This is a genomic window from Tatumella sp. JGM130 (genome assembly GCF_018257525.1).
Classification (GTDB): Bacteria; Pseudomonadota; Gammaproteobacteria; order Enterobacterales; family Enterobacteriaceae; genus Tatumella; species Tatumella punctata.
This window is the reverse complement of sequence record NZ_JAERJS010000029.1, coordinates 1-45,807: the sequence shown is the minus strand read 5'-3', so window position 1 is coordinate 45,807 and position 45,807 is coordinate 1. Positions and strand designations below refer to the sequence as shown.

Annotated in this window: 37 protein-coding genes; 7 read left to right on the top strand and 30 right to left on the bottom strand. The window is 47.5% G+C overall.

The genetic code is table 11. The annotated features are described in order from the left end of the window. Positions 1-54 precede the first annotated feature (54 nt). From JK211_RS13110 to ravA, 29 genes are all read right to left on the bottom strand, one after another. Positions 55-480 (bottom strand): AAA family ATPase, encoded by a 426-nt coding sequence (locus tag JK211_RS13110; RefSeq protein ID WP_212709115.1) that lies wholly within the window; start codon positions 478-480, stop codon positions 55-57. Between the two features lie 42 nt (positions 481-522). Next, complete coding sequence (locus tag JK211_RS13105; RefSeq protein WP_212709114.1) at positions 523-3,585, bottom strand: type I restriction endonuclease subunit R; 3,063 nt, start codon at positions 3,583-3,585, stop codon at positions 523-525. A gap of 3 nt (positions 3,586-3,588) precedes the next feature. After that, on the bottom strand, positions 3,589-4,755 hold the full coding sequence (locus JK211_RS13100) for a restriction endonuclease subunit S (protein WP_212709113.1): 1,167 nt from the start codon (positions 4,753-4,755) through the stop codon (positions 3,589-3,591). Continuing rightward, entirely contained in the window at positions 4,755-6,254 is a 1,500-nt protein-coding gene (locus JK211_RS13095; RefSeq protein ID WP_212709112.1) for a class I SAM-dependent DNA methyltransferase, read from the bottom strand. Before JK211_RS13095 ends, JK211_RS13100 begins: the two co-directional genes overlap by 1 nt. After that, positions 6,251-7,750 (bottom strand): class I SAM-dependent DNA methyltransferase, encoded by a 1,500-nt coding sequence (locus JK211_RS13090; protein WP_212709111.1) that lies wholly within the window; start codon positions 7,748-7,750, stop codon positions 6,251-6,253. Before JK211_RS13090 ends, JK211_RS13095 begins: the two co-directional genes overlap by 4 nt. After that, positions 7,750-8,664 carry a WYL domain-containing protein gene (locus tag JK211_RS13085; RefSeq protein ID WP_212709110.1) on the bottom strand — a complete coding sequence of 305 codons (915 nt, stop codon included), beginning with the start codon at positions 8,662-8,664 and terminating at the stop codon, positions 7,750-7,752. Before JK211_RS13085 ends, JK211_RS13090 begins: the two co-directional genes overlap by 1 nt. Positions 8,665-8,844: 180 nt before the next feature. Then, positions 8,845-10,452, bottom strand: coding sequence for a Tn7-like element transposition protein TnsE (locus JK211_RS17115; RefSeq protein WP_212709109.1), 1,608 nt, complete (start codon positions 10,450-10,452; stop codon positions 8,845-8,847). Between the two features lie 11 nt (positions 10,453-10,463). Further along, positions 10,464-11,969, bottom strand: a complete 1,506-nt coding sequence (locus JK211_RS13075) for a TnsD family Tn7-like transposition protein (protein ID WP_212709108.1) — start codon at positions 11,967-11,969, stop codon at positions 10,464-10,466. 19 nt (positions 11,970-11,988) lie between these two features. After that, positions 11,989-13,650, bottom strand: coding sequence for an ATP-binding protein (locus JK211_RS13070; protein WP_212709107.1), 1,662 nt, complete (start codon positions 13,648-13,650; stop codon positions 11,989-11,991). Then, on the bottom strand, positions 13,647-15,740 hold the full coding sequence (locus JK211_RS13065) for a DDE-type integrase/transposase/recombinase (protein WP_212709106.1): 2,094 nt from the start codon (positions 15,738-15,740) through the stop codon (positions 13,647-13,649). The genes JK211_RS13070 and JK211_RS13065 overlap by 4 nt, the downstream gene beginning before the upstream one ends. Then, positions 15,724-16,551 (bottom strand): TnsA endonuclease N-terminal domain-containing protein, encoded by an 828-nt coding sequence (locus JK211_RS13060; RefSeq protein ID WP_212709105.1) that lies wholly within the window; start codon positions 16,549-16,551, stop codon positions 15,724-15,726. Before JK211_RS13060 ends, JK211_RS13065 begins: the two co-directional genes overlap by 17 nt. Before the next feature lie 159 nt (positions 16,552-16,710). Further along, entirely contained in the window at positions 16,711-18,537 is a 1,827-nt protein-coding gene (glmS, locus tag JK211_RS13055) for a glutamine--fructose-6-phosphate transaminase (isomerizing) (RefSeq protein WP_212709104.1), read from the bottom strand. A gap of 164 nt (positions 18,538-18,701) precedes the next feature. Continuing rightward, positions 18,702-20,069: a bifunctional UDP-N-acetylglucosamine diphosphorylase/glucosamine-1-phosphate N-acetyltransferase GlmU gene (gene glmU, locus JK211_RS13050; protein WP_212709119.1), complete on the bottom strand. Its 1,368-nt coding sequence runs from the start codon at positions 20,067-20,069 to the stop codon at positions 18,702-18,704. A 207-nt stretch (positions 20,070-20,276) separates the two neighbouring features. Then, positions 20,277-20,696 (bottom strand): F0F1 ATP synthase subunit epsilon, encoded by a 420-nt coding sequence (locus JK211_RS13045; protein WP_212709103.1) that lies wholly within the window; start codon positions 20,694-20,696, stop codon positions 20,277-20,279. A 24-nt stretch (positions 20,697-20,720) separates the two neighbouring features. Continuing rightward, positions 20,721-22,118, bottom strand: coding sequence for a F0F1 ATP synthase subunit beta (atpD, locus tag JK211_RS13040; protein WP_212709102.1), 1,398 nt, complete (start codon positions 22,116-22,118; stop codon positions 20,721-20,723). Between the two features lie 30 nt (positions 22,119-22,148). Then, positions 22,149-23,015 (bottom strand): F0F1 ATP synthase subunit gamma, encoded by an 867-nt coding sequence (gene atpG, locus JK211_RS13035; RefSeq protein WP_212709101.1) that lies wholly within the window; start codon positions 23,013-23,015, stop codon positions 22,149-22,151. Positions 23,016-23,067: 52 nt separating this feature from the next. Further along, the gene (atpA, locus tag JK211_RS13030; protein WP_212709100.1) at positions 23,068-24,609 is read right to left on the bottom strand and encodes a F0F1 ATP synthase subunit alpha; all 1,542 of its coding nucleotides are present in this window, start codon (positions 24,607-24,609) and stop codon (positions 23,068-23,070) included. 14 nt (positions 24,610-24,623) lie between these two features. Next, entirely contained in the window at positions 24,624-25,157 is a 534-nt protein-coding gene (atpH, locus tag JK211_RS13025) for a F0F1 ATP synthase subunit delta (RefSeq protein WP_212709099.1), read from the bottom strand. A 14-nt stretch (positions 25,158-25,171) separates the two neighbouring features. Next, positions 25,172-25,642, bottom strand: a complete 471-nt coding sequence (gene atpF, locus JK211_RS13020; protein WP_212709098.1) for a F0F1 ATP synthase subunit B — start codon at positions 25,640-25,642, stop codon at positions 25,172-25,174. Positions 25,643-25,758: 116 nt separating this feature from the next. Beyond that, positions 25,759-25,998: a F0F1 ATP synthase subunit C gene (gene atpE / locus JK211_RS13015; protein WP_212709097.1), complete on the bottom strand. Its 240-nt coding sequence runs from the start codon at positions 25,996-25,998 to the stop codon at positions 25,759-25,761. 49 nt (positions 25,999-26,047) lie between these two features. Next, positions 26,048-26,866, bottom strand: a complete 819-nt coding sequence (atpB, locus tag JK211_RS13010) for a F0F1 ATP synthase subunit A (RefSeq protein WP_212709096.1) — start codon at positions 26,864-26,866, stop codon at positions 26,048-26,050. 8 nt (positions 26,867-26,874) lie between these two features. Continuing rightward, positions 26,875-27,255 carry a F0F1 ATP synthase subunit I gene (gene atpI / locus JK211_RS13005; RefSeq protein ID WP_212709095.1) on the bottom strand — a complete coding sequence of 127 codons (381 nt, stop codon included), beginning with the start codon at positions 27,253-27,255 and terminating at the stop codon, positions 26,875-26,877. A 663-nt stretch (positions 27,256-27,918) separates the two neighbouring features. Beyond that, on the bottom strand, positions 27,919-28,200 hold the full coding sequence (locus tag JK211_RS13000; RefSeq protein ID WP_212709094.1) for a hypothetical protein: 282 nt from the start codon (positions 28,198-28,200) through the stop codon (positions 27,919-27,921). Positions 28,201-28,835: 635 nt separating this feature from the next. Beyond that, entirely contained in the window at positions 28,836-29,456 is a 621-nt protein-coding gene (rsmG, locus tag JK211_RS12995; protein ID WP_212709093.1) for a 16S rRNA (guanine(527)-N(7))-methyltransferase RsmG, read from the bottom strand. A 58-nt stretch (positions 29,457-29,514) separates the two neighbouring features. Next, positions 29,515-31,404 carry a tRNA uridine-5-carboxymethylaminomethyl(34) synthesis enzyme MnmG gene (mnmG, locus tag JK211_RS12990; RefSeq protein WP_212709092.1) on the bottom strand — a complete coding sequence of 630 codons (1,890 nt, stop codon included), beginning with the start codon at positions 31,402-31,404 and terminating at the stop codon, positions 29,515-29,517. A gap of 437 nt (positions 31,405-31,841) precedes the next feature. Next, positions 31,842-32,282: an FMN-binding protein MioC gene (gene mioC / locus JK211_RS12985; protein WP_212709091.1), complete on the bottom strand. Its 441-nt coding sequence runs from the start codon at positions 32,280-32,282 to the stop codon at positions 31,842-31,844. Positions 32,283-32,436: 154 nt separating this feature from the next. Next, on the bottom strand, positions 32,437-32,898 hold the full coding sequence (asnC, locus tag JK211_RS12980; RefSeq protein WP_212709118.1) for a transcriptional regulator AsnC: 462 nt from the start codon (positions 32,896-32,898) through the stop codon (positions 32,437-32,439). Positions 32,899-32,988: 90 nt separating this feature from the next. Next, positions 32,989-34,449, bottom strand: coding sequence for an ATPase RavA stimulator ViaA (gene viaA, locus JK211_RS12975; RefSeq protein ID WP_212709090.1), 1,461 nt, complete (start codon positions 34,447-34,449; stop codon positions 32,989-32,991). Continuing rightward, complete coding sequence (ravA, locus tag JK211_RS12970) at positions 34,446-35,942, bottom strand: ATPase RavA (RefSeq protein ID WP_212709089.1); 1,497 nt, start codon at positions 35,940-35,942, stop codon at positions 34,446-34,448. Before ravA ends, viaA begins: the two co-directional genes overlap by 4 nt. A 262-nt stretch (positions 35,943-36,204) precedes the next feature. Here ravA and kup point away from each other — a divergent pair, with 262 nt between their 5' ends. The 7 genes from kup (at position 36,205) to rbsR (ending at position 44,178) form a co-directional block, all read left to right on the top strand. After that, entirely contained in the window at positions 36,205-38,073 is a 1,869-nt protein-coding gene (kup, locus tag JK211_RS12965; protein WP_212709088.1) for a low affinity potassium transporter Kup, read from the top strand. Between the two features lie 306 nt (positions 38,074-38,379). Further along, entirely contained in the window at positions 38,380-38,799 is a 420-nt protein-coding gene (gene rbsD / locus JK211_RS12960) for a D-ribose pyranase (protein ID WP_212709087.1), read from the top strand. Positions 38,800-38,806: 7 nt separating this feature from the next. Then, positions 38,807-40,315 (top strand): ribose ABC transporter ATP-binding protein RbsA, encoded by a 1,509-nt coding sequence (gene rbsA, locus JK211_RS12955; RefSeq protein ID WP_212709086.1) that lies wholly within the window; start codon positions 38,807-38,809, stop codon positions 40,313-40,315. Next, on the top strand, positions 40,315-41,283 hold the full coding sequence (gene rbsC / locus JK211_RS12950) for a ribose ABC transporter permease (RefSeq protein ID WP_212709117.1): 969 nt from the start codon (positions 40,315-40,317) through the stop codon (positions 41,281-41,283). The genes rbsA and rbsC overlap by 1 nt, the downstream gene beginning before the upstream one ends. Before the next feature lie 25 nt (positions 41,284-41,308). Next, positions 41,309-42,184, top strand: coding sequence for a ribose ABC transporter substrate-binding protein RbsB (gene rbsB, locus JK211_RS12945; RefSeq protein ID WP_212709085.1), 876 nt, complete (start codon positions 41,309-41,311; stop codon positions 42,182-42,184). A gap of 60 nt (positions 42,185-42,244) precedes the next feature. Further along, positions 42,245-43,174 carry a ribokinase gene (gene rbsK, locus JK211_RS12940; RefSeq protein WP_212709084.1) on the top strand — a complete coding sequence of 310 codons (930 nt, stop codon included), beginning with the start codon at positions 42,245-42,247 and terminating at the stop codon, positions 43,172-43,174. Between the two features lie 2 nt (positions 43,175-43,176). After that, the gene (gene rbsR / locus JK211_RS12935) at positions 43,177-44,178 is read left to right on the top strand and encodes a ribose operon transcriptional repressor RbsR (protein WP_343877298.1); all 1,002 of its coding nucleotides are present in this window, start codon (positions 43,177-43,179) and stop codon (positions 44,176-44,178) included. On the opposite strand, the gene mdtD is transcribed toward rbsR, so the two are convergent. Further along, positions 44,175-45,572 (bottom strand): multidrug transporter subunit MdtD, encoded by a 1,398-nt coding sequence (mdtD, locus tag JK211_RS12930; RefSeq protein WP_212709083.1) that lies wholly within the window; start codon positions 45,570-45,572, stop codon positions 44,175-44,177. The two genes, rbsR and mdtD, sit on opposite strands and share 4 nt — an antisense overlap. Between the last annotated feature and the right edge of the window lie 235 nt (positions 45,573-45,807).

The following is a 45,807-nucleotide window of genomic DNA, read 5'->3' as shown; positions in this document are numbered from 1 at the left end:
GTCAGTTGAACTGCATGACAAAGTCATCGGGTACTACATGACAATAAATCACTATCAATAAATTGGAATCATTACCAGAGTTTCAATCTCTTTTTCGATCTTATTATTGTCATCGCCTAAAATGGCAAATGGCTCAATGCTGTCGTCAGGATTAGTGATAAATCGAAGGTTATCTCTAATAAAGTCTTCATTAAAAACGCGAATGTTCTTGTCGTGGGTGGTTAAGGCCGTGAGTGTTACATCTGAGTTGTCAGCAAATTTTAGTTGAAAAGAAGGCGCGCCATATTTGTCTGATAAAGTGCGTGTCTCTAGAGCACGAGCAATACGCGACAGTGTGGTCTTACCGGAATAGTTGCGCCCATAGATGATGTTGATATCAACAAAGTTCTGAACGGCGCCGCCTTTGTTTTTAACTTCACTATCCCAGCTAAAATCGTCAAACACACCAAGCTTTTTAATGTGCTGAATTTTCTTTAGCATCCTAAACCTCCTTGTCGTTGTTCACTCGGTCGCAAACTGCCATCAATAATGCTCTTCTATATACCCATACGCCTTTTGGAACAGCTCTTTATCTTTGCCCAATCCAAACTGTGCTAACGTCACCAGTAGAGACTTTTGAATTTCTCTTGGACCGCTGTTGGAGTTTTGCCAGCCTTCAAAACGGGTGGCTTTTACGATCTTGTCGATCTGCTCTACCACATCGCCGATTAGTTTCGGCGTGGTTTCTGGGCGGGTTTCCAAGAAGAGTTTAGTTAATGCCTGCTTGTTGTCCTCTTCTGTCACGACATGTTCGCCAGTTTCGCGCTCGGCTTGCACCGTGTCTTTAGCTGCATCTAACAGACCTTTTAACCAGTCGATAGCTTTGATCACACCGGCTTCGTAGTCTTGGCGCAGTTTTTCTAAGCGTTCACCTAACTCGACAAACTTAGAGTCGTTACTGCCACGCAGGCGGCCCATCAAGTCAATTTCGAGCCGCTTTGCGCGCTGCTCCTGCTCTTTATCCGTTAGCATAAAAATGGCGTGCTCATCCATGATCAGCTCATCGATATCGTCGCGGATGCGATTGATATCGGTATGTTCGTGGATCATCTTGATTGTTTCAGGGCCAAGAGCCGCCCACACCAAAGCGCCGGTTTGGCCAACTGGGCGCACTGATTCGTAAATCTGCGCCAGCCATTTATAGTCTTTGCGATACGGGGCTAAGAAGGTGTCTGGGTTAATGGCCGACCATAGCTTGGCTAACACGCCGAAGCTGGCAGCAAATTCATCGCGCTTTTCATTGGTTGGCAAGCACTCTTGCGCAGCCATAATCCCTTCGAAGCCTTCTAAGGTGCGATCTACACCTGGGAAGAAGGACAAACACTTATCTAACTGGGCGGGTAATAATTCTTTAAAAGCTTCAATGCCTTCTACCACGCCATCGATTTCTTCCGGGTTGTAGGCCAGCGCGGTGCGCAGGTTTTCAAACACGCCGAGGTAATCAATGATCATGCCCATGTCTTTGCGCACATCGTCTGTTTCGTACAACCGGTTGGTGCGGCACATGGCCTGCAGCAGAGTGTGGTCGCGCAGCGGTTTATCCAAGTACATGCAGTAGCAGATAGGCGCGTCAAAGCCGGTAAGTAACTTGGCGGTGACGATGATCAACTGCAACGGATGCTTAGGGTCTTTAAAGCTTTCGATTAAGTCTTTCTGGGTTTGGTCTTCGGCATCAATCTGCTGCCAACGCTCAAAATCTGCTTGTTTAATCGGCAGCTCTAAATCGTCGTGCCACTTACGCCAGTCTTTATTGAGCTTATCTTTTTTACCGCCGTCTTCGGCTGTTACGGGTGCCTGGTCGACGTTCATCACCACTTCAACGGCGTCAAAGCCGAGCTTTTCACCGAGCAAGTAGTACATCTGCACGCAGGCATCGCGGTCGTACACCACCACCATGCCTTTCATCTTTTTCGGCTTTACGTGGCTGCTAAAGTGCTCGGCAATATCATTGCTGACGGCTGCCATTCGTTTGGGCGCTTTGAGCATCACCGCTAATTTTCCCGCACGTTTTGATAGTGCGGCCTTTTCTTCGTCGTCCAGGTTATTATCTTTGGCGAGCTGCTCAAATTCCAGGTTAATCGCATCGCGGTCTACCCTTAGCTCGGCTAAGCGTGGTTCGAACCTCACCGGGTTAGTGGCGCCATCGCGGATTGATTGCTTGTAGCTGTAGCGGTTCATGTAGCGGCCAGGGTCTTCTTCGGCGCCGAACAGCTTGAAGGTATTGCGGTCAATACCAGAAATCGGAGTACCGGTTAAACCATAGAAGTGCGCATTCGGCAGGGCCCAGCGCATTTTCTCACCCAATCCGCCCTCCTGTGTGCGGTGAGCTTCGTCCACTAATACAATAATGTTGTCGCGGTTGTTAAGGCCGTTTGGGTTACCCTCAATTATCTCGACATCTTTAAACTTAAAGATGGTGGTAATCAAAATGCCACGACTGTCTTGTTCGATATGTTCGCCGAGCTTTTTACAGCTTTGTACTTTGATTAGGTTTTTAACGTCGGCACCGCCAAAGGTCTCGTTGATTTGGCTGTCCAAGTCACGGCGGTCTACCACGATTAATACGGTAGGATTTTTCAGGGCGTTATCGCTACGCAGCATTTTGGCGGCGTAGAGCATCAATAACGATTTACCCGAGCCCTGGAAGTGCCAGATCAGGCCTTTTTTCGGGTAACCTTTTCGCACACGCTCAACTATTTGCTTGGCCGCTTCAAACTGTGGGTAACGAGGTAGAATTTTAATGCGTTTGGGTGGTGTGTTCTTGCCCGTTTTCACCGTTGAAAACAGCGCGAACGATTCCAGTAACTGCAATAAGGTTTGAGGGTTTAACAAACCCTCACAGCTATCTAATATTGACGCCAAACCGGGAAGAATATCATCACGCTGGTCGGTATTGTGCCAAGGCCCCCAATCTTTTACCCGGGCGTTGATGGCACCATAAGCAAAGGTTTTTCCTTCACTGGCAAAACATAGCAGATTGGATACAAAGTAAGGTTCAACATTCTTCCAGTAGTGCTTTTTACCGCCCATAAAATCGGCGGCACCATCTTGCCAAGTCACACTAGGGCGGGTAGCGGTTTTCACCTCCCCCACCACCAATGGAATACCATTCACATAAAGCACAATATCAAAATAGACTTCAGTCGCCGCGATATAGTGCACCTGTTGTGACACCACAAAGTGGTTGTTGCTGATATTGTCAAAATCAATCAGATTGATGGTGATATGGTCGCCATTCTCACCAAAGGGTAAGGTCTTATCGGCCATTAGCCATTCATGAAAGTTTTCATTGGCTTTTACCAGGCCAGTATGGCGTGCTTCCAGCACTACACCACGTAGCTTGTAAATCACTTCATCGGCGTAATCTGGTTGCTTGGCAATATCAGGGTTTAACGAACACAACGCGTCTTTAAGCCACTCGTCAACAAAGATATCCTGTGCTTGTTTGGGTAGACTCTCCCCGTGGCAGTATGTCCACTTTACCCCGCTTAACCCCTTTAAGCGGTCGATAATTCCATTTTCCGTGACGGTTTGTTCGTTAAACATTGACTATTCTCCTAGCAATGAGTCAGCATATGCAGTGATTAAGTTATATATTGCATGTTTCTTTAATAGTGCCGACTCCACTTGTTCTTCTATTCTTAATAGTAAATTTTCTATTTCTACCCGTTCATTTTCTGGTGGAACAGGAATCATTATATCTTCAAATATATATGAAGGGATTCTTTGTCTACCTGTAGTCCCTTCCATTCTATCTATTGCATATTTTCTGATTCTTGGTGTTCGACATAAACTATAAAGGTATAAAGGACTTACTTTTTTTGGGGATAAAACGATGAACTCTGTAGAGCCTTTACCAATCTCTTCATCGTCAAGAAAGTTAACTATAGCCATTTTACCATTTTCTGCACATGGAGTTATGCGAGCAAATAAAATGTCTCCATTTTTGAATCGAGAACCGCCTCCACTTGATTCGCGATTTTCTAAGTCTCCAGAGATATATCTTGAGTCAACATCAAGTAATGACATTTCACAAAATTTCACAGCTTTAGATTTTATTTTATACGCAGGGTTTATTTCTACTATTTCTGTGAACGGTAAAAGCCCCCACCCTTGTGGAAAGGTTTTACTTCTATTTTTAATTAAAACATTTTTTTTTCGCCCATGGTACAAGATATTAGTTCTTATACTTTCACGTAATTCTATAGCTGATGAATAAAAGTCGTCAGACAATAGTATCAATTTATTTAGTTTTTTAAATGTTAAACGATGGCTTTCAATCTCCTTGGTGTTAGGCAGATTTATCTCTAATTCGGCAAGGGATTTAAACTTAGTCCTAGGCGATAGTGAACCAGATGAGTTCTTTATAGCCCATTGCCAAAATTTATTTGATAATAAAATCAAGCTTAATATATCAATATCAATTTTAGGTTCTATAACGATAATGTCACTAGAGCAAACTCCGTCAAATTCTGCAATAGCAGCTTTTTTTAAATAAGGGCGGCGTTTACCAAGAAGCAGATTTCCTTTTTTAAAGACTCGAGTGAAACTTGGATTATCCTCAACAATAATCCCCCAACGTTTAATTTTAAGGGATCCCGAATCCAAATGCTCCAGTCCAATATAGCGAGTATAGCCATCGTTAATCGGATCTTTGGTGGTTATTTTTATTTCGCGGCAAATATCACCAAACTTAACGGTTTGTTTATCATTCATTACAGTATATCTCCACCGTCGACTTCAAACTCAAGCTCTTTTAGGATTTTAAATAATTCATTAGCTTGTTTTTTTAGTTTCACCCGGCTGACTTTCCATGTTTCTATGGCATGCTCAATATCATGTGTGTCGTCATTACTTTTTGGCTGTACATAAAGCGGTATCGATAAGTTATAGAGGTTCTCTTTGATGGTATCGATATCCACCAAGGCAGTAATGCCGCTCTGCTTCTCAGGCTTAAAGTAAGCCTCGCAAAGCACGCTCAAATCATCATCAGACAGGCGGCTGTGGGCGCGTTCACGGGTAACGTGTTCCACACCATTGATAAACAACACCTTGTTTTTTCGTTCAGCAGGCTTATTGCAGTTGAGCACCACCACACAAGATTCCATCGGCGAGTTGTAAAACAGGTTGGGCCCAAGGCCAATCACCGCATCGATAATGTCGGACTCGATTACCTGCTTGCGAATGCTGTGCTCAGAATCGCGGAACAAGACGCCATGAGGCCAGAGCATTGCGGCGCGGCCAGTGTCGGGTTTTAGGCTCTTGATGATATGGGTATAAAACGCATAATCCGCACAACCTTGTGGTGGTACACCGTAGAGGTTGCGGCCGTAAGGGTCGGCAGCGAACTTATCGCGGTTCCACTTTTTAATCGAATATGGCGGGTTGGCGAAAATCACATCAAACTGCTTAAGCTGGTCGTTTTCAATAAACTTAGGTTCAGCCAGGGTGTCGCCGCGTAGCACATCGAACTCTTCAATGTCGTGCAGGAACATATTCATTCGCGCGATCGCCGAAGTGAGTAGGTTTACTTCTTGACCATACAAATGAACGCCTCGCCACTCTTGCCCTTGCGAACGCAAGTCCATTGCCGCGTTTAGCAACATGCCACCTGTACCGCAGGTTGGGTCGTAAGCCGCTTCACCGGGCTTTAAGCCCATGATACGCGTCATTAGGTGCACGACTGTACGGTTGGTATAAAACTCCGCAGCGGTATGGCCGGAGTCGTCGGCGAATTTTTTGATCAGGTATTCATAAGCCTCACCCAGGTCATCTTGTGCAACCGACTTAATGCCCAACGGAATTTTGCTGAAATGCTCAATCAGATCAGCTAGCAGGTGATCGGGCAGGCGCTCTTTATTGGTCCACTGGGCATCACCAAACACGCCATGTAAACGGGGGTTGTTGGCTTCAACTAAACGCAGCGCGTTTTGAATGGCATCACCAATATTTTTGCTAGTGTGACGCACCTTTTCCCAGCGGGCTTCTTGTGGGATATCAAAGCGGTGGAACATAGGCATGGCGGCGTATTCGGCATCGCCTTCATGGATCTCCAAAGCTTCGGTATACTCTTCCAAATACACATCCGACAGGCGCTTATAAAATAGCAGCGGGAAGATGTACTGCTTGTAGTCTGAGGCATCGATTTGGCCGCGCAAAAACTCGGCTGCACCCCAGAGTAAATCCTCTAGCTTCTTATTATTTAATATACTCATATGTTGAACCCTTCTTGGGTAAGCAGGGTCTCTAATTCGTTTTCTGCTTGTTCTAATGCGGCTAACTTTTTCTGGAAGTCCTTTAGTGCCTCTTCCACCGTGATAGTTTCTTCTTCAAGTGGCTTTTGCACATATCTCGCGATATTCAAGTTGAAGTCGTTTTCTTCAATCTCAGTTAACGCAACCCAGCGTGCAACACCTTCGATTTCTTCAGCTTCTGGGCCTAAGGCTTCTTGCTGGCGATAGATGTTAAAAATTTCATCGGCTTGCTCATTGGACAAGGTATTTTGCGCACGGCCTTTGGTGAATATCTCATCTGCATTAATGATCAGTACGTGATCTTGATGATCGGCTGGGCGTGATTTGCGCAGAACTAAAATACAGGCCGGAATGCCTGTACCATAAAACAGATTTGACGCTACGCCGATGATGGCTTCGATGCGGTTTTCTTTTAACAACTTTGTACGAATTTGCCCTTCTGATCCACCACGGAATAGCACGCCATGTGGCAACACCACTGCCATGCGCCCTTGCTCATTTAATGAGGCAAACATATGCTGTATCCAAGCAAAGTCACCGTTGGTTTTAGGCGCTAAACCATATTGTTTACGGCCATAAGGATCAGCAGACCAGAGATCATAGCCCCATTCTTTGAGGCTAAATGGCGGGTTGGCGATTACACAATCAAAGGTTTCTAGGCTATCACTCACCAAAAATTTAGGCTCACGCAGGGTATCACCACGAACAATGTCAAAATCTTCCTGGCCGTGCAGAAATAGGTTCATACGAGCAATGGCTTCGGTGGTAAGGTTTTTTTCCTGGCCTTTGATTTTAAGCAGACGTGGATCACCACCGTTTTCTTTTACGTGATGGATAGTTTCAAGCAACATACCACCTGTACCACACGCAGGATCGTAAACGCTTTCACCTGTTTGGGGGTCAAGGATGTTAACCATTAAGCGAACGATAGTACGAGGGGTATAGAATTCACCCGCTTTTTTATTGGCCTTATCCGCAAAGCGTTTAATCAGGTATTCGTATGCGCGGCCCATATCGTCGTTACGAACACTGGCTACGCCCAGATTCACTTTATTGAAGTGATTAAGCAGCGTCGCTAAGAGTTCATCAGATAAGCGCTCTTTATTGGTCCAGCTGGCATCACCAAATATTCCGTGCAATTTTGGGTTAGCTAATTCGATGCCTCTAAACGCATCCTTCAACGCCTGGCCAAGGTCTTTGGTTTCGGCAAAGACATCTTTCCAGTGGCAATAGGCAGGAATTTGGATGCGGTGGAACATCTCGCCTTTGGCAAGCTCAGCATCACTAACCTTTTCCATCGCATCTTGAAACTCTTCGTCATATACATCGCAGATACGCTTAAAGAATAAGATTGGAAATATGTATGTTTTGTAATCCGATGCATCGATAGGCCCGGTAATGATATGAGCTGCGTGCCAAAGGTGTGCTTCTAAATCTTTTAGGGATATCAACGTCATTACTGTTTATTCTCTTGAGTTTCAGGCTCATAACCGGGCGCAAGCAACAAATTGTCTACCCCGTATAACATTGCTGTATTCTGTAACCATAAATGATATTCATCACAGGACAAGATATGATATTTTGAGCAGTCAATTTTCCAGTGACGTAGCACATAGCCAGCAGTAGCCGCTCGAACCTGGATTTTCAACATGTTGTTTACCATCCCATACTCGGTTGCGATGGTATCTGGTTGAGTCAGGCCAGGATGCGGAACAATGTTCAAATCTAAGATTCTGTTCCATTGGTAATCAGCCGATTTGGTATGCTCTTCGGGGATTTCGTCTTCTATCAATTTCGGCAACTCAATGCGGTTTACAACAAAATCCGCAAAACGCTTGCAGGCTCTATCGTAAGCACGAACATGCCAACGCAGCCCATTATCGACCAGAGCAAAAGGTACGATATCTCGTTCACTGATACCGCTCGACAACGACCGATACTGAACCCTCAAAACCCGTTTGTTATGAATAGCGCACGTGATACAGGCCAACGTGGCGATATTGGGGAAATTAATCTGTGTAGGTACCTCACACGTGACCATGGACTTCTGATTGCCAACAAAATCATCGGCAAAACCATGTAGTAAGGCAGCAAAAGCCTGACTGGCGGTGTATTCAAAAAGCGGGGTAAAGCCTTCTCGCTGTATATAAGTTTTAGCTTTAGTGTCATATTCGATGTTTCTAGGAGCAAGCTCTTTATAAAGTGAGAGATCTCGAGAAGCTGCTGCTTCCTTGATACCAAAACGTGATACCAGATCAGTGCGGTTCACCGACCCTAGGAAGTAGAGTTTAAAATCGATGTGGAATAGGCGCTCCCGCTGAGACTGGTTAACTGTCGTCAACTGTTCTTCGAAGTATCGTGCGTTAGGCATTTTATTCCTTGTTATCTATGGCTATGGGCTAAAACATCCATGCTGCCAAGCAGCTGAGCCAGGTCGTTAGCACAGTTAACCACTGAAGGCTGCATGCAACTATCCTAGTAGTCTGTCTTTGTAATTGATACAAATGTGTGTGTCAATATGATGACCACTATTCTTTTGATATGTGATTTACTATTGGCTTAATAGATGAAAAAACCTCAATGCCCAACCTTCAATCGACTCCACAGGTATATTACCCACCACAGCCCCTTGGTGCTTGGGATGATGAATACCAACATGATTTTTCTCGCCAAAGAAAGTGTCCAGCAGGTCGTTTGGCCAAGATATCGACTTTGAAACAATGCCTCTTCGGATCTGAGTGAAATGCTCAATCCAGTCCCGTTCATCTGAGCTGAAAATCATTTTGGTCGACAGCATCTTGATCCCATCCGAAGTATCAACCTCAAGTACGACGGCTTCATTCGATTGGTATCGAACACATACTGCTCTGATGGCACGAGGCGAGCCATTTTCCAGTTGATGCTGTTTACTCCGACCTACTTTTGGTAATGCCAATGTTTCTTGCTGAATAATCGAGCATTTATGTTTGCTGACTAACACTTGCAGCATATGATCAAAGCTTTTAAAGCGGCTGGCAAACTGTCGCTCTCTATCAGTAATATCCTGCTTGCCACCGACATCTGCGGCAGGTAAAGTGCCGCCCTGATGCGGCTCATTAGTGCTGGCTTCTCGACCAGCTTCCTTTTCGGCATGTTCATTTATGACCAGCTTACTGCTGTCTTTCACCTGTTCTTGCTTATAGACATCAAATGACTTAGTAAAACGAATCCAGGATAAATCACTTTCCAAGGCCAAGGTCTCATTCTGATCCGAACCTGTCAGATCATCATCAATTTCAAACTCGTCTTTATTATTCAGCCAGTTAACACCTCCAGAATCCGCCCTGGCTGATTGATCTTTGGTATCTCGCTTGAAAAAGTCCGGATTAATAAATGCAATACTACTTGGAATATCAACATCAAACACAACACCAATGATTTCCTCAACCAAGTACATTGATTTATTACCGCTATAACGACCTTTAACGTGAAGTTGCCAATTATTCATGTCAGGGGGATCAAAGCTAAAACGCCAACTTTCTAGCTTCCCTTTAAATTCACGATGCAACTGATAGTGTCGATAAATACTTTGATATGATGCCATAGCTGATGGATCTGTAAGCAACCAGGCAAGCAATTGCTTCGTACCGCTTTGATTAAACGCACTTTTAGGGAAAGTATTATTTTTTAGCACATGAATATCGACATGATTCCTGGTTGGATCGAAGCGAACATCAAACTCTAATGGTAAGGTTTTGCTATTCAAACAGGCACGGCATAGATAGGAATTAATCAGAAAAATCCCTCTCGCCAATTCAAGTTGAGGCATAACAACCAAGTCACCGTTTTTAACATTAAAACAGAATGCGTTCTGGATACTTTCTTTGTCTTTAACTGATTGAAAAGTACTTAAATCTGGAAACACCGACAAGGTAGTTGCAGAGATCTGATAACCTGGTTTAAATGTGATTACTCGGTCAACTCGACGACTTTGTGGCTTGGTACTGTTAAGCAATTTACCTCGACAAAGCAGGGGTAAATTGGCTAATCGAGTATACTTTTTTTCCTGAATAGGACGACACCACAGACTCACAGACCAGTAAGGGACATTGTTATATCGGAAAAAATCGCCAACGTGAACCACAAGCGAATCATCGTTAAATCCTTTGATTTTCGTCACTCAATCACCTGTTAAAATAACTGTAATTCATTGAGTACTATCTGAACATCTGGCCTAAGCCGTTCCTGGCTTAAACCAGCCTTACGCATAACCAACCATTTTTTCAATGGTTCACCCTGTCGGATCATCTCTACACATGTATTAGTTAATCGCCGTATCTGGTATTCAGTTATAGTTTCTGTGTATCGCTGCAAAAACATTCTAACCAGCGGCAACTTATCCAAATTTTTCTCAATGGTGCTACTCTGCTGCAATTTACATAAAAGGAAGTTAGCAGAAATACGCGGCCCTGCATAATAAGTCTCAATCCCTTGAATCAAATCACGTAATTGCCGTATTGCCACCAAATCCCGCCGATGCCAATCTGCTTTTAGTTCAGGCTTTTTACGCTGTGCTTTATGTTCGGAATTAAATGCCATCAACCAGGATTTGTCATTTCGATATAACCAAGCATATAACGCTTTTCCTGGGGATCGATTGCGGGCTTTGAGTACGCCATATTGAAGTACTAATTTCTGCCAAGTTTTTCTCTGACTTCGTAGATGTTCATTATCAGTAGACAACGTCGATGACGCTGTATTTTCAAAAACAATCTTGGTGAAAGGTTTGATTTGACGCACGCGTTCAATGACATCCTCAGGCTTAAATTCAGCCATAAAACTTTGCCAGATTATTGCGTGTTCGAGATAACTAAACGCCTTTCGATGTTTACGAAAGATCCCCTTTAGCCAACCAGTCTCCGCAGCTGAATCGGTATAAAGATTTAACTGCATCAAAGTAGAAGGATGAAAACAGGCATGCACCCGTTCGTGGACCTCTCCATGATTAATATTCTTGCCCCGACAAAAACCAAGATCTGAAGCCAAATCGCGATAAAAAGATGTCCATTGTTCAAAGTCTGGTGAATATCCAGGCAAAATATTCAGAAATTTATTTGCATAGATTGCTAGCCTTAGAAGCTCTTCATTTACCGATGATAGTTCGCAATCCACAGGACTCTGTGGGGTCATAGCAAAGAAATGATGACGGTGAGACCCACTACCATTCGTTAAAATTGAAAGAGAGCCATGTTCTGGGCAAACCGCAAGACCAGGGAAAAACCAGTTACGCTGCCAAAAATATTCTCCATAGTGCTGATGCTGATTTTTAATACACTCAGGACAATATCTAAATCGATCACTAGATTGAATACGGGAAGCGGCCACACCAAGCATAAGATGAACGGCTCCCTGAGAACGCCCTGCCATCATCTGTAACGCCCGGCTTTTATGAGTGTCTGTAACAAAAGGCGCATAAAGAGGAAACAACGTATGCTGATAAACCAATTCTTCCACGCTATAGCGACCCGTACTTTGCAACAGGCTGGAGATCGGCTGCAAGTGACAAGGTAAATCCAAGGTCGCAATCATCTTGCGGTTCTCAAATACTTCATCCAGCAACTGTTTGGGACTGGTAATCCCATGATAAATACCAGCCCGCGCCACCATACTGTATACAAGTTCATCAGGGTACGGCACGGGAAAGTTTCGCATCGCATTAGCTCGCTCTGACCAGCACAGATTTTAGATCTAGCAGCATCCCTTTTGATTTTAATTCTGCATGTACATCAACCGCCTGTTTATGCTGCGACTTGATGTAACGTAAATCATCGAATGGTAGCTGTTCCCACACATCAGCTTTAATAACAGGCGACTTTTCTTGGTTAATAACATTCGGCATTGTTGCGTCTTTAACCGCAGGCTGAGATAGCCATTGGGTAACAACGGGGAGTAACTGGCTTATCGTCAGCTGCGGATTTTCCGTAAAAGCTTTCCGGACCGTCGCCACCAGAAGAGATGAGTCGTAAATATCTTTTAGCAGCAAGTAAATTCGCCGCTCATCTTCTGTCGCTAACTGCTGTAGGGCTATATGTTCCGCCGTCTGTTCTTTCATCGCGGCAATATCTTGCTGTAACTGGATAAGACGCTTATCCATGTCTGGCACCATCAAGTCTGAATATTGAGCAATTTTTTCAGGAATACCCGACCGAAGAGCTGCCAGCATGGGATGAACGGGCTTTAATTCGTCCTCGTACACTTGGCGTAATAATCCAACCGTTATCCGCTCTTTGTTAAGCGCCAACGCCCGCAACTGGGCTAACACGAAAAGCTTCACCACAATATCCATGACACCTTGGCTTAAATCGTACCAAACGGCCCGGATCTCATCGGTTAGCAAGACATCTCGTTTCTGTAACAGCTGCAGCTTCCATAAGTTATTGGTAAAAGCGATCCACTCTTGACTGGGTTTATCCGGATGGCCCTGAGACATCGGTTCCCAGAAAATTGCGCCAAGTCCTGCACCACGGCGGGCAGAACGTAGATCGGCTTCAAATATATCTCTGGCTTTGGGAGTACCAATTAACATAACTGGTACACCGATCGTGTTGACCATGGTGACGAAGAAATTCAGCATTTCCTCCGAACCACCAGATCGTGACCGGCTAAGATGTTGTATCTCATCAATCACCAATAACCCTAATGCATGCACATTAGCTGTTTGCGCCATTAACGCCAATAGTGTTTCAATACCATTTCGACGCTTAAGACCGTATGTTTTTTCGTAATTGGTACCAAGAGCCTTGTCCAGGGATCTGAAAAAATTCAAACATATTTCTTTCAAAGATCCGTTATGTGAGCAATCCACTTTGAGATAAACCACCTGCTCGAAATTAAATTCAGCGTGGTATATCACCTGTGGATAGGTTTGAAGAATTCGCCCCAACGAGGTTGTTTTCCCGCTTCCCGAACAACCAATCAATAACATACTTTGGGCAGTAGATTTTGCATCTTCGAACCTGAATGTGGAAAGATCACCTGTTTGCACGCGTTCATATCCGTTTTGCAGATGTCGCTGCAAATCGCCTGTTTTAGGATTCCGTCCTACATAGCCGCCACGGATCATCAAAGAAACCCTCTCACTCAGCAACATGTGCGCACCCAATGGCTGAAAGAATTCATCTGCTATTCGGCAAATATTATGAGCACGAACAATTCTGGCTTTTTGAAGATCCTCCGAGTGAAAAATCATGCCAGAACGTAATGCATTTGCGCTATCAACCGACTCTTGCAATGGCGGCAAGGCTTCAATAAATGGATTACCTGTATAAGCTGAAACACCTGTATCTCGATAAATCGCTTTGATTTTATAAGTACTCATTCAGCATTCCCCTGGCCGTCATCAAATAATTCCGGCACAAAATGTGGAAGACTGTAATCATCATCAGCTGGATTGAGTGGCATGACATCGGCCAGAGGTTTGCCGGGAGCCACCGTTACTGATTTAGCCCTATTTTGCCGCTCAGCATCTCGTGCACTTTTCTTATTAGCTCTAATCTGCTGAATCCGTTTCTTGCCCGACTCAGTTACAGATGGGGACTGTTTTATTGCATCAACAGTTTTACTCTTGATAAACGCATCCAATTCTCGTCTCTTAGCATCTTCGATAAGTTTGACGTTTGCTTTGTTATGTTTTTCTTCAGCTTGGATATCCCAAACTTGCCAAAATGTCATCCCCCGGAATTGGCGGCTTCTGTCAGTCAAAGAACATTCCCAATAGATGCGACTCCCCGTCTGAGGAAATAAATAGATAGTATCTGCACTGGCGGGATCATAGGCGGCTTCTAGAGATTCAGGTCGATTCACCTCAGTACTTCGGTGTAACCAACCTTCCCGAAGAAGGTCAGTCCCAGTGTAATAAAGACTCCACATGTTCACACCAAGAGAGGAGACGGAGACTTTACGTCGGGGCAGAAGGGCTACTTGTAGTTGCAAGGGGTCAACCTGACGCAATCCGCCAACACGGTGCTGCATACCCCAATTCCATAAATCTCTTGGTATTGATGGAAGATCTGCAGGTAAATCCGCATCTCGGTCGTATTTATCCAGGACATGATAGTTATTTCTGAACAGAATGGTCCGTAATATGATTTGCGAAAAATCACTTATTGGCATGACCGCATCAAGGCGGTAATCTCGCTCGCCATGCTTTTTGACTCTGTTCCCCACAACTACACCTGGAACATAAGGTTTGAATTCCGCCTGCAGGGTACGAAAGCAACTTTCGACGATACCTTTAGCATCACCTCGTCTTGGTGGCGCACTCTCGATACGCAAGTTAAACCCTGAAATCAAAGCATCTACCTGATGGCTCATCATTTCCCCACGATCAGCCAAAATCACATCAGGTAAACCGATACAAGGCCACTCATCCAGGCTGACATCAACACCAAGTTGAGTACAAATATTAGTTTTATCAATACAGGCATTAACGACAGCCTGCATAGCGACCACATAAGACGGATTATCAAAACCGATATAAAAACCCGCTATCATCCGGCTGAACACATCAATAACGATATAAATCGTTGGTCGCCCGATAATTTTACTGCGATCCTCATCATCCACCAGATAGATATCAGCAATGGTAGCGTCAATTTCATACCGGCTTCCAGGTCCTAGAACACTGGCTGTAGCTGTACTGGTTAGTGGTCGAACATCTTTCTTATAGATTCCCGGATGTGTTCTGGCTTCCAACCGCTGTGCTTTTTTATATTCACGATTATAAAAATATCGGAACTGGCGAATTGTAGGCCTGTTCGCTTTTTCAACTTGTGGATAATACTGTTCGAATAGATCGGAAAAACGCCGATAGGCAACCGTTGTTTTTAAACCATCCGCGCTGAGAATATACTTATCAATAGTGAGCCGGAATAGGCGTTCAATATCTGGCGTGACTTTCATCCCTTCACCATCACCAAACTTTCTGGATCGTCCAATCTTTGCCTGGCCACTTGCTGCACGCGTTTTCCCTGGAGCACCACTATTTTTATAATCCGGCAATAGTGAATTTGGTTTTTGCCCTCGTTGCCAGTAACGTCGCAATAACTTGTAGATAGTGGCTACTGAGGCCATACCTGACTTTCTGACTTGTTCCACACGCTGGGCTCGAATTTTTGGCTCAAAACATAGCTCGTCAACAATAATGGGCTGAATAATCAAAAGCCCCTGTTCGCGCTTATTAAAAGCAACTGAACCAACCAGCGGCTCTTCAACATTGATTGAAGCAAAAGGATCAACGTGTCGGAACAGACGCCCTTCGTCAAAATAAGAAATGATTTCTAACTCTGCTCTACGCTCTGGCCGAGCCGTGTCCAAATCCAGGCAAATCCACACAATCTTTCCGGAATTAACAGCCAAAATGCGATAAAGCTTCCCATCAAGTTGCAGCACTTCATTGATTTGCCACATGAAGTAGGGCCTCCATATCATTGAATTGGCAAAAAACCAGTTCAGCTGCTGAGATAGTCCTAAAGACTTTGTGAATATTAAATTTCAGGAATCCATTTGCGATGAGCGTTCGTACATCACGAAGGGTATGTCCTAATTCCAGGCTGTAAGCAGTATCAATTTGTTTACAAATATCAATAACCTTTTTCTCTGGCGCTTTACTGAAAGCCGCATATAGCAACGGAAGTTGTGACAGTAGCCCTGAATCAACTACCCCCTCCGTTTTGGTTGGATACAACCACTCAATATTCTGTCTAATGATGGGATTAATTTCATGTTCGGTAATTAAGAACCAGGGGATTTGTTTTAACTGCCAATAACGCCGCTCTAACTCCAGTTTTTCAATGATTTTGACATCAGATAATGCTTCCATAGGTTTTACCTGAACAGCAAACTGGCGATGCATAGCATTGTCTGTATCAACCAAAAAATCAGAAGACATGACTTGATCAACACCACGGACAGCTGGATGTCTTAATCCATGTTCAGCAGCGATAGCTTGCGTATCCTCGCGTCGAAGTGGAAATTGTTCACGAATATCTGAAATATCAGGAGACCACTCAAAGACCAGAAAGGCCGCAAGCTCAAGATCTGATAATAAATGGTGAACACGACAAGTTTTATGAGAATAAATCCGGTGGGATCGGCCTTCTGAGGGGACATCTTGAACGTAAAGCCATGGTATGTATTTTTTACCACGTCCTTGTCCCCGCCCCTCTTTGATTCGGCGCACAATTTGATGTTCGGAAAGGCACTGCTGAGATCTAGCCATAAAAAAAGTCCAGTATGCTTTTTAACCAGCATAACTGAACTTTTTTACTTTACAACTATTTTGCCCATTTTAGATCTATTTTGTCACGATTTAGATCTATTTTGTTCGTTTTACAACTATTTTGTCATCCCACAAAAGATGTCGGGCGGATACTGTTATTTACTCAACGGTTACCGATTTTGCCAGGTTGCGTGGCTGATCGACATCCGTGCCTTTAATTAAGGCAATATGATACGACAGTAATTGCAGCGGAATAGTATAAAACACCGGTGCCAGTACTTCTTCCACATGAGGGAGCTGAATGATTTTCATATTCGGGCTGTCGGTGAAACCGGCATCCTGATCAGCAAATACATACAGTTGTCCGCCCCGGGCGCGCACTTCTTCGATATTAGATTTCAGCTTTTCCAGTAACTCATTATTTGGCGCAATAATGATGACCGGCATATCAGCATCCACCAGTGCCAGCGGACCATGTTTCAGTTCTCCGGCGGCATAAGCTTCAGCATGGATATAAGAGATTTCTTTCAGTTTCAGCGCACCTTCCATCGCGATCGGGTACTGATCGCCGCGTCCCAGAAACAGGGCATGGTGTTTATCTGAAAATCCTTCTGCCAGTGCTTCGATCTGTTTGTCATGTGACAGGATTTGCTCAATCCGGCTGGGCAGCGCCTGCAGGGCATGAACGATATCATGTTCAACCTGTTCTGGCTGGCCATTCAGCCTTGCCATCTGAGCCACCAGCATCAGCAGTACTGTCAGCTGGGTGGTAAAGGCTTTGGTCGAGGCCACACCAATTTCGACCCCGGCTTTGGTCATCAGTGCCAGGTCAGATTCGCGTACCAGTGAGGAACCCGCCACATTACAAATGGCCAGTGAGCCAAGATAACCCAGTTGCTTAGACAGACGCAGTGCCCCGAGGGTATCTGCAGTTTCGCCGGACTGTGACAAGGTGATCAGCAGACTGTTTTTCCGTACCACCGATTTCCGGTAGCGGAATTCAGAGGCAATTTCAACATCACAGGGGATCCCTGCCAGCGACTCAAACCAGTAGCGGGCCACCAGCCCTGAATTATAAGACGTACCACAGGCCACAATCTGAATATGTTCAGCCTGGCTGAGCAGCTGTTCCGCATCCGGCCCTAATTCACTCAGGTCCACAACCCCCTGATGAAAACGTCCCTGCAGGGTATTTTTCACCGCCATCGGCTGCTCATAAATTTCTTTCTGCATGTAATGGCGATAGAGGCCTTTATCACCGGCATCATACTGGGCAGAAGATTCAATTTCCGGACGGCTAACCGGCTCACCGTCAGCGAAAATATTCACCGACCGCCGGGTGACCTCAGCAACATCACCTTCTTCCAGGTAGATAAAACGCCGGGTAACCGGCAACAACGCCAGCTGATCAGACGCGATAAAGTTTTCTCCGACACCACAACCAATCACCAGCGGGCTGCCTGAACGGGCCGCGACCAGAACCGAAGGATCGTTACTGTCCATGATCACCATACCGTAAGCACCACGCAGTTGCTTAATCACCCGCTGAACAATTTCACGCAGGCTGCCGCCACGTTTTTGCTCGTCATTAATCAGATGGGCAACCACTTCGGTATCTGTTTCAGAGACAAACGTATAGCCCAGAGCCTTAACCTTTACCCGTAGCTCTTCATGGTTCTCAATAATACCGTTATGCACCAGTACAATATTACCGGAGACATGGGGATGTGCATTCTGTTCTGAAGGCTCTCCGTGCGTCGCCCATCGGGTATGAGCAATACCGGTTCCCCCGGGCAATGGCTGCTGTGCAGCAGCCTCTGCCAGTGCCTGAACCTTACCCACACGCCGCAGACGGATCATCTCGCCCGGTTGGTTAACAACGGCCAGGCCTGCTGAATCATAACCACGGTATTCCAGGCGGCGTAAGCCTTCCAGCAGAATTTCCGCAATATCACGTTGTGCAACTGCACCCACTATTCCACACATATTTTTTAATCCTGACGTTATGGCGTATTCGCCATAGAGATTGTCATCTGACCTGATGTTCCGTCGCGACGGATCCCCCGAGCCTTGCAGAGAATGGGGGTTATTATTTGTCACAGCCTGTCCGGTGCCGGTCTGTGCCGGCTGGCCGGGAAATATCAGATAATTTATTTTTTTACCGGCCGCAGCCAGTCAGCTTTTACACTTTGTTGCTTTGGATTATAAACCAGCGCTTCATGGTTTATATCTTTCATTACTGTGGTTCCCGCCGCAATAGTCACCCCGTCAGCGACCGATACCGGGGCAATAAACTGGCTGTCAGACCCGACAAACACATTATCACCGATAATGGTTTGTGATTTATTCTGCCCGTCATAATTACAGGTAATCGTCCCGGCACCAATATTGACTCCGGCGCCGATCTGCGCATCGCCCAGGTAGGTTAAATGGCCGGCTTTTGAACCGCTACCCAGTGCCGATTTTTTAATTTCGACAAAGTTACCCACATGAACTTGTTCAGCTAACGAGGTACCTGGCCTCAGGCGGGCAAAAGGCCCCACAGTACAGGCACTTTCCAGCCGGGCATCTTCAATGACGGAATAAGGACTGATTTCACAGCCATCACCGATCACGCTGTTTTTAATAATACATCCGGCACCGATTTTCACTCCATTGCCGAGCGTAACCTTACCTTCAAGGATCACATTAATATCAATGCTGACATCGCGGCCATGTTGCAGCTGCCCGCGTAAATCAAAACGTGCCGGATCGCTTAACATAACCCCGGCCAGCAAGAGTTTATCCGCCGACTGACGCTGATAGATCCGTTCCAGGGTTGCCAGTTGTTGCCGGTTATTAACCCCTTCCGTTTCACTGCTGTTTTGCGGATGAACGGCGGCAATACGGCACCCTTGCTGGTGGGCCATCGCGATAATATCAGTAATATAATACTCTTTCTGGGCATTATTGTTGGTCAGTTTAGCCAGCCAGCGCCGCAGATCACCACCATTGGCCAGCAGGATACCGGTATTAATTTCGTTGATAGCCAGCTGCTGCGGGCTGGCATCTTTCTGTTCGACAATCCCGGTAATTTCGCCGTTTTCACGGACAATGCGGCCATAACCGAACGGATTATCCAGTACCACTGTCAGCAATCCGATGCCACCTGCGGGTTTCTGCAGACGTAACTGTTGTAATGTCTGCTCAGAGATCAGCGGGACATCACCGTATAACATCAGAATATCTTCATCATCAGTAAAGAAAGGGGCTGCCTGTTGCATAGCATGGCCGGTACCCAGCTGCTCAGCCTGTTCAACCCAGTGTAATATCGGGTCATTAAGGGTGTTTTTCAATAACTCACCACCATGACCATACACCAGGTATATATTATCCGCACCCAGCCCCTTTGCCGCATCAATCACATGCTGCACCATAGGTTTTCCGGCCAGCTGATGGAGCACTTTCGGGAGATCCGAATACATCCGGGTCCCCTTACCGGCAGCAAGGATCACCACACTCATTTTTTTATCTGCCATCATCTGCCATCACTTTTATTTAATCGGGTAAAGCAAAGAGTATACAGTATAAGGATACCTGACTGCATAATCTGCCCGCGGGCTGCTCTCTGCGGAGACAGGATGCTGAGCCGCTGTTTCAGGAGATTATCCGCTCCCTGGCCGGATCAGGCACATAAAAAAAGCCGGTAAGCTTCCACTTACCGGCTTTTTTGCAGCGTAATGATCTTACATCACTTTCCTGGTCAGTTCGATGACGCGCAGTTTAGCAATAGCTTTCGCCAGTTCAGCAGAGGCCTGAGCATAGTCCACATCACCGTGGCTTTTGTTCATATGATCTTCTGCTTTACGTTTTGCTTCCAGAGCACGTGCTTCGTCCAGATCCTCACCACGGATGGCTGTATCAGCCATAACCGTAACACTTTCGGGCTGAACTTCCAGAATCCCCCCGGAGAGATAAATAAACTCTTCGTGGTTATTCTCTTTAACGATACGAACCATACCAGGTTTGATGGCAGTCAGAAGTGGTGCGTGACCGTGGAAAATCCCCAGCTCACCTTCACTTCCTGACACCTGGATATGCTGTACACTGCCGGCAAACATTTGTTGTTCAGCGCTGACAACATCCAGGTGATAACTTTTAGCCATATCAATCCTCCCGGGAAACTGAAATTACAGTTTCTTCGCTTTTTCTACAGCTTCGTCGATGGAACCAACCATGTAGAACGCTTGCTCAGGCAGATGGTCAAACTCACCGTCCATAATGCCTTTGAAGCCACGGATGGTATCTTTCAGAGAAACGTATTTACCTGGTGCACCGGTAAAGATTTCTGCGACGAAGAATGGCTGAGACAGGAAACGCTGAATTTTACGTGCACGGGACACCAGCAGTTTGTCGTCTTCAGACAGTTCATCCATACCCAGAATCGCGATGATATCTTTCAGTTCCTGGTAACGCTGTAACAGAGACTGTACGCCACGCGCAATATCATAGTGCTCCTGACCCACAATCATCGGATCCAGCTGACGGCTGGTGGAATCCAGCGGGTCAACCGCAGGGTAAATACCCAGTGATGCGATCTGGCGGCTCAGAGTCACCGTTGAGTCCAGGTGAGCAAAGGTGGTTGCCGGAGACGGGTCAGTCAGGTCATCCGCAGGTACATACACTGCCTGTACGGAAGTGATAGAACCGGTTTTGGTTGACGTGATACGTTCCTGCAGTACACCCATCTCTTCTGCCAGTGTTGGCTGATAACCTACCGCAGAAGGCATACGACCCAGCAGTGCTGATACTTCAGTACCGGCCAGGGTATAACGATAGATGTTATCGACAAACAGCAGAACATCACGGCCTTCGTCACGGAATTTTTCAGCCATAGTCAGACCGGTCAGCGCAACACGCAGACGGTTTCCTGGTGGCTCGTTCATCTGGCCATACACCAGAGCAACTTTATCCAGAACGTTAGACTCGGTCATTTCGTGGTAGAAGTCGTTACCTTCACGGGTACGCTCACCCACCCCTGCAAATACAGAGTAACCGGAGTGTTCAATTGCGATGTTACGGATAAGTTCCATCATGTTGACGGTCTTACCTACACCCGCACCACCGAACAGACCTACTTTACCGCCTTTAGCAAACGGACAAATCAGGTCGATAACCTTGATGCCTGTTTCCAGCAGTTCGGTGGAGTTAGCCAGTTCTTCGTAGCTTGGTGCTGCACGGTGAATAGAGTTTACTTCAACGGTGCTGCCATCTTCGTTCTGCAGATCGCCTTTCATATCGATAGGCTGACCCAGAACGTTCATGATACGGCCCAGAGTAGCTTTACCTACCGGTACCTGAATCGGTTTTTGCAGATCGGTCACCTTAAGGCCACGTTTCAGGCCGTCAGAAGTACCCATTGCAATCGTACGAACAACACCACCGCCCAGCTGCTGCTGAACTTCCAGCACCAGACGGTTATCACCATTTTCAACCTCAAGGGCGTTGTACACCTGTGGTACAGCGTCCTGAGGGAACTCGACGTCAACTACGGCGCCGATAATCTGGACAATCTTTCCAGCTGCCATCTTGAATCCTCTACCTAATTCGTTACCTGGTTAAACCGCGGAGGCCCCCGAGACGATCTCGGTAAGTTCCTGGGTGATGCTGGCCTGGCGGGCTTTGTTGTAAACCAACTGAAGCTCTTTGATAAGCTCGCCACCGTTATCGGTTGCCGCTTTCATCGCCACCATACGTGCTGCCTGCTCGCTGGCCAGGTTCTCTACAACACCCTGATAAACCTGAGACTCGACGTAACGACGCAGCAGAGTATCCAGCAGCGCTTTCGGATCGGGTTCGTACAGGTAATCCCATGTTTTCTTCTTCAGTTCTTCATTATCTTCTGCTGGCGGTAACGGCAGCAGCTGATTGAGCACCGGAGTCTGGGACATGGTGTTGTTAAATTTATTACTGACAACATAAAGCTTGTCGATCCGGCCTTCATCGTAAGCCTGCAGCATCACTTTTACCGGGCCAATCAGATCAGACAGTGCAGGCTTATCGCCCAGACCGTTTACCTGAGCCACGATATCCGCGCCTGCGGCACCGAAGAAAGACAGGCCTTTGGAACCGATAATGGCCAGTTCACTCTGAACGCCTTTATCAGACCATGCTTTCATATCTGCCAGCAATTTCTTGAACAGGTTAATGTTCAAACCACCACAAAGCCCGCGGTCAGTAGATACGACCAGATAGCCGACGCGCTTAACGTCACGCTCTTCCAGGTAAGGGTGCTTGTATTCCAGATTCCCTAACGCTAAGTGACCAATCACTTTGCGAATGGTTTCTGCATACGGACGGCTGGCCGCCATGCGTTCCTGCGTTTTACGCATTTTGGAGGCGGCGACCATTTCCATCGCTTTGGTGATTTTCTGCGTATTCTTTACGCTTCCAATCTTACTACGTATTTCTTTTGCGCCGGCCATGAGCTTCTCCTCAAAGTCAGGCGGCCTGCCATTTCAGGCAAGCCGCAAGACATTACCAGGACTGAGTTGCTTTAAACGAATCGAGCAGCGCTTTTAACTTCGCTTCGATTTCGCCATTAAAGTTACCCGCTTGGTTGATTTCCTGCATCAGTTCAGCGTGTTCACGCTCAGCGAATGACAGCAGAGAAGACTCAAAGCTGAGGATTTTAGCAACCTCAACATCGCCCAGGTAACCGCGCTCAACCGCAAACAGGACCAGGCCCTGCTGAGCAACAGACATCGGTGCATACTGCTTCTGCTTCAGCAGTTCAGTGACTTTCTGACCGTGTTCCAGTTGCTTACGGGTAGCATCATCCAGATCTGACGCGAACTGAGAGAACGCCGCCAGTTCACGATACTGTGCCAGAGCGGTACGGATACCCCCGGACAGTTTCTTGATGATTTTCGTCTGTGCTGCACCACCTACACGGGATACAGAGATCCCCGGGTTAACAGCCGGACGGATACCGGAGTTAAACAGGTTAGATTCCAGGAAGATCTGACCATCTGTAATCGAAATTACGTTAGTCGGAACGAACGCAGAAACGTCACCCGCCTGAGTTTCAATGATAGGCAGAGCTGTCAGAGAACCGGTTTTACCTTTCACTGCACCTTTAGTGAATGCTTCAACGTACTCAGCATTTACGCGTGATGCACGCTCCAGCAGACGGGAGTGGAGGTAGAAAACGTCACCAGGGAATGCTTCACGGCCTGGCGGACGACGCAGCAGCAGTGAAATCTGACGGTAAGCAACAGCCTGTTTTGACAGGTCATCATAAACGATCAGAGCATCTTCACCGCGGTCACGGAAGTATTCACCCATCGCACAACCGGCATAAGGTGCCAGGTATTGCAGGGCTGCAGACTCGGAAGCAGAGGCAACCACCACGATGGTGTTCGCTAATGCGCCGTGCTCTTCCAGTTTACGTACCACGTTAGAAATAGTGGACGCTTTCTGGCCGATAGCAACATAGACACATTTAATGCCTGAATCACGCTGGTTGATGATGGCATCGATAGCCATCGCTGTTTTACCTGTCTGACGGTCACCGATGATCAGCTCACGCTGACCACGTCCGACCGGGATCATGGAGTCAACAGCTTTATAACCGGTCTGAACAGGCTGATCGACTGACTGACGATCGATAACACCCGGTGCAATAACTTCTACAGGAGAGAAGCCATCGTTATCCACAGGGCCTTTACCGTCAATTGGCTCACCCAGGGTGTTAACAACACGCCCCAGTAAACCACGACCAACCGGTACTTCCAGAATACGGCCAGTACATTTCACTTTCATGCCTTCGGCAAGATCCATGTATGGGCCCATAACCACTGCACCTACAGAGTCACGCTCCAGGTTCAGTGCGATAGCGTAACGGTTACCCGGCAGGGCAATCATCTCACCCTGCATTACATCGGCCAGGCCGTTGATGCGGATGATACCGTCACTTACAGAAACAATAGTACCTTCATTGTGAGCTTCGCTCACCACATTGAACTGAGCAATGCGCTGCTTGATCAGTTCGCTGATTTCGGTGGAATTCAGTTGCATATGCTCCAGTCCCCTTAAGACTGCAAGTCGTCTGCCAGACGGTCAAGACGGCCACGTACGCTGCCATCAATGACCATGTCACCAGCCTGGATGACTACGCCCGCAATTACAGACTTATCGATTTTGCAATTCAGCTTAACTTTGCGTGATAAACGTTTTTCCATCGCAGCACTGATTTTAGCCAGCTGCTCTTCACTCAATTGATTGGCTGAAGTTACATCAACCTCTGCAATCGCTTCATAAGCGTCACGTAATTGAATGAATTGTTCCAAAACAGCAGGAAGCGCTTTCAAACGTTTATTATTTGCCATTACCTTAATCAGGTTCTGACTATTTTCATCGAGTTGATCACCACAGATGGCAATAAAGGTTGATGATACTGTTTCTGGCGCTTTCGCACCGGAAAGAAGTTCAGCAACTTGTTTATCACTTGCAACATCTGCAGAAAATGCCAGCATGCTCTGCCAGCGATCAATACTTTGATGCTCAACAGCAAAGTCAAAAGCTGCTTTGGCGTAGGGGCGAGCTACAGTAGTAAATTCAGACATCAGCCCCTCCCTCCTTACAGTTCAGCGACCAGTTTATCAACGATGTCGCTGTTAGCAGCTTCATCAACGGAACGCTCAATAATCTTCTCGGCACCCGCAACGGCCAGCAACGCTACCTGCTTACGTAATTCTTCACGTGCACGTTTACGTTCGGCATCAATTTCGGACTGAGCCTGAGCTACGATTTTGTGACGTTCAGCTTCAGCTTCGGCTTTTGCTTCATCCAGAATCTGGGCACGACGTTTATTTGCCTGCTCGATAATGACCTGAGCATCTTCTTTGGCTTTTTTCAGCTGTTCGGACGCATTAGCCTGAGCGATATCCAGGTCTTTTTGAGCGCGTTCTGCAGAAGCGAGACTATCAGCAACTTCTTTCTGACGTTTCTCGATAGCTGCCATAATCGGCGGCCATACGTACTTCATACAAAATGCGACGAACAGGATAAACGCAATGGCCTGGCCGAGGATTGTTGCATTAATATTCACAGCACAATGCCTCTTGTTAAGTTAGCTTGCTCTGCCGTTACCAACGTATTGGTAAACGGCAGAATTCGTTCATTCGCATAAAATCGCGATATGAACAACCGTATTACCAGGCGTGACTAGGCGACAGCAAACATCACGTAGAGACCCAGACCTACAGCGATCATTGGGATAGCATCCACCAGACCCATAACAACAAAGAACTGAGTGCGCAGCAGAGGAATCAGGTCAGGCTGACGAGCAGCACCTTCCAGAAATTTACCACCGAGGATGCCGATACCGATCGCAGCACCGATTGCCGCCAGACCCATCATCACAGCGGCAGCCATGTACAGCAGATCCATACTCACGTTTTCCATGACAGTCTCCAGTTTGTTTCAATAAATTCAGTAGTGTTGAGATAAAAAATCAATGTTCTTCAGATGCCATCGACAGATAGACAATCGTGAGGACCATGAAAATAAACGCCTGTAACGAGATAATCAATATGTGGAAAATGGCCCATGGCACATTCAGAACCCACTGTGACCACCACGGTAACAGTCCCGCAATCAGGATAAAGATCAGTTCACCCGCATACATGTTACCGAACAGTCGCAGACCGAGAGAAACCGGTTTGGACAGCAGGCTAACACCTTCAAGAATCAGGTTGATGGGGATAAAGATCGGGTGGTTGAAAGGCTGCAGAGTCAGTTCTTTAGTAAAACCACCCACGCCTTTCATTTTGATGCTGTAAAACAGAATCAAAATAAATACGCCCAGCGCCATAGATAATGTCACATTCACGTCAGCGGACGGCACAACACGTAATGCCGGCAAACCAAAGACATGCTCGCCCAGATAAGGCAGCAGATCGATTGGTAACAAATCCATGAAGTTCATTAAAAAGACCCAGACAAAAATAGTCAGAGCCAGCGGGGCGATAAGTTTGCTTTTGCCGTGATACATATCACGAACGTTGCCATCGACGAAACCAACAACCAGTTCAATAGCCGCCTGCAGTTTTCCCGGAACACCGCTGGTGACATGTTTTGCCACTTTACGGAACAGTACCAGAAAGACCAGACCCAGTACGACAGAGAAAAACATGGAATCCAGGTTTAACGTCCAGAAAGTTGCCGGAGCGTCGTGCGCATTCACCAACTGGAAAGTACGTAAATCAAGCTGCAAGTGTTGCAGGTGATGACTTATGTATTCCTGTGGGGTTGAGATTTCTCCTGCGGCCATGATGCATCTTACCCTTTTTTGTTAATTACAACCGGTGCAATGATTTGCACCACCAGCACCGATAACCAGCTCAGTCCAAGAGGCCAAAACACCGCCCCGAACACACCCAACGCCACAACAAGCAATACGATGGTGGTGAATACCTTGCAGACTTCACCTAATGCAAAAGTCCAGGCAACACGCCCTTTAGCCGGTGATTGCCCTTGCAGGCGCCAGGCCAGAAACGTAAACAGGACAGCCGGCAACCAGGCCGATAGCCCCCCTGCCAGAGCAGAAGCTCCCCAGTGAATGCTTTTCAAAGTAAAGAGAATACTGATGAGTAAAACGATCACCAATTGAATAAGCAGCACTGTCCTGGCTAATCTCAAACTATAAAGAGATACAGACATTACTTTCTTACTCTCCTTTACTTATGTTGGGTATATCGTGTGTTCTACACAAACTGCTGTGATCACCCCCGAAGAGATGAACAGCAAAAGCCGTGCAAATTATACGGGGCACTCCTGCGATTTCAATCTGTAAGTAGAGAAAAGGTGAACAATTATTTAAATTTCTTTCTGAAAAGGTGTTTTCACCAATAATCTTCGCCAAAAATCGCAGAATACAAAGAGACTGCCCGATCTGATGGCCTCTTTTCCTCGGTGTTTTATGAACCGGAGACGATACTACACCCTGAAAAAACAATTAGCCTTACATTTATTGCTGTTATTTGAACGTTAATCATTTCATTTATTTATCATTTATTTTACATACCTGCCACGGCGCAATGACCAGACCGCGTCAGTATATTAAAAAATAAAAGGAAGTTATAAAATAAACACGGGGTTTTTAGCGCAGCAGAATATGCAGTCTGATAACAATACTAATTTAACCGCAATAAATCACGTGGCAAAAAAGCAGGAATAGCAAAAAATGCAGGTGTCTTCAGAGAATCTGTCCGCAAATAATAAAGAGGCGCTGATCGGGTCAGCGCCTCTGACATGATACAAATCAGTCACGTCTAAAAATGCAGATGCTAACGACAGAGAGAATAAAATCTCCCGGCTTACACATCAGCTGGCCAGAAATTTTTTAGCATTATCGACAATGCTCACCACCCCAAGACCGATACCGGTCGTGGCAAGAATCGGGCTCAGACCAACAATCGCCCCGATACCTGCGCCAAGCAATGCGCCGGAGGTTTTAAAGCTCAGCGACTGGCCTTTAAGGGCACCGACCCCGGCATCAACGATAGAGCCAATGGTGAAACCCAGTAAGCCACCGACAGGTCCGGTAACCAGAGTAAACAAACCACCACTGATCTGAGTGGTTTCTGTTATTGAAAGTTCTTTCATGTAATATCCTTATTTTCAGAAGATAAATACTGTTCCGGTGTTAACAATATTGTCCGGCCCGGTAACAGCCGGGTAACCTTACCCGCTGGCACACTAAATCAAATAAAATACTTAGTAAACAAAAGGATAATTATTAATAAATTCTGATTTGTCTTTATTTCATATCGTTCATTAGTCATCAGTTTTTCTGTTTAATTAAGGAATAATAATTACAGACCGCATGGCAGATAATCAGGTAACTTCAGGAAACCATGGCAGGAAACGAATAAAAACATAATAAAATCATGATGATAAAATTTTTTTCAGGAAGCGCTGTTTATCCGGACTGAATAAACTGAATAAAACAGCACACCGGAAAAAATCTGTCCCCCGGAATACACATCTGTCCAGACAGACGAATATATCCGGCAAGTAATTAGCATGCTATTTATTAACGTAAAGTGATTTGTTAGCGGATATCTGCTGAGATACAGACCCGCAGGCAGCGGCAGAGAGTGTGAAATGAATTATTTCTGTGGTTCCGGCAGCCATTAACAGTTACAAATATCGTACTTAAATATATTTTATGTGATTTTTATCACATAAAATATATTCTCCCGGCGGCAGCGCCCTGCCCTGCCGCCGGGCAGGCCGATTTATTTTTGCTTTAAAATAACCAGATGACGTTCACCTTCCAGCTCAGGGACCTGTAGCGAGACCAGTTTTTCAACACTCAGGTTTGCGGGTAATTCCGCCAGCTCATCTTCGGGCACAACACCTTTTAACGCATAAAAACGTCCCTGCGCAGGTGCGGGTAAATGATGACACCAGCTGACCATATCCTGCAGTGAAGCAAATGCCCGACTAATCACCCCGTCAAACAGTGGCTGATCGGTAAATGCCTCTGCCCTGCTCTGTACCGGAATAATATTGTCCAGTTTAAGCTCATGCTGCACCTGGCGTAAAAAGCGGACCCGTTTCCCCAGACTGTCGAGCAGAGTGAAACTGGCTTCAGGACAGACAATCGCCAGTGGAATTCCCGGCAAACCGGGGCCGGTACCGACATCGATAAATTTGTTCCCTTTCAGATACGGTGCAACCACAATGCTGTCCATAATGTGACGAACAAGCATCTGCTGCGGATCACGAACCGAGGTCAGGTTATAAGCTTTATTCCATTTATCCAGTAAGCCCACATAACTGACCAGTTGCTGTTTTTGCTGATCGGTTAAGGAAATACCGGCCTTACTGAGTAATGCGGAGAGAGTATTAATCACGGGGAAATTCCTGTTGTCAGGGGCAGCCTTACAGCGGCCCCTGTTTATAGCTGAGGGCTCAGGCACTTTTACGCAGCAGGCCCTGTTTTTTCAGATAGATCAATAAAATTGAGATTGCGGCCGGAGTGATCCCGGAAATGCGCGATGCCTGACCAATTGACGATGGTTTATGATCGTTAAGCTTGGCAATCACTTCATTTGAAAGTCCGCTGACATTCCGGTAATCAAGGTCAACCGGCAACAGGGTATTCTCATTACGCTGCTGACGTTCAATCTCTTCTTTCTGACGGGCAATATACCCTTCGTATTTCACCTGAATTTCCACCTGCTCAGCAGCCAGTGGATCGCTGACCGCTGGCCCGAAAGCAGGCAATGACATCAGCTGAGAATAGGTCATTTCAGGGCGACGCAGTAAATCTTCGCCATTGGCTTCTTTTGTCAGTCCGGTACTCAGCAGTGAATTAACCTGCGAGACAATATCCGATTTAGGATGAACGTGAATATCCCGTAAACGCTGACGTTCCAGTTCAATCGATTCCAGTTTCTTATTGAAACTGGCCCAGCGTTCATCATTCACTAACCCCAATTCACGGCCGATGGACGTTAAGCGTAAATCGGCGTTATCTTCACGCAGCATCAGACGATATTCTGCACGTGAGGTAAACATACGGTAGGGTTCTTTGGTTCCCAGGGTACAGAGGTCATCCACCAGCACACCGAGATACGCTTCATCACGACGCGGCGTCCAGCCTTCTTTGTCCGCAGAAAAACGCCCGGCATTTAACCCTGCCAGTAATCCCTGGGCCGCAGCTTCTTCATAGCCGGTAGTGCCGTTAATCTGCCCGGCAAAAAACAGACCGTGGATATATTTACTTTCCAGGGTCGGTTTCAGGTCACGCGGGTCGAAGAAATCATATTCAATGGCATAACCCGGACGGATAATCTTTGCATTTTCCAGGCCCTGCATAGAACGGACGATTTTCATCTGTACATCAAATGGCAGACTGGTAGAAATACCGTTCGGGTAAATTTCGTTGCTGGTCAGCCCTTCCGGTTCGAGGAAGATCTGATGCGCATTACGATCGGCAAAACGCATCACCTTGTCTTCAATTGACGGACAGTAACGTGGCCCGATCCCTTCGATCACTCCGGCATACATCGGGCTGCGATCGAGGTTATCACGGATCACATCATGGGTTTTTTCATTGGTATGAGTGATATAACAGGCCATCTGTGCCGGATGATCGGATGCTTTCCCCATAAACGAGAACACAGGCACCGGATTATCACCATGCTGTGCAGCCAGCACAGAAAAATCGATGGTTCTGGCATCGATACGCGGCGGTGTACCGGTTTTCAGACGACTGACCCGTAAAGGCAATTCACGCAGTCTGCGGGATAACGGGATAGATGGCGGATCGCCGGCACGACCACCACTGTAATTATCCAGTCCGATATGAATTTTTCCGTCAAGGAAAGTCCCGACGGTCAGTACCACGGCTTTAGCACGGAAACGGAGCCCCATCTGAGTTACAGCACCAACGACCTGATCGTTTTCCACAATCAGATCTTCAACGGCCTGCTGGAAGATCATCAGGTTTGGCTGGTTTTCCAGTGCGGTACGTACAGCCTGCCGATAGAGTACTCTGTCAGCCTGTGCCCGTGTAGCACGCACCGCAGGGCCTTTGCTGCTGTTTAGTATTCTAAACTGGATGCCCGATTTATCGATAGCTTCGGCCATCAGGCCACCCAGCGCATCGACTTCTTTCACCAGATGCCCTTTGCCGATCCCACCGATCGCCGGATTACATGACATTTGTCCCAGCGTATCGATATTGTGGGTCAGTAGCAGGGTTTGCTGACCCATTCGGGCAGCGGCCATTGCGGCTTCTGTTCCCGCATGACCACCACCAATGATGATGACGTCAAAAGGATCTGGATAAAACATGAAACGATACCTCGGTAGATTAACGGTTGGGAGCATATCCCGGCAGTGGATTCTACTTAAATTCCAGCGCATGGGAAAGTGGCAGGATCGTAAGGGTTTAAAAGAAAGATCTTTATTTTATGTATGATCTTTCTGTTAGATCTCTTATTAGGATCGCCCGATCCTGTGGGTAAGTGTCAATTCTTTATAGTTAACAGCAGTCTGAGATAGATCCAATGCTGTGAATGATCGGTTGATCCGTAACGTATAAGCTGAGATCAAAATCGCTACTTATACACAGCACAAAAAATCGCCATCGGTTATTCATTGGATAACTACCGGTTATCAGCACAATAAAGGGGTACTTATCCACAGAGCCCGGGAAAAAAAACAGTAAAAAACAGGACAATTGACCGTGGATCCTCATAAATAAACGATCAACAACCGTGTCAGTGATCTCAAATCAGGCTTTTCCAGTCGGCTAACCACTCGCTGGCCGGATCTTCCGGGACATCATGTTGCAGAACATCAATTTCCAGACGATCGCCGATCCTGGTGGCCCCAAGGGACTGCAGTAGTTGATCAATACTTCTGATCGCGCCACAAAACAGATCATACTCATGATTACCTAAGCCGATAGCACCATAGCGTACCGCGGAAAGATCCGGTTGCTGTTCTTTTAATTGTTCAAAGAACGGTAAAAGATTGTCCGGGACTTCACCGGCACCATGGGTTGAGGTTATCAGTAACCAGGTTCCGGTGACTGGCAGGTCATCAAGCGCCGGGCCATGCAGAATTTCAGACGAAATTTCTTCCTGTTCGAGTAATGCTGCTAATTCTTCAGCCACATATTCGGCACTTCCCAGGGTGCTGCCTGTGATAAACGTGATATCCGCCATCAGTCTTCCCTCAGTAAAAGGCAGCATTGTACGCTGTGATCAAGCCGTGATCCACCTGTGGACAACAAGGTTATTCATTTTTATTTTACGGGGAAATTGCAGAGAAAGCAGGGACCTGGTGGATGGATAAGGTTATCCACACAGATCTGTCTGATCAGGGCTTTATCGTACGGCTGATAGGGTTTTGCAGGGAGATAAGTGTTTCTGTGGACTGAATTTCATCAATGGTCTGAATCTTATTGATCAGCACCTGTTGCAGAGCATCAATAGAGCGGCACATCACTTTAATAAAAATACTGTAATGTCCGGTGGTGTACCAGGCTTCAACCACTTCATCCAGCGCCCGGAGTTTGCTCAGGGCTGCCGGATAATCACGGGCACTCTTCAGAATAATACCGATAAAACAGCACACATCGAATCCCAGTTTTCTTGGGTCAACATCAATACGGGTGCCGAGAATAATACCGGCCTGACGCATTTTTTCGACCCTGACATGAACAGTGCCTGCGCTGACATTAAACTGTTTTGCCAGCTCTGCGTAGGCGGTTCTGGCATTATTAAGTAATACGTTCAGGATATCGCGATCGAGTTGATCCAGTTGCAGCATATCGGCCATCATTTGTCCTTTCTAAATCTGTCGCGGGCGGTGTGTTCTGCCGTCCCCCTGGGATGATGTATTGACAGTAATCCGGGAAATATCCGCTGTCTAGCGTTTCAGGTATCTCAGCAGGCGGGTTCTGAGGCGGGTATCGAATTTCCATATATGGTCAAATATCTGCAATATTCCGGGTTTCCCATGGGCTGACATACAGACTGCGTGGAAACGCTGCTGGCTGTGTTGCTGATGGTGTGTAACCCGTTTGATCAGCACCTCCGGCAGATGCTGAGCTATAAAATCTGAAATAATGACTGCATCAGCATCCTTCCAGGCCGGGTTTTCCATGCTGTCCAGTACCCTGTTAAGGCACTTTGCGATATCGGTTCCTCCGCGAAAACGCTGGCTCAGAAAACGCACGGCCTGTTCCAGTCCGTTCTCTGTGGTCAGCTCATAATGGATCACGTCATGGGCAAACAACATAATGAAACAACCGCGGTTTTCGGCCAGCGCGATTTTTAGTAACGCCAGGCAAAATGCTTTAGCACAGCGTTCATTAAACCCGCCCATGGAACCGGAGGTATCCACACAGACAATAAACGGCCCTTTTGGCTGTTGATCCTTATGTCTGTAGATCACCGGCCGCTGGCGGATATCATCATGTACAGATTCCCCCTGCAGCTGGTAGGTAAGCAGACGCTTTTCCACCAGCCGCCGGTAGAATTCCAGTTCGAGCTCACTGATACTCAGTGCCGCCAGTTCCGTGGGGAGTAACCGCAGAATATCGTCACTTTGATGAATACCACTGACTTCTTCCGGCAGTGTTTCAGTTTTATGTACCTGCACAATCTGCTGGCCCGGCGGTGCGTTTTCTGCCGGGAGCGACTGTGCCTCTCTGCTGCGGCCTAACCGGGCAGCCAGTGTCTGTAATTCCGGACAGGTATTCAGAAATTCACTGTATTGCAGAATCAGCCCCGTATCCCCTTTTCCCGGTGGCGATTTACTCATATCCCACAAATGGCCGGCTGCCGTTTCCTCGTTGCCGTCTGATAACGGTGAAAGCTGGCTGGACAGGGTCATACGCTGTTGTAACTCAGTAATAAGTTTATCTCGCTGTTGCTCCAGCAGCCCCTCATTTAAGGTGACGGTCTGCAGTGTCAGACTCTGGCGCCAGCGCTGAAAAAATAAGCTATGTTGCGCAGCTGTCAGTAGCTGGTCGTCAGCCCCGGTGACCAGTCTGTTTGCCTCCTCCCTGAACGGAGAGCCGAGCTGTTCCAGCCGGAGCAATGTATCGGACATATTCTGGCTGAAATGATAAAGACTGAATGACTTTTGCAGGGTGAACAGCTGAAACTCCTGTGCCAGGCTGGCCGGTACAGGCGTATTTTTTTGTTCTTCGCTGATAGCGGCTTTAATATCCGGTAATTCTTTCAGCAGCGCTTTTTTAAGGCCGGGGCTTTTTTCGAGAAAAATAACTAATTGCGGTGCCGCCAGCAGTGCCGACAAAAAGTCATTGAGGGTGTCGGCATCACTGTAGGTCAGCAGACTGAGCAGAGAATCAATGGAGATCATTGGGTTTCCTGTTCTATCTGTTCTGCCACATCCTGCAGGCTTTGCTCAATAATCGCCAGCCAGTCATTATCAATAAATAAACATTGCTGATGCTGACGGAAAAGTAACCGCTGGGTTTGTAGCCGGTCTTTGAGCTCATTCAGGCCGCGGGTTATTTCTTCCGGTATCTCGCGCAGAGTCTCGCGCGGAAGTACACTCAGTAAAGAGGATTGCAGGCTGATATCCCTGATATTGAGACAGTCCCGGTCATCAATATACAAGTCCAGAGGTTGTGCAAAGCCGATACCATTCAGCTGCCCTTTTATTTCGCCGCCCCTGGCCAGCCACTGGTTCAGTTCCTCTTTGCTGACCACAAGATGGTTACTCTTCTGTTCATGCAGGATCAGGGGATTTTGCAGGATCAGTGTCAGTTGTTCACCTTCCCCTAAGGCCGGTAAAATATGGTGATGTTTACGGCTAAATAACCTGCTCTGCTTTTCCAGTTTCAGCGCCTGATCGAGGTTCATCTGTTGTTGCAGTGCAAATTTACGGGTCTGTAACTGACGAAGCTTGATCAGTAAAGGCTGTTGCTCAAAAGCGTAGCCTGTCAGTAATCCTTTAATTTCCCGCTCTGTCAGTTGCATTGATGCCTGGTCATGCCACAGGCAGTCTTTCAGTAAAATAATATCAACCGGTGCAATCGCCTGGCGGCCGCTGAAAAAAGCACTTGCCTGCAGCAAGTGGATCGCCTTCTTCCAGCGACGATCAGAAATATAAGGCGCATCAGGCAGGCTCTCCAGCTGACGGCGTAACTGATAGATAAGGTCGAAGACATTATCCGGCAAGCTGACTTTGAGGATCTCTTGCTGCCACTGGTGATACTCATCGTCAGTGATACGCAGAGACTCTTCTGCGGCGGTGAACGGGGCGTCAGGCGACGAGATAAGCACATTGCGGAAATTATTTTTACTGCTGACATTATCAAGACACAGACGGATCAGCATACGGTCATACAGTGCCGACAGGCCACTTTCTGCATCGGGTAATTCATTCGACGCCGCAATCAGCAGCCTCATCGGTATCGTCGTTTCGTTATCACCGTTACGAAAGCGGCGTTCATTAATGGCCGTCAGCAATGTATTGAGTATTGCCGGGCCAGCCTTCCATATTTCATCAAGAAAAACGATTTCGGCGTCGGGAAGATATCCTTTGGTCAGGCGCTGATAACGGCCTTCGTCTTTCAGAGCCTGTATCGATAACGGTCCGAAGACTTCTTCGGGAGTGGAGAAGCGAGTCATCAGATATTCAAAAGCCCTGGCATCGCGAAAGGCATACTTTATCCTGCGCGCGATCAGGCTCTTTGCAATCCCCGGAGGACCCATCAGAAAAACACTCTCACCGGCTAATGCCGCCAGCAGACATAACCGGATAGTGTGGTGTCTTTCATACAGACCTTGTTCCAGCATATTACTGAGCCGTGTAATTCTGTCTGCTAAGAGATGAGTCAGTGCCATAATACGAATTGAGTCCTTGTAATAACTGCCTGAGACTTGACCGCCGGGATAGCTGTCATTAAAAGATCACCACTGCCTGCAGGTGCTTTTATCTTTATGATTTTTTTTACGGAGTATGGTTCCCCGGTGATAAGCGTATGGATTTTAGATGCCATTGTCTGATAATCGGGTGGGTTTTTATATTAATAAGTGCATACTGTGCCACTTTGGTAACGAGTGAAGCATGTATTTACGGGATTGGTTAAAAACAAGATAAAATGATATGAGCTCAAATAACAAACAATCAACTGGCGCATTGACGCTGGCAGCGATAGGTGTGGTGTATGGTGATATTGGTACCAGCCCGCTGTATACACTGCGTGAGTGTCTTTCGGGACAATTTGGTTTTGGCATCGAGCAGCAATCGGTTTTTGGATTTTTGTCATTAATTTTCTGGCTATTAATCCTTGTCGTATCGTTAAAATATATCTGCTATGTCATGCGGGCGGATAATGCCGGTGAAGGCGGGATTCTGACGTTAATGTCTCTCGCCGGCCGGAATACCAGTGCGCGGATTACCGCCGTGTTATTGATTATGGGGCTGGTGGGGGGAAGCTTCTTCTATGGTGAAGTTGTGATTACCCCGGCAATATCCGTAATGTCAGCAATGGAAGGGCTTGAAATTGCCGCTCCGTCTCTGGACCCTTATATCGTACCGCTTTCAATTGCTGTACTGACGTTACTGTTTCTGATCCAGAAGCATGGCACCGGGCTGGTCGGTAAGATGTTTGCCCCGGTGATGGTGTTATGGTTCCTTGTACTGGCAGTTCTCGGGGCGAAAAGTATTATCAGCAATCCGGTAGTTCTGCATGCACTTAATCCCTGGTATGCCATTGAATTCTTCATCCACTATAAAAGTGTGTCGTTCTTTGCTCTCGGGGCGGTGGTTCTGTCGATTACCGGTGTTGAAGCATTGTATGCTGACATGGGGCATTTCGGTAAATTGCCGATCCGTATTGCCTGGTTTGGTGCGGTATTGCCTTCTCTGGTGATCAACTATTTTGGTCAGGGCGCACTGCTGTTAGCACACCCTGAAGCGATTAAAAACCCTTTCTTCCTGCTGGCACCGGACTGGGCCCTGATCCCGATGTTACTGCTGGCAACCCTTGCGACAGTTATTGCTTCTCAGGCCGTTATTTCCGGCGTATTTTCACTGACCCGTCAGGCGGTACGGCTGGGGTATTTACCGCCGATGCGTATTATTTATACCTCTGAAATGGAGTCCGGACAGATTTATGTTCCGGTGATTAACTGGCTGCTCTATTTTGCTGTGCTGGTGGTTATTATCTGTTTCCGTCATTCCAGCAACCTTGCGGCGGCTTATGGTATTGCGGTGACCGGAACCATGATCCTGACGACAATATTGTCCTGTACCGTAGCGCGTAAAAACTGGCACTGGAATATTTTCCTGGTCTCACTGATTTTTATCGTCCTGATGTGTGTCGATGTTCCGCTGTTCAGTGCTAACCTGGTGAAAATTTTCTCCGGAGGCTGGCTACCGCTTTGTCTGGCGCTGGTGATGTTTATTATTATGACCACCTGGAAAAGTGAACGCTTCAGGGTACTGCGGCGGATGCATGAACATGGTAATTCTCTGGAAGCCATGATTGCCTCGCTGGAAAAGAATCCTCCGGTCAGGGTTCCGGGAACGGCGGTATTTATGTCCAGGGTACTGAATGTTATTCCGTTCGCAATGCTGCATAACCTGAAGCACAACAAAGTATTACATGAGCGGGTAGTCTTGTTGACGCTGCGTACCGAAGATGCCCCTTACGTACATAATGTACGACGGGTCACTATTGAACAGTTATCACCGACCTTCTGGCGGGTGGTTGCCAGCTATGGCTGGCGTGAAACCCCGAATGTCGAGGAAATTTTTCACCGCTGCGGACTGGAAGGACTTAATTGCCGGATGATGGACACCTCTTTCTTTATGTCGAGAGAGTCGCTGATCCTCGGGAAGCGGCCATGGTATCTGCGGTTGCGCGGTAAGCTATTTATGGCGTTACAACGCAATGCACTACGGGCTCCTGATCAGTTTGAAATCCCGCCTAACCGGGTGATTGAACTGGGGACTCAGGTCGAGTTCTGATGCACGGGAGCGGTCTGAAAACTGACCGCTCCCTTCCCCCTGACATGTTGCCCGGAGAATCCTTTCCCCGTCGCCTGATAACCGCAGGTTTTTTGTGTCACCGCAGGTTATGGATATTTTGTATCGCCGTGACCGGTGACCTCTCTTTCCCGTCCTTTTTTCCTCCGCCGGAATATGATCATGGATGCGGTGTACTGCCTCTGCGGAATGTTTAGAGGGTGCTCACATTTTCACCGCAGGCTGGTTGTTATCTCCTCGTCCCTGTCTAATATGCAGCCATCGAAACGTTTCGACAGCGAGTGAAACATGAAAAAAGGCACCTTACTGAATGCTGAGATTTCGGCAGTTATCGCCCGAACAGGCCACACTGACAGTCTTACCATCAGTGATGCAGGCCTGCCTGTTCCTGCTGGTCCGCAGCGTATTGATCTTGCGCTGACTCAGGGTGTTCCCGGTTTGTTGCAGGTAATCCAAACGGTAACGGACGAAATGCAGGTTGAGAGTGTCTTTCTTGCGGAGGAGATAGTGCAGCATAACCCGCAGCTGTACAGTGAATTGCTCGCCCTGCTTGAATCATTGCAACACCATCAGGGAAATACTATCGATATCAGTTACCTCAGCCATGAACAGTTCAAAGAAAAAACACAACATAGTCAGGCTATTGTCCGCAGCGGTGAGTGCTCCCCCTATGCGAATATTATCCTTAACGCTGGCGTGACCTTCTGAGGGTGTTATGCAACCGTTACTGCAGCTTAAAGGCATTGATAAATCTTTCCCCGGAGTTAAAGCGTTATCCGGGGCCGCGCTGTCCGTCTATCCGGGGCGTGTGATGGCACTGGTGGGCGAAAACGGTGCCGGGAAATCCACCATGATGAAAGTCCTGACCGGGATCTATGCTCGTGACGCCGGAAGCCTTAAATGGCTGGGGAAAGAAACGACCTTTGACAGTCCTAAGGCATCGCAGGCAGCAGGGATCGGCATTATCCATCAGGAGCTCAATCTGATCCCGCAACTGAGTGTTGCAGAAAATATTTTTCTGGGACGGGAATGTATCAACCGTTTTGGGTGTATCCAGTGGAAAAAGATGCACCGGCAGGCTGAACGGTTAATGAAACGCCTGAATCTGCGTTTCAGCAGCGATAAGCGGGTGGGTGACTTATCCATTGGTGATCAACAGATGGTTGAGATTGCCAAAGTACTGAGTTTTGAATCCAAAGTCATCATTATGGATGAACCCACCGATGCACTGACCGATACGGAAACCGCCTCCCTGTTCCGAGTGATCAATGACCTCAAGGCTAAGGGCTGCGGTATTGTTTATATCTCCCACCGGATGAAAGAAATTTTTGAAATCTGCGATGACGTAACGATTTTCCGCGACGGTCAGTTTATTGCCGAGCGTGAGGTGACTACGCTGCGGGAAGAGTCGCTGATAGAAATGATGGTAGGCCGTAAGCTTGAAGATCAGTATCCGCGACTGAATAACCCCCCCGGAGATATTCTGCTGACTGTCGAACATGTGAGCGGACCCGGCATTGATGATGTCAGCTTTACTCTGCGTAAAGGCGAAATCCTTGGTGTGGCCGGTCTGATGGGCGCAGGGCGTACAGAATTAATGAAGGTTCTTTATGGTGCTTTGCCGCGCAGCTCCGGAACGGTGATACTGGACGGAAAAAAGGTGACAGTACGCTCACCGGAAGAAGGCCTGATTAACGGTATCGTCTATGTTTCTGAAGATCGCAAGCGTGATGGTCTGATACCGGGTATGTCAGTAAAAGAGAACATGTCACTGACGGCCCTTAAGTATTTCAGTCACCGCGGAGGATGCCTGAAACATACGGCAGAACAACTGGCGACAGGGGACTTTATCCGATGGTTTAACATCAAAACCCCTTCGGTAAATCAGTCGGTTGGCCTGCTGTCAGGCGGTAACCAACAGAAAATAGCGATCGCCCGAGGCCTGATGACGCGGCCCGTGGTGCTGATCCTTGATGAACCGACACGCGGAGTGGATGTCGGTGCGAAGAAAGAAATTTATCAGCTGATAAACCAGTTTAAAAAAGAAGGGATGAGTATCATCCTCGTCTCTTCTGAAATGCCGGAACTACTGGGGATCAGTGATCGTGTGCTGGTGATGCACGAAGGGCGGCTAAGCGGTAATTTCCCGATTGAGCAAGCGTCTCAGGAAATTCTGATGTCGGCAGCAGTAGGTAAATATGATAACGCGGAGACGGCATCATGATGAGTACAGACTCAATTCCTTCACACCGTTTACTCACTAAGGCCTGGCTGCTTGAACAGAAATCGCTGATTGCGCTTCTGGTGCTGATTGCCATTGTTTCTGCCATCAGTCCCGGCTTTTTTACCGTAGCTAACCTGCTTAATATTCTGCAACAGACCTCGGTGAACGCCATTATGGCCGCAGGGATGACGCTGGTTATTCTGACTTCAGGTATCGACCTTTCCGTCGGTGCGCTGCTGGCGCTGACCGGTGCCGTGGCGGCATCACTGGTTGGCCTGGAAATTAATGGGCTGGTGGCGGTGGCTGCTTCGCTGGCACTGGGTGCATTTATCGGAGGGATTACCGGAACGATTGTCGCAAAAGGAAAGGTCCAGGCGTTTATTGCCACGCTGGTTATGATGTTACTGCTGCGTGGTATCACCATGGTCTATACCGACGGTAGTCCGGTGAGTACTGGCTTTAATGAAAATGCTGATTTGTTTGGCTGGTTTGGTATTGGCCGGCCGCTGGGGATCCCGACCCCCGTCTGGCTGATGGCGATTGTTTTCCTGGCGGTATGGTACATGCTGCATCACACCCGGCAGGGGCGCTATATCTATGCGCTGGGTGGAAATGAAGCAGCGACGCGTCTTTCAGGGATCAGCGTGGACCGGGTAAAAATTATTGTTTATACGCTGTGTGGCATGCTGGCTGCACTGGCTGGAATTATCGAAGTGGCGCGCCTTTCTTCCGCGCAGCCAACCGCAGGAACCGGCTATGAGCTGGATGCCATTGCGGCTGTGGTTCTTGGCGGCACCAGTCTGACCGGGGGTAAGGGGCGGATTACGGGAACCCTTATTGGCGCGCTGATCCTTGGCTTCCTGAATAACGGGCTGAATTTGCTCGGTGTTTCCTCTTACTACCAAATGATCGTCAAAGCGGTAGTGATTTTACTGGCGGTGCTTGCAGATAACAAAAAAAGTAACTAACTGATTACCCTACAGGATAACGCATATGAAAACACTAACGGCACTGGCCTTATTGTTAGGCGCAACCTTAACCTCTCAGGCGATGGCGAAACAGACGATTGCACTGGTGATATCCACACTGAACAATCCTTTCTTTGTTTCATTGAAAGACGGTGCTAAGCAAGAAGCAGATAAGCTGGGTTATAACCTGCTGGTACTGGATTCACAGAATAACCCGGCGAAAGAGCTGGCAAACGTTCAGGATTTGATGGTGCGTGGCGCCAGCGCCATATTGATCAACCCGACTGATTCTGACGCGGTGGGTAACTCGGTAAAGATTGCCAATCAGGAAAATATCCCGGTGATTACGCTTGACCGCATAGCTCATCGTGGGAAGGTTGTCAGTCATATAGCTTCTGACAACCGTGCGGGTGGTAAGCTGGCCGGAGACTTTATCGCGGAGCAACGGGGAGAGGGTGCGAAAATCATTGAGTTGCAGGGGATTGCCGGAACGTCGGCCTCTCGTGAGCGTGGTGAAGGTTTTAAACTGGCGGCAGATGCCCATAAATTCAAAATTATCGCCAGCCAGCCTGCTGATTTCGACCGGACTAAGGGGCTGAATGTGATGCAAAACCTGCTGACCGTTCATCCTGATGTACAGGCTGTATTTGCTCAGAATGATGAAATGGCGCTGGGTGCATTACGGGCATTACAAACTGCCGGTAAGTCTGATGTAGTCGTGGTGGGTTTCGACGGTACACCCGACGGGGTGAAGGCGGTTGAACAGGGGAAACTGGCTGCCACGATAGCTCAACAGCCAGAGCTGATAGGTAAAATCGGTGTAGAAACAGCGGATAAAGTGCTTAAAGGGCAAAAAACAGAACAGCTGCACCCTGTAGGTCTGAAACTGGTTACTCAATAAATTAAACGCAGTATGGCATGCGCCGCCTGGGGTGGCGCAGTTATCCGGACGGTTATCTTAATGAAAAATAACGGTAAACTGGCAGTTCTTGGCAGTATTAATGTGGATCATATTCTGAATCTGGAGCAGTTTCCTCAGCCGGGAGAGACCCTTGCGGGGCAGCAGTATCAGGTTGCATTTGGCGGAAAAGGGGCGAATCAGGCAGTGGCTGCCGGACGCAGTGGCGCAGATATTGCTTTTATTGCCTGTATCGGAAACGACGATATTGGTCAGCGTATCCGTCGGCAACTGGCTGATGATGGTATTGATGTGGCGCCGGTAGCAGCCGTTAACGGTGAGTCAACCGGTGTTGCGCTGATTTTTGTTAATGCTGACGGCGAAAATAGCATTGGTATTTTCGCCGGGGCGAATGCAGCCCTGACACCTGAGTACCTTGTACAACATCATCAGGTCATTGCCGATGCGGATATACTGTTGATGCAGCTTGAATCTCCGCCAGAGACTGTACTGGCAGCGGCGCGTATTGCCCGTCAGAATCAGACCCGGGTGATACTGAACCCGGCACCGGCTACCGTTCTTTCCGATGAGCTATTGTCGCTGGTGGATATTATTACGCCAAATGAAACCGAAGCGCAGAACCTGACGGGAGTGGCGGTCACAACTGATGACGATGCCGCGAAAGCCGCTGCAGTGTTACATGAAAAGGGTATTGGTTCTGTGCTTATCACCCTTGGCAGCCGTGGCGTATGGCTGAGCGAACAAGGCAATGGTCAGCATATTCCGGGGTTTCGTGTTAAGGCGATAGATACTATCGCAGCAGGAGACACCTTTAATGGTGCATTGAGCACGGCATTACTGGAAAAGAAAACGATAACTGAGTCGGTGCATTTTGCCCGCGCCGCTGCCGCTATCGCGGTTACCCGCCGTGGTGCACAGCCTTCAGTACCCTGGCGGCAAGAAATTGATCGATTTTTGCTAACCCGGGGGTAAACGTGGCTACGATGAAAGATGTTGCCCGGCTGGCCGGCGTATCAACATCTACCGTATCGCACGTGATTAATAACAACCGGTTTGTCAGTGAAACGATCCGCGGGAAAGTGACTACGGCAATCAGTCAGCTTAACTATGCCCCTTCCGCATTGGCGCGCAGTCTGAAAATGAATCAGACCCGCACTCTGGGGATGTTGCTGACGACCAGCAGTAACCCGTTTTATGCAGAAGTTGTGCAAGGGGTGGAACGCAGTTGTTATGAACGGGGATACAGTCTGATTCTGTGTAATACCGAGGGGGATAAGGACCGGATGGATCGCAGCCTGGAAACGTTGCTACAGAAGCGCGTCGATGGGCTGTTAATTATGTGCACCGAAAGTCGCCGGCCTTCTGTTGAAATCCTCGGGCGTTATCCTTCAATTCCTGCAGTGATGATGGACTGGGCACCGTTTGACAGCAGCAGTGACGTTATTCAGGATAACGCCTTGCAGGGCGGAGGAATGGCCACCCGGCATCTTATTTCCTGTGGTTATACACGTATTGCCTGTATTGCCGGGCCTCAGGATAAAACGACAGCACGTCTGCGTCTGAAAGGATATCAGCATGCTATGGCGGCAGCGGCGTTGCCGGTTCCTGCCGGGTATATTGTTGAGGGGGACTTTGAATTCCAGGGCGGCTTCCATGCGATGCAGCAACTGCTGATGCTAAATCCGCGCCCTCAGGCTGTATTTACCAGTAATGATGCTATGGCTGTCGGGGGGTATCAGGCGCTTTATCAGGCCGGGCTAAGGATCCCTCAGGATATGGCAGTTATAGGATATGATGATATTGAGCTGGCCCGCTATCTGACACCGCCTCTGAGTACTATACGTCAGCCGAAAGATGAACTGGGTGAACTGGCCATTGATACATTACTTCATCGGATGAATATGCCCGATGCCAGCCAGCAGTTGCTGGTGCTGACACCGGAGTTAATGGTACGGGCTTCGACGGGGAACCGTTAACCTTTCTTCTTCGCGCGGTCATGTATCAGATTCTTACCGTCAACGGCTTTTAACTGCAGGAAGACCAGTGCAGAAATCACCGTAATAATCCCCATGGTCAGGAAGGTGGCATGGAAGTGGCTTAATACAGTGCCATCAAAGTTCTGCCAGAAGCGTAATACTGCGGCACTGACCGCCACTCCGAAACTGATCGATATTTGCTGAGTGACAGCCAGCACACTATTTCCTGCACTGGCATTTTCGTCAGTTAAGTCAGCCAGAGTGATGGTATTCATCGAAGTAAACTGTGTGGACATAAACATTCCCATCACAAACAACGGGAGCAGTAGTGCCCATAACGGCAAGTCCGGGGATTGTAATGAAAAGCTGGCAATAAACAGTCCGATGATAAAAGTCACTGCAACCAGCGTCCGCCGGTATCCCAGCAAACGAAGTACCCGTGTCACCAGAGATTTTGCCAGCATCGATCCTAATGCGGTCGGTACCATAATGCAGCCGGCCAGCAGCGCCGTATAACCGAATCCCAGCTGTAACATTAATGGCATCAGAAAGGGAATACAGCCGGTCCCCAGCCGGGATGCAATATTCCCGATGATACCAATAGAGAATGTTCGGGTCTTAAACATAGGCAGGCCAATCAGCGGTGCGCTGTGTCCTCTGGCATGCCATACATAGGCGATTAATAGCAAAATCCCTGTGATCAGGATAGCGGCTGCCAGCAGTCCCGAGACCAGCTGTTCACCGAGTAATTCAATTCCGATAGAGACCGACACCAGACCGAAACCGAACAGTAAGAAACCTGCGGTATCAAAGCGGCGTTTTGGTGTCGTAAAGTCCGGCATATATTTGCGAGCAAAGACAACACCGGCCAGCGCGATAGGAATATTAATCAGGAAAATCCAATGCCAGGTCGCATAGGTTACCAGTACCCCGCCAAGTACCGGTCCTAACACCGGCCCAATAAGCCCCGGCATAGTCACAAAGTTCAGGATCGGTAATAACTCACTGCGTGGATAAGCCCGTAATAGTGCCAGGCGAGCGACCGGCATCATCATTGCACCACCGATCCCCTGAATGACCCTCGAAGTGACCAGCATCGACAGTGAGCCTGATAATGCACAGAGTAATGACCCCAGAGCAAACAAACTGACCGCAACGATAAATACTTTACGGGTACCAAAGCGATCAGCCAGCCATCCGCTGACCGGAATAAGCATAGCGACAGTTAATGTATAACTGATAACTGCCGATTGCATGGCCAACGGGGGGCGATCAAGGCTATGGGCAATCGCGGGTAATGCGGTATTCAGAATTGTTGCATCCAGTGATTGCATAAAGAAAGCCATCGCGGCTATCCATGGCAAACCAGCCATACTACGAGCGGTACGAACCATTGAGTATCCTTTTGGCTTGAAGGGCCTGTCCTCAGATGCCCTGTCTACAGACTTCTTTCATTATTCTAATGTGTTTTCCCTGAGAGTAATAAATTTGCAGAAAAAAAACGCAATTATTAGTGTCTTTTGCGGGATAACTGCTGTTTTTTCCATCTTTTGCATAAAAACCCGCCAGTCAGTAATTAATTTAAAATAAACCCTTGCCAGAAAAAATTAACTCCCTATAATGCGCATC

Coding starts and splice junctions, on each gene's coding strand:
- JK211_RS13090 (WP_212709111.1), bottom strand. CDS start 7,750: ATGACGTTGATATCCCTAAAAGATTTAGAAGCACACCTTTGGCACGCA.
- JK211_RS13000 (WP_212709094.1), bottom strand. CDS start 28,200: ATGAAAGAACTTTCAATAACAGAAACCACTCAGATCAGTGGTGGTTTG.
- rbsC (WP_212709117.1), top strand. CDS start 40,315: ATGAGTACAGACTCAATTCCTTCACACCGTTTACTCACTAAGGCCTGG.
- rbsB (WP_212709085.1), top strand. CDS start 41,309: ATGAAAACACTAACGGCACTGGCCTTATTGTTAGGCGCAACCTTAACC.
- JK211_RS13095 (WP_212709112.1), bottom strand. CDS start 6,254: ATGAGTATATTAAATAATAAGAAGCTAGAGGATTTACTCTGGGGTGCA.
- mnmG (WP_212709092.1), bottom strand. CDS start 31,404: ATGTTTTATCCAGATCCTTTTGACGTCATCATCATTGGTGGTGGTCAT.
- kup (WP_212709088.1), top strand. CDS start 36,205: ATGAGCTCAAATAACAAACAATCAACTGGCGCATTGACGCTGGCAGCG.
- atpI (WP_212709095.1), bottom strand. CDS start 27,255: ATGTCTGTATCTCTTTATAGTTTGAGATTAGCCAGGACAGTGCTGCTT.
- JK211_RS13105 (WP_212709114.1), bottom strand. CDS start 3,585: ATGTTTAACGAACAAACCGTCACGGAAAATGGAATTATCGACCGCTTA.
- viaA (WP_212709090.1), bottom strand. CDS start 34,449: ATGATCTCCATTGATTCTCTGCTCAGTCTGCTGACCTACAGTGATGCC.
- glmU (WP_212709119.1), bottom strand. CDS start 20,069: ATGGCAGATAAAAAAATGAGTGTGGTGATCCTTGCTGCCGGTAAGGGG.
- JK211_RS13085 (WP_212709110.1), bottom strand. CDS start 8,664: ATGCCTAACGCACGATACTTCGAAGAACAGTTGACGACAGTTAACCAG.
- JK211_RS13060 (WP_212709105.1), bottom strand. CDS start 16,551: ATGGCTAGATCTCAGCAGTGCCTTTCCGAACATCAAATTGTGCGCCGA.
- rbsD (WP_212709087.1), top strand. CDS start 38,380: ATGAAAAAAGGCACCTTACTGAATGCTGAGATTTCGGCAGTTATCGCC.
- JK211_RS13045 (WP_212709103.1), bottom strand. CDS start 20,696: ATGGCTAAAAGTTATCACCTGGATGTTGTCAGCGCTGAACAACAAATG.
- JK211_RS13110 (WP_212709115.1), bottom strand. CDS start 480: ATGCTAAAGAAAATTCAGCACATTAAAAAGCTTGGTGTGTTTGACGAT.
- mdtD (WP_212709083.1), bottom strand. CDS start 45,572: ATGGTTCGTACCGCTCGTAGTATGGCTGGTTTGCCATGGATAGCCGCG.
- atpB (WP_212709096.1), bottom strand. CDS start 26,866: ATGGCCGCAGGAGAAATCTCAACCCCACAGGAATACATAAGTCATCAC.
- rbsK (WP_212709084.1), top strand. CDS start 42,245: ATGAAAAATAACGGTAAACTGGCAGTTCTTGGCAGTATTAATGTGGAT.
- ravA (WP_212709089.1), bottom strand. CDS start 35,942: ATGGCACTGACTCATCTCTTAGCAGACAGAATTACACGGCTCAGTAAT.
- JK211_RS13065 (WP_212709106.1), bottom strand. CDS start 15,740: ATGTGGCAAATCAATGAAGTGCTGCAACTTGATGGGAAGCTTTATCGC.
- atpE (WP_212709097.1), bottom strand. CDS start 25,998: ATGGAAAACGTGAGTATGGATCTGCTGTACATGGCTGCCGCTGTGATG.
- atpH (WP_212709099.1), bottom strand. CDS start 25,157: ATGTCTGAATTTACTACTGTAGCTCGCCCCTACGCCAAAGCAGCTTTT.
- JK211_RS13100 (WP_212709113.1), bottom strand. CDS start 4,755: ATGAATGATAAACAAACCGTTAAGTTTGGTGATATTTGCCGCGAAATA.
- atpG (WP_212709101.1), bottom strand. CDS start 23,015: ATGGCCGGCGCAAAAGAAATACGTAGTAAGATTGGAAGCGTAAAGAAT.
- glmS (WP_212709104.1), bottom strand. CDS start 18,537: ATGTGTGGAATAGTGGGTGCAGTTGCACAACGTGATATTGCGGAAATT.
- rbsA (WP_212709086.1), top strand. CDS start 38,807: ATGCAACCGTTACTGCAGCTTAAAGGCATTGATAAATCTTTCCCCGGA.
- JK211_RS13070 (WP_212709107.1), bottom strand. CDS start 13,650: ATGAGTACTTATAAAATCAAAGCGATTTATCGAGATACAGGTGTTTCA.
- atpA (WP_212709100.1), bottom strand. CDS start 24,609: ATGCAACTGAATTCCACCGAAATCAGCGAACTGATCAAGCAGCGCATT.
- asnC (WP_212709118.1), bottom strand. CDS start 32,898: ATGGCCGATATGCTGCAACTGGATCAACTCGATCGCGATATCCTGAAC.
- mioC (WP_212709091.1), bottom strand. CDS start 32,282: ATGGCGGATATCACGTTTATCACAGGCAGCACCCTGGGAAGTGCCGAA.
- atpD (WP_212709102.1), bottom strand. CDS start 22,118: ATGGCAGCTGGAAAGATTGTCCAGATTATCGGCGCCGTAGTTGACGTC.